General features: G+C 41.9%; 58 protein-coding genes and 1 tRNA gene (2 of these 59 cut by a window edge). 48 read left to right on the forward strand and 11 right to left on the reverse strand.

What is annotated here, in order from left to right:
• From DWW91_RS07800 to DWW91_RS07860, 14 genes are all read left to right on the forward strand, one after another.
• On the forward strand, positions 1–46 hold the end of the coding sequence (locus tag DWW91_RS07800) for a glycosyltransferase (RefSeq protein ID WP_010802970.1). The gene continues 1,067 nt to the left of window position 1, outside the view; 46 of the gene's 1,113 nt are visible here — the last part of the coding sequence; the start codon falls outside the window, past its left edge; it ends in the stop codon at positions 44–46.
• 14 nt (positions 47–60) lie between these two features.
• Entirely contained in the window at positions 61–1,089 is a 1,029-nt protein-coding gene (locus DWW91_RS07805) for a glycosyltransferase family 2 protein (protein WP_010802971.1), read from the forward strand.
• On the forward strand, positions 1,079–2,596 hold the full coding sequence (locus tag DWW91_RS07810) for a lipopolysaccharide biosynthesis protein (RefSeq protein ID WP_122327390.1): 1,518 nt from the start codon (positions 1,079–1,081) through the stop codon (positions 2,594–2,596). The genes DWW91_RS07805 and DWW91_RS07810 overlap by 11 nt, the downstream gene beginning before the upstream one ends.
• A gap of 68 nt (positions 2,597–2,664) precedes the next feature.
• On the forward strand, positions 2,665–3,399 hold the full coding sequence (locus DWW91_RS07815; protein WP_157310093.1) for a 6-hydroxymethylpterin diphosphokinase MptE-like protein: 735 nt from the start codon (positions 2,665–2,667) through the stop codon (positions 3,397–3,399).
• 1 nt (position 3,400) lies between these two features.
• Positions 3,401–4,387 (forward strand): acyltransferase family protein, encoded by a 987-nt coding sequence (locus DWW91_RS07820; RefSeq protein ID WP_122327391.1) that lies wholly within the window; start codon positions 3,401–3,403, stop codon positions 4,385–4,387.
• A 12-nt stretch (positions 4,388–4,399) separates the two neighbouring features.
• Positions 4,400–5,473 carry an EpsG family protein gene (locus tag DWW91_RS07825; protein WP_122327392.1) on the forward strand — a complete coding sequence of 358 codons (1,074 nt, stop codon included), beginning with the start codon at positions 4,400–4,402 and terminating at the stop codon, positions 5,471–5,473.
• A gap of 4 nt (positions 5,474–5,477) precedes the next feature.
• A complete protein-coding gene (locus DWW91_RS07830; RefSeq protein ID WP_010802976.1) occupies positions 5,478–6,275 on the forward strand; it encodes a glycosyltransferase in 798 nt (265 codons plus the stop codon).
• Between the two features lie 17 nt (positions 6,276–6,292).
• Positions 6,293–7,276 (forward strand): glycosyltransferase family 2 protein, encoded by a 984-nt coding sequence (locus DWW91_RS07835; protein WP_010802977.1) that lies wholly within the window; start codon positions 6,293–6,295, stop codon positions 7,274–7,276.
• Between the two features lie 59 nt (positions 7,277–7,335).
• Complete coding sequence (locus DWW91_RS07840) at positions 7,336–8,463, forward strand: glycosyltransferase family 4 protein (protein WP_122327519.1); 1,128 nt, start codon at positions 7,336–7,338, stop codon at positions 8,461–8,463.
• A 10-nt stretch (positions 8,464–8,473) separates the two neighbouring features.
• The gene (locus DWW91_RS07845) at positions 8,474–9,082 is read left to right on the forward strand and encodes a sugar transferase (RefSeq protein ID WP_122327393.1); all 609 of its coding nucleotides are present in this window, start codon (positions 8,474–8,476) and stop codon (positions 9,080–9,082) included.
• 6 nt (positions 9,083–9,088) lie between these two features.
• The gene (locus tag DWW91_RS07850; protein WP_122327394.1) at positions 9,089–9,673 is read left to right on the forward strand and encodes an acetyltransferase; all 585 of its coding nucleotides are present in this window, start codon (positions 9,089–9,091) and stop codon (positions 9,671–9,673) included.
• A gap of 6 nt (positions 9,674–9,679) precedes the next feature.
• A complete protein-coding gene (locus tag DWW91_RS07855; protein WP_122327395.1) occupies positions 9,680–10,924 on the forward strand; it encodes a DegT/DnrJ/EryC1/StrS aminotransferase family protein in 1,245 nt (414 codons plus the stop codon).
• Complete coding sequence (locus DWW91_RS27615) at positions 10,925–11,080, forward strand: hypothetical protein (protein WP_158599435.1); 156 nt, start codon at positions 10,925–10,927, stop codon at positions 11,078–11,080.
• Positions 11,081–11,161: 81 nt separating this feature from the next.
• Entirely contained in the window at positions 11,162–11,359 is a 198-nt protein-coding gene (locus tag DWW91_RS07860; RefSeq protein WP_044234851.1) for a hypothetical protein, read from the forward strand.
• Between the two features lie 79 nt (positions 11,360–11,438).
• Here DWW91_RS07860 and DWW91_RS07865 read toward each other — a convergent pair whose 3' ends face one another.
• The 3 genes from DWW91_RS07865 to DWW91_RS07875 are packed head-to-tail and all read right to left on the reverse strand — an operon-like array spanning position 11,439 to position 12,704.
• Positions 11,439–11,756 (reverse strand): hypothetical protein, encoded by a 318-nt coding sequence (locus DWW91_RS07865; protein WP_122327396.1) that lies wholly within the window; start codon positions 11,754–11,756, stop codon positions 11,439–11,441.
• Positions 11,757–11,789: 33 nt separating this feature from the next.
• Complete coding sequence (locus tag DWW91_RS07870) at positions 11,790–12,251, reverse strand: glucosaminidase domain-containing protein (protein ID WP_122327397.1); 462 nt, start codon at positions 12,249–12,251, stop codon at positions 11,790–11,792.
• A gap of 9 nt (positions 12,252–12,260) precedes the next feature.
• A complete protein-coding gene (locus DWW91_RS07875; protein WP_007657045.1) occupies positions 12,261–12,704 on the reverse strand; it encodes an HU family DNA-binding protein in 444 nt (147 codons plus the stop codon).
• Positions 12,705–12,981: 277 nt separating this feature from the next.
• Here DWW91_RS07875 and DWW91_RS07880 point away from each other — a divergent pair, with 277 nt between their 5' ends.
• From DWW91_RS07880 to DWW91_RS07950, 15 genes are all read left to right on the forward strand, one after another.
• Complete coding sequence (locus tag DWW91_RS07880) at positions 12,982–13,206, forward strand: DUF4248 domain-containing protein (protein WP_007657044.1); 225 nt, start codon at positions 12,982–12,984, stop codon at positions 13,204–13,206.
• Positions 13,207–13,381: 175 nt separating this feature from the next.
• Positions 13,382–13,771 carry a hypothetical protein gene (locus tag DWW91_RS07885; RefSeq protein ID WP_122327398.1) on the forward strand — a complete coding sequence of 130 codons (390 nt, stop codon included), beginning with the start codon at positions 13,382–13,384 and terminating at the stop codon, positions 13,769–13,771.
• Positions 13,772–14,103: 332 nt separating this feature from the next.
• The gene (locus tag DWW91_RS07890; protein ID WP_122327399.1) at positions 14,104–14,631 is read left to right on the forward strand and encodes a MarR family transcriptional regulator; all 528 of its coding nucleotides are present in this window, start codon (positions 14,104–14,106) and stop codon (positions 14,629–14,631) included.
• A 7-nt stretch (positions 14,632–14,638) separates the two neighbouring features.
• Positions 14,639–16,039, forward strand: a complete 1,401-nt coding sequence (locus DWW91_RS07895; RefSeq protein ID WP_122327400.1) for a DnaB-like helicase C-terminal domain-containing protein — start codon at positions 14,639–14,641, stop codon at positions 16,037–16,039.
• On the forward strand, positions 16,026–17,474 hold the full coding sequence (locus DWW91_RS07900) for a DNA primase (RefSeq protein WP_122327401.1): 1,449 nt from the start codon (positions 16,026–16,028) through the stop codon (positions 17,472–17,474). Before DWW91_RS07895 ends, DWW91_RS07900 begins: the two co-directional genes overlap by 14 nt.
• Positions 17,475–17,573: 99 nt before the next feature.
• Positions 17,574–18,236 (forward strand): YjbH domain-containing protein, encoded by a 663-nt coding sequence (locus tag DWW91_RS07905; RefSeq protein ID WP_233584446.1) that lies wholly within the window; start codon positions 17,574–17,576, stop codon positions 18,234–18,236.
• A complete protein-coding gene (locus tag DWW91_RS07910) occupies positions 18,233–19,444 on the forward strand; it encodes a YjbH domain-containing protein (RefSeq protein ID WP_122327402.1) in 1,212 nt (403 codons plus the stop codon). The genes DWW91_RS07905 and DWW91_RS07910 overlap by 4 nt, the downstream gene beginning before the upstream one ends.
• Positions 19,445–20,006: 562 nt before the next feature.
• The gene (locus DWW91_RS07915; protein ID WP_122327403.1) at positions 20,007–21,209 is read left to right on the forward strand and encodes a carboxypeptidase-like regulatory domain-containing protein; all 1,203 of its coding nucleotides are present in this window, start codon (positions 20,007–20,009) and stop codon (positions 21,207–21,209) included.
• A 14-nt stretch (positions 21,210–21,223) separates the two neighbouring features.
• Entirely contained in the window at positions 21,224–22,006 is a 783-nt protein-coding gene (locus DWW91_RS07920) for a polysaccharide biosynthesis/export family protein (protein WP_007657036.1), read from the forward strand.
• A gap of 11 nt (positions 22,007–22,017) precedes the next feature.
• Entirely contained in the window at positions 22,018–24,378 is a 2,361-nt protein-coding gene (locus DWW91_RS07925; RefSeq protein WP_122327404.1) for a polysaccharide biosynthesis tyrosine autokinase, read from the forward strand.
• Between the two features lie 15 nt (positions 24,379–24,393).
• Complete coding sequence (locus tag DWW91_RS07930; RefSeq protein ID WP_007657032.1) at positions 24,394–25,122, forward strand: tyrosine-protein phosphatase; 729 nt, start codon at positions 24,394–24,396, stop codon at positions 25,120–25,122.
• Between the two features lie 39 nt (positions 25,123–25,161).
• The gene (locus DWW91_RS07935) at positions 25,162–25,449 is read left to right on the forward strand and encodes an HU family DNA-binding protein (protein WP_007657030.1); all 288 of its coding nucleotides are present in this window, start codon (positions 25,162–25,164) and stop codon (positions 25,447–25,449) included.
• Between the two features lie 430 nt (positions 25,450–25,879).
• Positions 25,880–26,458 carry a DUF3575 domain-containing protein gene (locus DWW91_RS07940; RefSeq protein WP_122327521.1) on the forward strand — a complete coding sequence of 193 codons (579 nt, stop codon included), beginning with the start codon at positions 25,880–25,882 and terminating at the stop codon, positions 26,456–26,458.
• 13 nt (positions 26,459–26,471) lie between these two features.
• Positions 26,472–27,482 (forward strand): DUF3868 domain-containing protein, encoded by a 1,011-nt coding sequence (locus DWW91_RS07945; protein WP_122327405.1) that lies wholly within the window; start codon positions 26,472–26,474, stop codon positions 27,480–27,482.
• 38 nt (positions 27,483–27,520) lie between these two features.
• On the forward strand, positions 27,521–29,089 hold the full coding sequence (locus DWW91_RS07950) for an Mfa1 family fimbria major subunit (RefSeq protein ID WP_122327406.1): 1,569 nt from the start codon (positions 27,521–27,523) through the stop codon (positions 29,087–29,089).
• Between the two features lie 100 nt (positions 29,090–29,189).
• Here DWW91_RS07950 and DWW91_RS07955 read toward each other — a convergent pair whose 3' ends face one another.
• On the reverse strand, positions 29,190–30,116 hold the full coding sequence (locus DWW91_RS07955) for a magnesium transporter CorA family protein (protein ID WP_007657016.1): 927 nt from the start codon (positions 30,114–30,116) through the stop codon (positions 29,190–29,192).
• A 195-nt stretch (positions 30,117–30,311) separates the two neighbouring features.
• Here DWW91_RS07955 and dnaB point away from each other — a divergent pair, with 195 nt between their 5' ends.
• The 14 genes from dnaB (at position 30,312) to DWW91_RS08035 (ending at position 47,914) form a co-directional block, all read left to right on the forward strand.
• Positions 30,312–31,841, forward strand: coding sequence for a replicative DNA helicase (dnaB, locus tag DWW91_RS07960; RefSeq protein ID WP_122327407.1), 1,530 nt, complete (start codon positions 30,312–30,314; stop codon positions 31,839–31,841).
• 186 nt (positions 31,842–32,027) lie between these two features.
• The gene (locus tag DWW91_RS07965) at positions 32,028–32,306 is read left to right on the forward strand and encodes an HU family DNA-binding protein (protein ID WP_122327408.1); all 279 of its coding nucleotides are present in this window, start codon (positions 32,028–32,030) and stop codon (positions 32,304–32,306) included.
• 522 nt (positions 32,307–32,828) lie between these two features.
• Positions 32,829–34,628 (forward strand): response regulator, encoded by a 1,800-nt coding sequence (locus DWW91_RS07975; protein ID WP_122327410.1) that lies wholly within the window; start codon positions 32,829–32,831, stop codon positions 34,626–34,628.
• A gap of 240 nt (positions 34,629–34,868) precedes the next feature.
• Positions 34,869–36,125, forward strand: coding sequence for a fimbrial protein (locus DWW91_RS07980; protein WP_122327411.1), 1,257 nt, complete (start codon positions 34,869–34,871; stop codon positions 36,123–36,125).
• 131 nt (positions 36,126–36,256) lie between these two features.
• Positions 36,257–37,402: a fimbrial protein gene (locus DWW91_RS07985; RefSeq protein WP_122327412.1), complete on the forward strand. Its 1,146-nt coding sequence runs from the start codon at positions 36,257–36,259 to the stop codon at positions 37,400–37,402.
• A gap of 21 nt (positions 37,403–37,423) precedes the next feature.
• Positions 37,424–38,605 (forward strand): fimbrial protein, encoded by a 1,182-nt coding sequence (locus tag DWW91_RS07990; RefSeq protein ID WP_122327413.1) that lies wholly within the window; start codon positions 37,424–37,426, stop codon positions 38,603–38,605.
• 1 nt (position 38,606) lies between these two features.
• Positions 38,607–39,503, forward strand: a complete 897-nt coding sequence (locus DWW91_RS07995) for a FimB/Mfa2 family fimbrial subunit (RefSeq protein ID WP_122327522.1) — start codon at positions 38,607–38,609, stop codon at positions 39,501–39,503.
• A 30-nt stretch (positions 39,504–39,533) separates the two neighbouring features.
• Positions 39,534–40,667: a fimbrial protein gene (locus tag DWW91_RS08000; protein WP_122327414.1), complete on the forward strand. Its 1,134-nt coding sequence runs from the start codon at positions 39,534–39,536 to the stop codon at positions 40,665–40,667.
• 12 nt (positions 40,668–40,679) lie between these two features.
• The gene (locus tag DWW91_RS08005) at positions 40,680–41,858 is read left to right on the forward strand and encodes a fimbrial protein (protein WP_122327523.1); all 1,179 of its coding nucleotides are present in this window, start codon (positions 40,680–40,682) and stop codon (positions 41,856–41,858) included.
• A 220-nt stretch (positions 41,859–42,078) separates the two neighbouring features.
• The gene (locus tag DWW91_RS08010) at positions 42,079–42,870 is read left to right on the forward strand and encodes a DUF6261 family protein (protein WP_122327415.1); all 792 of its coding nucleotides are present in this window, start codon (positions 42,079–42,081) and stop codon (positions 42,868–42,870) included.
• Positions 42,871–43,257: 387 nt separating this feature from the next.
• Positions 43,258–44,229: a hypothetical protein gene (locus tag DWW91_RS08020; RefSeq protein ID WP_122327417.1), complete on the forward strand. Its 972-nt coding sequence runs from the start codon at positions 43,258–43,260 to the stop codon at positions 44,227–44,229.
• Positions 44,230–44,286: 57 nt separating this feature from the next.
• Positions 44,287–47,190: a DUF4906 domain-containing protein gene (locus tag DWW91_RS08025; RefSeq protein ID WP_122327418.1), complete on the forward strand. Its 2,904-nt coding sequence runs from the start codon at positions 44,287–44,289 to the stop codon at positions 47,188–47,190.
• A gap of 13 nt (positions 47,191–47,203) precedes the next feature.
• Complete coding sequence (locus tag DWW91_RS08030; protein WP_122327419.1) at positions 47,204–47,515, forward strand: HU family DNA-binding protein; 312 nt, start codon at positions 47,204–47,206, stop codon at positions 47,513–47,515.
• 18 nt (positions 47,516–47,533) lie between these two features.
• On the forward strand, positions 47,534–47,914 hold the full coding sequence (locus DWW91_RS08035; protein ID WP_233584441.1) for a hypothetical protein: 381 nt from the start codon (positions 47,534–47,536) through the stop codon (positions 47,912–47,914).
• Here DWW91_RS08035 and DWW91_RS08040 read toward each other — a convergent pair.
• From DWW91_RS08040 to ettA, 3 genes are all read right to left on the reverse strand, one after another.
• Entirely contained in the window at positions 47,911–49,350 is a 1,440-nt protein-coding gene (locus DWW91_RS08040; protein ID WP_122327420.1) for a mechanosensitive ion channel family protein, read from the reverse strand. The genes DWW91_RS08035 and DWW91_RS08040 overlap by 4 nt on opposite strands.
• 138 nt (positions 49,351–49,488) lie before the next feature.
• Positions 49,489–50,142, reverse strand: coding sequence for a DUF1080 domain-containing protein (locus tag DWW91_RS08045; protein ID WP_044214392.1), 654 nt, complete (start codon positions 50,140–50,142; stop codon positions 49,489–49,491).
• Positions 50,143–50,176: 34 nt separating this feature from the next.
• The gene (gene ettA / locus DWW91_RS08050; RefSeq protein WP_007656994.1) at positions 50,177–51,865 is read right to left on the reverse strand and encodes an energy-dependent translational throttle protein EttA; all 1,689 of its coding nucleotides are present in this window, start codon (positions 51,863–51,865) and stop codon (positions 50,177–50,179) included.
• 340 nt (positions 51,866–52,205) lie between these two features.
• On the opposite strand from ettA, the gene DWW91_RS08055 reads away from it, so the two are divergent.
• Together DWW91_RS08055 and DWW91_RS08060 are read left to right on the forward strand one after the other, a co-directional pair.
• Positions 52,206–52,278: transfer RNA gene (locus tag DWW91_RS08055), tRNA-Lys, on the forward strand.
• Positions 52,279–52,520: 242 nt separating this feature from the next.
• Complete coding sequence (locus tag DWW91_RS08060) at positions 52,521–53,741, forward strand: site-specific integrase (RefSeq protein ID WP_122327421.1); 1,221 nt, start codon at positions 52,521–52,523, stop codon at positions 53,739–53,741.
• Between the two features lie 283 nt (positions 53,742–54,024).
• Here DWW91_RS08060 and DWW91_RS08065 read toward each other — a convergent pair whose 3' ends face one another.
• From DWW91_RS08065 to DWW91_RS08080, 4 genes are all read right to left on the reverse strand, one after another.
• Positions 54,025–54,318 (reverse strand): helix-turn-helix domain-containing protein, encoded by a 294-nt coding sequence (locus DWW91_RS08065; RefSeq protein ID WP_122327422.1) that lies wholly within the window; start codon positions 54,316–54,318, stop codon positions 54,025–54,027.
• 53 nt (positions 54,319–54,371) lie between these two features.
• Positions 54,372–54,665: a DUF3876 domain-containing protein gene (locus DWW91_RS08070; RefSeq protein WP_122327423.1), complete on the reverse strand. Its 294-nt coding sequence runs from the start codon at positions 54,663–54,665 to the stop codon at positions 54,372–54,374.
• The gene (locus DWW91_RS08075) at positions 54,652–54,966 is read right to left on the reverse strand and encodes a helix-turn-helix domain-containing protein (RefSeq protein WP_025835668.1); all 315 of its coding nucleotides are present in this window, start codon (positions 54,964–54,966) and stop codon (positions 54,652–54,654) included. Before DWW91_RS08075 ends, DWW91_RS08070 begins: the two co-directional genes overlap by 14 nt.
• Before the next feature lie 196 nt (positions 54,967–55,162).
• Positions 55,163–56,005: an AraC family transcriptional regulator gene (locus tag DWW91_RS08080; protein WP_122327424.1), complete on the reverse strand. Its 843-nt coding sequence runs from the start codon at positions 56,003–56,005 to the stop codon at positions 55,163–55,165.
• Positions 56,006–56,114: 109 nt separating this feature from the next.
• On the opposite strand from DWW91_RS08080, the gene DWW91_RS08085 reads away from it, so the two are divergent.
• The 3 genes in view from DWW91_RS08085 to DWW91_RS08095 are tightly spaced (at most 13 nt apart) and all read left to right on the forward strand, a layout consistent with a single transcriptional unit that may run on beyond the window.
• Positions 56,115–56,624, forward strand: a complete 510-nt coding sequence (locus tag DWW91_RS08085) for a nitroreductase family protein (protein ID WP_007478802.1) — start codon at positions 56,115–56,117, stop codon at positions 56,622–56,624.
• A gap of 13 nt (positions 56,625–56,637) precedes the next feature.
• Positions 56,638–57,243: a sugar O-acetyltransferase gene (locus DWW91_RS08090; RefSeq protein WP_032536113.1), complete on the forward strand. Its 606-nt coding sequence runs from the start codon at positions 56,638–56,640 to the stop codon at positions 57,241–57,243.
• Positions 57,240–57,671 carry the 5' portion of an HAD family hydrolase gene (locus DWW91_RS08095; RefSeq protein WP_032536112.1) on the forward strand. The gene runs 219 nt beyond the window's last position, so 432 of the gene's 651 nt are visible here — the first part of the coding sequence; it begins with the start codon at positions 57,240–57,242; the stop codon falls past the right edge of the window. The genes DWW91_RS08090 and DWW91_RS08095 overlap by 4 nt, the downstream gene beginning before the upstream one ends.

Genomic DNA, 57,671 nt, shown 5'->3' on the forward strand with positions numbered 1-57,671 from the left:
AACTGAAACAATTAAGGCTGTTGAAAATATGTTCAACTCTTTGTAAGATATTCAGAATTAATGAAACTAAGTATAATAACAACTATATATAATGCGGCGGCTGATTTACCACGCCTACTCGACTCAATGATGGCGCAAAAAAGTCCTGATTTGGAGTTCTTTTTAATAGATAATGGATGTGTTGATAATAGTAGATCTATTTGCGAGGAATATGCAAAACGTGATAGTCGTTTTACAATATTTGTAATAAAAGATAATGTAGGTTATATACGTGCGCGCAATATAGGTATTAAAGAAGTAAATGCTGATTATATTGGTTTTTGTGACTCTGATGATTATCTTGAAATTGGTGCCTATGATCGTGCAATAACGAAAATCAAAGAAACTGGTTGTGATTTGTATATCACATCGTATAGAACAATAAACGGAGATCGTGCAATAGATAATAAACTTCCTTATGATTGTGGGTTTTATAACGGTGAAGATGTAAAGAATAATATACTACCACTTGCGTTTGGTCCTTGTAAAGGAAGAGGAATGCTTCATGGTTTTATGTGGAAAGAGATTTTTTGTCATGATTTGTTGTTTGTCAATAATCTGTCGTTTGAAGTAGAGCTAAAGCCTTACGAAGATCAACTGTTGAATGTACAGGTAATTAGTTTGTGCAAAACTGTTTATGTTGATGATAATCCCATATACAATTATGTAATGAATCCTCTATCTATAACTGCCCAACTTGTAGAGCATCCGGATTATAGGAAAGAATGGAACCGTATAGTGTCATTATATGAAAGTAAGGCGAAGTATACTATTAATTCTGTAACATGTTGCGCTAATGCCAATGCTACATTGAACTTTGTGTATGGTCTGATTCTATCAATTGTCAAAAGTGAACAAAATCCAAGAAAATCACTTCTTGCTCTTATAGAAGATGATTTTATTCAAGAGATTTTGTCGCATACAGAAGTTCGAGGATTTTTTTATTATGTTCGTTTTTGTATGAAACATCAATTATATCGTATTTTATTTTTCACAATGAGTTTAGCTCTCAAAGTGCGTTGGTTGTTAAATAATTTCTATGATAAATAAACAATTTGCCCTTAATACAACAGCAATAGGGTTGAATTTACTTGTCCAATTTACGATAAATTTTTTTTTAACGTCGTATCTTGTTCGTACAGTTGGTTCAACTGCGTATGGGTTCTTTACACTGGCCAATACAATGGTAAATTATGCTTTAATTATTTCTACAGCATTAAATTCTATGTCTGCACGATTTGTAGGTATAGAGTACCATAAACAAAATTTTAAAGAAGCAACAGGATATTACTCGTCAGTTTTATATGGAGATTTAATCTTTGTACTATTACTAGTAATGCCTGCAAGCGTCCTTATTTGGAATATAGGGGATGTAATCAATGTGCCGGACAACTTGATAGAAGAAGTGAAAATCTTATTCTATTTAGTGTTCCTAAATATGTGTATCAATGTCCTTGGAGCAGTCTTTTCCGGTGTATTTGTAATAAAAAACCGGCTTGATATAGCATCTTATATATCAGTTGTCTCCAATTTATTTAAAGCAGGCCTTCTGATTATTCTTTATGTTTGTTTTCCTTCTTCTATAGTGTATTTGGGGATAGCCACTGTAATAACAACTTTGTTTCTTGTTTCATGCAATTATTATTACAATAAAAAGCTGTTGATAGAAATACATCTGTCTCGTAAATCTACAAAATGGAGTTTGATGAGAATCATTATTATTGCAGGGGTATGGAACTCATTTAGTCAATTAAGTATTTATCTACTTCATGGTTTGGATTTGCTATTTTGTAATATAATGGTAAATGCTGTTTCAATGGGGTATTTATCAATTGCAGGTACTATGCCTAATGCTGTATCTTCGTGTGTTAGTACATTGTCATCAGTCTTTATTCCCAAATTTCTTGAATATTTTTCAAAAAATCAGTTTGAAGAACTGGTTTTGGAAGTAAAAAATAGTATCAAGTTTATGACCATTATCTCATGTGTCCCTCTTTGTTTTTTGGTGGGATTTGGTCATACTTTTTATAAGCTGTGGGTACCAAGTACGGATGTTGATTTGGTTTATTTGTTAAGTATATGTGTCGTTTTTCCTAATTTTACAGGGGCTGTGATTAATAGTACTAATTACCTATACACAGTTACCAATAAAGTAAAATGGCCTTCTATCGTATTATTTATCAATGGATTGTTAAATGTTGCTACTGTATATTGTCTTTTGCGTTGGACGTGTCTTGGCGTATTGGCAATAGTGTTGGTAAGTGCGGTATTGGGGTTTGTTAGGAATATAATATTCAATGCTCCTTATGCTGCTCGTTGTATTGGTCAACCTTATTATGTGTTTTTGCCGGATTTGTTTAAATCTTTTGGCTTGATTTGTGTAGCTAGTGGCATTTGTTATTATGTGAATAATAGTGTGAATATATCAACTTGGCTGCAATTAATATTTATAGGAGGAGGTACAGTCTTTGGAATTGCGTTAATCGTTTCAAGTGTTGTATTGTCCAAAAATCAAATAAAATATATATATAATAGGTTTAACAATAAATTACGATGAGTCTGTTTAAATATATAAAATGGAGTCCAGGTCTAACTAGGTTTGTTTATAACATATTGTATAATCGAATGGCAGTAAAAGAGTGTCAGATTAATTTTGAGCAAACAAAACAATTGGAGGCACTTAAAAATATTCATAAAGGTGATCGCTGTTTTATTATAGGTACTGGGCCAAGCCTGAAAATAACTGATTTAGAAACTTTAAAGAGTGAATATACATTTGCTCCAAATCGTATATATGAGTTGTTCGATAAAACAGATTGGCGTCCTACATATTATATATGTCAGGATCATAAAATTATTCAAACGTTTGCAGATCAAATTAAAGCTATAAAATCAGAATTAAGTTTTCTACCTGTTAATTATAAGAACGAATTTACTGATAGAAAATATCGTTTTTTTGTATTGAAAGAGCAATTGTATTATCCATATAATGCTCCATTTAGTAAGGATGTGTCTAAGTTTTTAGGTCAAGGATATACCGTTACTTATGGTGCAATTCAGATGGCAATATATATGGGATTTTCAGAAATTTTTCTTTTGGGAATAGATCATAATTATAATATTATACGCGATGCAAAAGGACGTCCGCTTAAGAAAGATGATAGTTGTAGCAATTATCCGCAAGGTATGTCGAATTATGTGGATATGAAAAATTTGCCTCGTATAGAGGAGTCTACAATCGCTTATGAAACAGCAGAAAAAATATCTCGTAAGATGGGTGTACGTATTTATAATGCCACTCGAGGAGGTAAATTGGATTCTTTTGAACGTGTAGATTTTGATTTGATAAAAAAGAAATAGTATGGTAGAAAAAAGGGTTGAATGGATTGACATGGCAAAAGGTGGTCTGTTGTTTGTTTTTTTAGGACATTTAAAAACTCCTTTTTTGGCGACATGGATATATACATTTCATATGCCATTGTTCTTTTTTCTAAGCGGGCTTGTGTATAACCATTCCCGTAATTACGGGAATGGTATTACCAAGCGTGTAAAACGCTTGGTAATACCTTATTTTACTCTTGGTTCGGGAATATTTATTGTATGGTGTATAATCTATGCTTTTCAAGAGAGAAGTAATGCTGAATATTGGTATATGTTACGTGATTTCCTTGTACAAAGAGGATATTGGACGATTTGGTTTCTTGCGGCACTGTTTTTAGCATCTATACTGCAATGGGGGATAGTTTGTATAGCAAAAGAAAAAAAAAATTTGATTCTTATTCTATCATTAACCTTATGTGTTTGGGCTTTTGTTTATTATAGATTGGGTGGTGTTGTTTTACCGTGGTGTTTTGATGTTGCATGTGTTGCTCAGTTCTTTATGAATATGGGGTATTTGGTTAAAAACACATTAATGTATGAATCTAAAGTGAAATTTACATGGAGGAGACTAATAGTTCTGTTTGCTATTAATGTGATAGCAGGCTTTGTGAATATTCGTTTTTCTGGGCATTCGCTTGATATGTCAATAGGAATGTATGGTAATGAGTTTTTATCCATGATTTCTGCTTTAGCTGGTATTGGTGTAACAATTCTTCTTTCACAATTATTTATTAACCGCTGGATTATATATTTGGGGAGGAATTCTATGATATTATTTGCATGGCATAGTCGGATAGTTATTGTTTTGTGTGATTTTTTATATGGAAGTTTTGGATTGTTTCAGCAACATACGATTTTTGAGCAAATCATTTATACAGTTGTAACATTGGTAATAATATTGTGTGTATTAATTCCAGTTACAGAGTTTGCTAAAGATTCGAAGTATAGGGCTTTATTTGGCGTTTAAACAAAAAAGTTTATGATAAGAGCGGAATATTATGTTTGTATTTATCTGGTTGTTGTGACTATTATGACACTTATTTATGCCAATAAATATAAATGTTATTCATTAGGTAAAAATGAGACAATGCTACTTGTGCTTTTGTCCCTGATGATGACTTTGTTTATTGGTTTTCGACCTATTTATAGAGAGTTTGTGGATATGATGAACTATACTCTTGTTTATGACTATAATTTAGGGATGCCTTTTGTGTTTGACTGGAAATCAGAGAACTTATTTTTTGATAATTGGTTTTCGTTTTGTAGTAGTTCTTTTTTTGATAAGTATATTTTCTTCTTCAGTATTGCTTTAATCTATTTTATAGGTGCTGCTGTTGCATGTAGAAAACTGTTTAAAACTCATTCGGTTATTGCTTATCTCTTTTTTTTGGGTGCTTTTTCTACCTTTTCTTATGGAACGAATGGTATTAAAGCAGGTGCAGCAATGTCTATTTTTTTTCTGGCAGTTGCTTGGTGGAATAATAAAGTAGTGGCAATTATTCTGTTGTGGGTTGCATTGGGCTTTCATCATTCCATGCTTTTGCCTATATCCGCTTTTGTTTTATGCTATTTTGTGCACAAGCCAAAGTGGTTCTTTTACGGATGGTTGATCTGTTTGTTTTTATCAGCTGTTCATGTCACATCATTTATGAATGTTATAGCCGATTTAGTATCAGGAGAGGACACACGTGCCGCAGACTATCTTGTTACAAATGTAGAATGGGGTGGAAAATCGGGGTTTCGTTATGACTTTGTTCTTTATTCTGCTATGCCGGTGTTAGTAGGTTATTATTTGATTTTAAAGTGTCATGTAGAGAGTCGGACATATCATTTTATGTGGAGTTTATATTGTGTAATTAATGCTTTTTGGTTGATTTGTATGTATGCGCAGTTTACAAATCGTATTGCTTATTTGTCATGGGGAATATATCCTTTTGTCCTATGTTATCCATTTTTAATGGTAAAATTTGACGATAGGCAATATAAATGGTTGGCGAATATTGCATTTCTGCATTTAGGATTTACTCTATTTATGAATATAATATATGATTAAGTCTATGGTAGAAACACCTCGGATTTCGGTAATAATGGGTATATACAATTGTGCCGATACTTTGCTTGAAGCATTGGAGTCTTTGGAAGCCCAAACCTATAAAAGATTTAAAGTTATTCTTTGTGATGATGGCTCAAAAGATAACACTTTGGAAATTGTAAAAAAGTGGGCAGAAACACATCTTAATTATGTTGTGATACAAAATGAGTACAATATGAAACTCGCTGCAACACTAAATCATTGCCTCGATTATGCTGATACAGAGTATGTAGCCCGTATGGATGGTGATGATTTGTCAATACCATTTCGTTTTGAGAAGGAAATTAATTTTCTTGATGAACATCCCGAGTTTGCTTTTGTAAGTTGTCCAATGATTTATTTTGACGAAAATGGAGATTATCGAACAGGGATAGCTAAGGCAGAACCGACAAAAATAGATTTTATTCGTAACACACCTTTCTGCCATGCTCCAGTATTAATGCGTCGTGATGCATTGGAAGCAATAGGTCGATATACGGCAGAAACTAAAACAGAGCGTATAGAAGATTATTACCTATGGCATAAATTTTATAGTAAAGGCTATAAAGGGTATAATCTGCAAGAACCTTTGTATAAAATGAGAAATGGGCGCGAGGCTTTTGCCCGTCGTAAATTTTCTGACCGTTGGCGTGGATATAAAATTACTACTGAAGTTTGTCAAAATTTGGGATTTTCTTATCCTTGGATTTATGGTATACCTGCCTTAATGAAGGTTATTGTTCCTAATTTTCTAGTTAGGATGATAAAGACAAAGTTACGTTAAATGTTATTATTATAAATATGAAATCACCTAAAGTTACGGTAATAGTACCGGTGTATAATGTTGCTACATACATAGAGAAATGTGCAGTTTCATTATTTGCTCAGACTTTGGATAGTTTAGAGATTTTGTTTGTAGACGATTGTAGTCCAGATAATTCAATAGATATTATTAAGGAAACTCTCAAAAAATATCCGGTGCGAAATTCGCTAACGCGAATTATTAGGATGCCGTCTAACAGCGGCCTGGCCGCTGTTAGACGGCAGGGGATAATTGAGGCAACGGGAAAATATGTTATTCATTGTGACGGTGATGATTGGGTGGATCTTGACCTGTATGAACGATTATATCGTACTGCAATTGAACGAAATGCCGATATTGTGGTATGTGATGAGATACATGAATATAATGATGGGGCTCATTTGTGTGAAATTACTTCGTTACCAGAGCATTGTAAAGATGTTGTAAAAAATTGGTATCAATTTACTCTCAGTATGTTTTGTCACAATAAGTTAGTAAATCGTTCACTTTATACTAAATATGATATCTTGCCATGGATAGGACTAAATATGTGGGAAGACAATGGTTTGATAACTCGTTTATTTTACTATGGTGACAAATTAGCACAGATTCATGGTTCATGTTATCATTATAACCGAACTAATATAAATGCGATGACTTCGGGTTATGGTATTAAGCAGGTTGAGCAAATGATAGGTATCGCAGAGCATCTTACAGAGTTTTTTAGTACAAAACTTGATGCTAAAGATTTTGAAAAAACGGTAATGGCTTTCCAGTTCCTAGCCCGAATAAATTTAGTTACTGATAGTTTTACAAATTTACATCGGTACAACGATACTTTTAAAGGTTCCGAAGCCATTATTCCTTATTTGGATTCTAATGCATTTTCAATCAAAGGCCGTTTTCGCTTTCGTATGGTGAAATACCATTTAAGTTGGTTGTTTGTGTTAATGTTTAAGATAAAGAATCTTTTTAACAAATGAAGTGATCAAAGGGCTGCGGCTACACATTAATTATTATAAATTTATAATAATAAATGGGCATGCAAAAATTAATTCGTATCTCAACTATCCCCGTTTCCCTCGAAACCCTTTTAAAAGGCCAGCTTAAAATGCTTTCCGAGCACTATGAAGTCGTGGTGGTATCTTCTCCGGGAGAGAGGATGAAAGTGTTGGAAGAGAGGGAAGGGGTACGTACTGTTTCCATTCCGATGGAACGACGGATTTCGTTAGTGAAGGATTTTATGTCTCTTTTGCGTCTGATTATTCTCTTTGCCAAGGAACGTCCGGATATGGTGCATTCCATTACGCCTAAAGCTGGGTTGTTGTCTATGTTGGCTGCTTGGATTACACGGGTTCCTGTCCGTATGCATACGTTTACGGGATTGGTGTTTCCTACGGCTACCGGAAAGATGCAGAAGTTGCTGATTGCGATGGATCGCTTGACCTGTTTCTGTGCAACGCATATCAATCCGGAAGGAGAAGGGGTGAAGCGGGATCTTATTAACTACAATATTACTTCTAAGCCGCTTCATGTTATTGCTAATGGTAATGTAAACGGAATCGATCTCGAATATTTCGATAGGACTCCGGAAGTAATGGAAAAGGCTTACTCTTATAAAAAGGAAGGAACTTTCACCTTCTGTTTTGTCGGGCGTATGGTGAAAGATAAGGGTATAAACGAATTGGTTCATTCTTTTTTGCGGTTGTATCAGGATGATGCCCGGGTGCGTTTGTTATTGGTCGGGCCTTTTGAAAAAGAATTGGATCCGGTTCTACCGGAGGTGGAAGAACAAATATTGCATCATCCGGGAATTTGTTTTATGGGGTTTCAAAGTGATGTCCGCCCCTTCTTAGCAGCTTCGGATGCATTGGTATTTCCCAGTTATCGGGAGGGATTCCCTAATGTGGTCATACAGGCAGGAGCTATGGGGATTCCGGCTATCGTAACGGATATAAACGGATGTAATGAGATTGTCTTGCCGGATCGGAATGGGATGATCATCCCTACTAAAAATGAACAAGCGTTGTATGAAGCGATGAAATATTTTGCTTTCCATTCGGTGGAAGTAGAAAAGATGGCTACCAATGCCCGTCCGTTGATCGTTTCCCGTTATGAACAGCGGATGGTATGGAATGCATTGTTGGCTGAATACAAGTCTATAATTTAAGGAGTAATCCATGTATAAACATTTTTTTAAACGATTGATCGATTTTATCATAGTTTTTTGTGTATTGGTCGTGATCTGGCCGATATTGTTGGTTGTCACCTTGTGGTTGCATTTTGCCAACAAAGGAACTGGCGCTTTTTTCATGCAAGAGCGCCCTGGGAAAGGGGGAAAAGTATTTAAGGTAATCAAGTTCAAGACCATGACGGATGAACGGGATGCTGACGGTAATTTACTGCCTGATGCGGATCGGTTGACGAACGTAGGGCGTTTTGTTCGTTCTACTTCAATCGATGAGTTGCCCCAGCTGATAAATGTCCTGAAAGGGGATATGGCGTTGATCGGACCTCGTCCCTTATTGGTTCAATATCTACCATTGTATAGTAAAGAGCAAGCTCGTCGTCATGATGTGCGACCGGGTATCACCGGATGGGCACAAGTGAACGGACGTAATGCGATCAGTTGGATGAAGAAGTTCGAACTGGATGTCTGGTATGTGGACCATTGTTCGTTCTTGTTGGATGTAAAGATCTTCTTTTTAACGATAAAAAAAGTGTTTGTCCGGGAAGGTATTTCACAAGAGGGACAGGCAACGATGGAGTTTTTTACGGGTAATAATTAAACGGATATGTATTTATACGGTGCGAGTGGTCATGCTAAAGTGATCATAGATATATTAAAAGCGAATCATATAGAGATAGAAGGTCTTGTCGATGATAATCCGAATATAAATGAACTTTTAGGTTATCCGGTTTTTCATGGAAAAGAAGATATTTCACCTCTGATAATAAGTATAGGAGATAATAAAATACGCCAGGTTATCGCTCATAAATTGAATGTTGAGTTTGGAACGGCGATACACCCGTCTGCGATGATCTCTCCTTATGCTATTGTACGGGAAGGATCGGTTATAATGCAGGGAGCGGTTGTCCAGTCTTGTGCCTGTATAGGGAAACATTGCATTGTTAATACCGGAGTGTCAGTTGATCATGAATGTGTGATAGGAGATTATGTGCATATCTCTCCACATAGTACGCTTTGTGGAAACGTTCATGTTGGTGAAGGTTGTTGGATCGGTGCAGGTACGACGGTACTACCGGGTGTCAAGATCGGAAAATGGTCTGTTATAGGTGCAGGCTCAGTAGTTGCCAAAGACATTCCGGATGGGGTTTTGGCTGTAGGAAATAGATGTAAGATATTAAAACATTTGTAATAGATAATGAACAAACGAATTTACCTTTGCCTTGCCCATATGAGCGGCAAAGAACAGACTTTTATCCAAGAAGCCTTTGATACCAATTGGGTTGTACCCTTGGGACCGAATGTGAATGGGTTTGAAGAAGATCTGAAACATTTTGTAGGTAATAAGAAGGAAGTTGTAGTCCTTTCTGCCGGTACGGCAGCCGTCCATCTTGCATTGTTGGCCTGTGGTGTGGGACCGGGGGACGAAGTGATTGTACAGAGCTTTACTTTCTGTGCTTCTTCGCATCCGGTGACTTATCTGGGGGCTACTCCGGTATTTGTGGATTCGGAGGCGGATACTTGGAATATGGACCCGGAGTTGTTGGAAGAGGCTATTAAAGATCGGATCGCCAAGACAGGTAAGAAGCCGAAGGCGATTGTTCCCGTTTATCTGTATGGTATGCCTGCTAAGATTGAGGAGATTATGGCGGTTGCCAATAAGTATGATATTCCGGTTATCGAGGATGCTGCCGAAGGATTAGGCAGCCGGTATGACGGACAGGTTTGCGGTACGTTCGGACGGTATGGGGTACTTTCTTTCAATGGGAATAAGATGATTACGACTTCCGGAGGCGGTGCATTAATTTGTCCGGATGAAGAGGCAAAAAGGAAAATCATGTTCTATGCTACCCAGGCTCGCGAGTCATATCCTTATTATCAGCATGAAGAGATCGGTTATAATTACCGTATGTCGAATATCTGTGCCGGTATCGGACGCGGGCAGATGACAGTACTGGAAGAACATATCGCCCACCATCAGTACACTTGCCGTCTTTACAAGGAGTTACTTGCTGGAGTAGAGGGAATCGTACTGCATGAAAATCCATCTTCCCGGTTCGATAGCAACTATTGGCTGAATACAATCCTGCTTGATACAGACTTACATGTGAAAGGTGAAGAACATGCTTATGAAGTGGTTGTTCAGGGAGCTGTAGGTGGTGCTGCCGGAGTGACCCACGAAGCTTCTTCTTTGCATACGGATTGTGAGCCAAACAAGAATGTAGAGGCGATGCGTATGGCTTTGGATGCTGCCAGTATCGAATCTCGTCCGCTATGGAAACCAATGCATTTGCAACCCGTTTATAAAAATAATCCTTGTTATGTGAACGGTGTAAGTGAATCTTTGTTCAAACAAGGACTTTGTCTGCCAAGTGGCCCATGTGTGACGGATGAGGATGTGGTTTATATTGTGCAAGAGATCAAGAAGGCGATTCAGAAGTAAATGATTCTCGGTTATACGCATAACATCATTAATCTTTCCGATACGGAAGAACTGATAACTTTTCTTTATTCCTACCATCCCCGTTTCAGGAAGTATATAGAACAACGTGGCTTCAAATTCGATCAGCGTGTGATCCGGTATGAACAGCTGGGATGAATAAAGACGAGTGAGGAAGTTGAGAGTTTTTTTACAATCTATCTAAAATTCCTCAAGGATTTTTGGGGACAATATGATAGAGTGGACAATTCGGGGCATAAAATAGCTGTAGAATGTAAGTTTAAGAGATTAGTTAATCCAGTCTCTATTCCGGCTTTAAGTAATCTGGCCGACGAAGAAAATATGTCCGGTCGCTACATTGCCAATATCAATATGGACGAAACCTATAAAGAAACCCGTCTGATGCCGGGAATACTGGCTGACAGGATAAAAGTATAGATAAAACAAAGTCCCCCTCGAAATGAAGGGAACCTTGAGTTAACGAATTTCATTTTTAAACAAACCTCTGTCATCCCGCCTATGAGAGGAATAATTTGTACAAACACCCAACCCCGCCCATCAGCATCAGGCTGTATCCGGACATTCCGAGCCAGTCGGCTCCGGGAGGGAGGTTTTCTTGCCGGGTTCCCCAGTCCCCCTGTCCGAGAGCGAGAGTATCGCTCCGATACAGGTCAGGGTTACTTCCGTCTCCCGCATCAGGAGGGAGAGGAGGCTCAGTAGGAGCAGGCAGAGGATGAGGACAGGGGCAGTCACCGGCTGCCGGTTTTCGCTTGCGGGGAAAGATGATCCGGGCAAGGCTGGTGAGGAAGTTGAGAATTGTTTCAAGGACATTCATGGGAATTGAAAATTATAAATTGAAAATTGAAAATTAATTGACCGATAACTGCTCTATCGACCGGCAGATCGACACTAGCATACGCTGGTAAGCGGCACGGTTGTCACCGTTCACTTCGCTGATGTATTTGCTGTAGGCAATCTCTTTGGCGTAAGCCGTAGGGTGGAAGGTGAGAGTCGCTGCCACAGGATAGGCAGAGTGGATCAGACGGGCGAAGTCGAGGAAACTGTCTTCCGGTGAAGCGTACCGGCGGAACCATAAGGTCGGACGGCCGGTGACGGCAGATAAATCGCTCCGGTCGCCTTTCCAGAAAGGGTTGGGATGACCGTAAGCCGTGATGCCGAAAAAGTTGTTATGCTCCTTGCAAAGTGTACTTTCGCCCCAGCCGGTTTCGATGGCGGACTGGGCCAGGATGATGACCGGGTTCATTCCGAATTGCACTCCCGCCTTTTGGGCGAGAGGCAAATATTGTTTGATGAAATCTAGCTTTTTCATGGTGCGTCATTACTCGATTTCAGGACGGTCACTCCCCGAGCCACTGTTGCCGGATGAGGTGATCGGTACAATTTTCTCAAACTTCGGTTTCGCTGTGACTTCTTTCAGCATGGGACCCGGTGTGAAAACGATACGACCCTTTTTGAACAGACTCGTGGTGAAATCATCGGCAACCGCTGTCCCCTTGCTGCCAGCCAGCATACGGAAGTTACCGAAATCGCCCACCTGGACCACTTCGCCGTTTTCCAGATGTTGGCGCATAACGTATAACAAACCGTCGATCACTAACATGACATCACCGCGTGAAGCCGTAGAATAAGAAGCAATGATTTCGCAGAGTTTGTTAAACTCCAGTTTCTGTTGGGCACGGATCTGGCCGTAATACAGCTTTGAACCGGCAGCAGCATCTTTACTCTTGTCAAGACGCTGTACTAAATGATACTTTAAAGCCATGGGAAATAATTTTTTAATTTGACAATGTGCCAATATGCCAATGGAAATACTCCGAAAGCTATTGACGATTAACAGGTTGGTTATCGATAACAATACAAAGGTACATCAGCCGAAAAACGCAAATTCCTATCTATCCTTCAACGGGAAGATCGATGAATATTTGTTCTTATTTTGATTACCAATTAACTCTTTTCCTCTTGAAATAATTGAGAATCATGCCGGTTATATCGTTTTAATTTTGTAACTTCAAGGCATGTAAAACAACGGAGGAGGAAATATGGAAGAAGGAAAATTCAAGATCAGATCGTATGGTTGGCAGGAGTTGGCATTGCTGTATGGAGAGGGACTGACACCTGAATCGTCTACCAAAAGATTAAGCAAATGGGTACAGGTCAATCCTTCGTTGACAGACGAACTGGAACGGTGCGGATGGAAGAAAGGGAAAAAGATTCTGACACCCATACAGGTGCAGGTTATCGTCCGTTTTCTGGGCGAACCGTAAATGAGAAAACAGATAGTTATGCGTGACGGATTACATAGTTATCCGTATGCGATTATATAGTTAGGGAATTGACAATTAAAAGAGGCTTTCTGACAGCATAATACAATTGCCATATGGATTTATTACATAAAAAACATATCGATCTGATCAAGATCGTAAAAAAAGAATCGGCGCTTTGACCGGTAGAAACCTTGCGTATACGTACCTGGAGGAAGTAATCGAAAAGAACGATGATAAAATCGGTCTGGTATTAATGCTCATCCCTGTCCTGGCATGCAATGACACGAAAAGCACGAGTCGTTGGGATAGTCTGCGAATGCAGTTTTTCGAAAACAATAAAGAATTGATCCTGCTTCAACTTGGATACACGAATCTGGTCGAGGCTTTTGAAAAAATTCCATTGGATGAAAAGGGAAAGACGAAAGTAATAGAACTGTTTCTCGAAATGAGAGAAGCCGGTTTGCTGGGAGATATCTCTTACGGAAGATTGGCCGCCGCCCTGCTCACCATTTTTGAAATGAATTGTACGAAAGAATATCTCACTTCACATTTGAGTCATTCGTAGTTTATACTAGTTTAACAAACTGTATTTACACAAAAATACGTATTTTAATTTTATAACCTGTTGTCAGAAAGCCTTCTAAAGAAATAAAATGCGGAAAAAAGCGGGTTGCCATCCGTTTCCGAACCGTCTACTTTTGTCTTCGTAATGCAAGTTGAAAATCAATGTTTATTTTTTATATGTTCTTTTAAGAAGTTCTTTAATATATATAGAAAATAGGGTAATGCGTCTCAAAAGCGTTTCGAAAAAGCTCAAATCCATTTGTTAACCGGATGAGTTGCGTTTTAAAAGTGTTTCAAATTGCGTTTCAGATGTTACACGTTAAAGTAATACACATGAGACAAGAAAACAAAGAACATGAACGGGTGGCGCTCGAATATATGGGGCATTCATTCGTAAAAGTACCCAGAGTCTTATATGCTAGGGTATTGAGTTTGGAGAAAGAAGAAAAAATGTTAGCCGGGTTGCATTTGGTTTTGTTTATTTCATGCAACTTCGATGACAGGGTGGTGAAATTGGGAAATAACCAGGTAATGAGTTACAGAGGGGAGTATGTAGGCACGTATCGTGAGCTGTCGCGATTGTCGGGAATACCTTTCGGCTCGATCAGCCGCTTGCTTGAAAAACTGGAGAAAAGAAAACTGGTAGAGATAGTCCGGGTACCGGGCGGCTCTGTCATCCGCGTAAACGGATACGATAAATTCTGTTTTGCTTCGGAGAAGGAATACAAGTTGCGTGACACTGCTAAAACCAGTCGGACGAACGAAGCGAAACAGGCGGAAGATGCCGCAGCACGCCTGTCGGAGGCTGAGGCCAAGATAGGGGGAAGAAGCAAGCAATATCCAAATAAAAACGTTAACTGAATCGACCATGGCAACAGAGAATATCGAAAATAAAATATTCGCAGGAGAAAACAACATCAGTGTGGAACAGGTGGAAGAAGCCGTTATCAGCGCCTTGCTGCTCGATGCCGGAGCGATAGTGGGCACCTTTCCCGTCTTGAAACCGGAGATGTTCAGCCGTCCGGACCTGGCATTTATCTATCAGGCAGTCAGCAATCTTTACGACAAGGGGGAAACGGTGGATATGATCACGGTCGATACCGAAATGCGTAAGACCGACGAGAAACGTTGGAAGGAATGGGGCGGTATTAAACGAATGGCTTCGTTGGTAGGACGCATACGCCATATTTCGGGTTTGCCTTATTATGTGGAAGAGGTGAAAAGACAGTATATGCTCCGCCTGTTGAACATCCTTTTTGTGACGCTGGGCGCAAAGGCGGCCGGGTTCGAGTCTTCTTACACACTGTTGATAGAAGAGGCGGAGCGGTCGTTGCTCGAACTGCGTGGGAGATGCACGGTGGGCAAACCGCTCGAACGTATCGGGTGTACGGCCAACGAGGTGCTTCAGATGCATCGTGAACGGTTGAACACGGGGAATGACAGAATGCGTATCCTGTCGGGAATCGAAGAGTTCGATTACGTGACGGGCGGACTTTACAACGGTGAACTGTTGGTGGAAGGCGGACGTCCGAGCGACGGAAAAACGGCTGTCGCCATGCATATTGCCATGAATGTAGCGCTTTCGGGAAAAGCGGTCTGTTTCTTCAGCCTGGAGATGACGGCTATGCAGACGATGAACCGTCTTTTTGCCGGTTATGCTAGTGTGGATGCTGATCATTTACGTATCGAGGGACTGACGACGGCTGAACTGGAACGTATGGAACGGCTGGCGGGAAAGTTTGAAGACCTGCCGCTCTTTTTCGACCATACGCCGGGCAATAGCATAGAGAATATCCGTGCCCAGGTGATGTTACAGAAGAAGAAGGGGCTGTGTGACCTGGTAGTGATCGATTATCTGCATCTGATGGAACGCAAAGGGCGTGCCGGGGAGACGATGGACCAGTTGGTGGGCCGTAATATAGAAGGAGCGAAACAGGTGGCGGTCGATGCCAATTGTCCGGTGCTGGTCTTGTCGCAGATGAACCGTAATAGTGTACAACGTGTCGAAAAGGCGTATGTCCCTGAATTGCATGATCTGCGTGATTCGGGTGTGATCGAGCAGGTGGCGGATTGTGTCTTTTTCGTTCACCGTCCCGAACGTTACGGTATTTTCAAGGACGAGACGACAGGGGAGAGCCTGCGGGGCGTAGGGAAATTATATATACTGAAAACACGAAACGGATCGACCGGGATTGCCCGTTTCCGTTACAATAAGTCATTTACCCGTATTACTAACTATGACAACCGGATGCGTTATGAAGAAGAATGATTTTCAACAAATAAAATCATCTGTTCGTATCGAGGAGGTGATCGGCGGTTATCAGCATTTGGAGCCTAAGGGGAAGAATTATGTCGGGCTGTGTCCGTTTCATCCGGACCACCATCCGTCGTTGATGGTGAATCCCGAAAAACAGACTTATTCCTGTTTTGCCTGCGGGGAACATGGGGATGTATTCGAGTTTGTCAGGAAGATGGAACATTGTACGTTGAGTGACGCGGTCAGGAAACTGGCGGCAGGCAGATTTGCTGAGGGTAAGCCGGATTTCGTGATGCCCGGTACAGGGCGGATGGCTATCAAACGACAGGCGAAACAGCCTGCAAAGGATTTTGCGGCTTTTATGAAACTGTTGTTGCCTTATGCCTGCGGGTGTTCGGAGCTTTCGGCGGCTTATCTGGATTTTGAAGTGGGCATGTCGCCTGCGCAGGTGCCTGCCGAATGGAAGGTGATGCGCAACCGGATTATTTTTCCGGTGCGCGACGAGTATGGAAAACTGGTCGGGATGGGAGCACGTAGGTTGTGTGACGAAGATACTTCGGTTCCGAAATATATCAACTCGTCGGCAGCCGACGGGTATGACAAAGGGGCTACCTTGTACGGACTCAACCGTGCGGTGGCGGTGATACGGAAAGAAGATTATGTGTTTATTACCGAAGGATATAAAGATGCGATTGCGATGCATGCTGCCGGGTTTGTCAATACGGTGGCTTTGTGCGGGACGGCTTTGACCGACAGCCATATTGTTTTGCTGAAGAAATATACCAACCGTGCCTGTCTGTTGCTCGACGGTGACGAGGCGGGGCAGGCGGCTTCGAAAAAAGCGGTGTTGCGCTTGCGGGAAGCGGGGATGGATGCCGATTCGGCGTTGATTCCTGGCGAGGGAGATCCGGATTCTTTATTCCGTCGGTTAGGCAGGGAAGAGTTTGCGCGGATGATCGGGCGGTTGCAGAACAGGCCGCATTCGTCGGAGTGTGCCTTGCTGACGGTTTGCCTGTTGTGTCCGGAGGCTACTTTTCGTTTGAGAGGGGAGGAGTACCTGTTTATCGACCTGGTGGCTTCGGCCCTGGAGACGGATGATCTCTGGTTTGAGGATGCGGATCATCAGCGTATTTTCGAACATTTGCAGGAGGCAGGGACGGAGGATGGGTTGTCGGCCCCGCTTCAATGTGTTGTTGCTGAACTGCATCGGGAATATGATACGCAATTACAGACTGATCTGGAACTGTTATCATCCGATGTATATCTGCCTTATCTGCTATTCTTGTACAGCGAAGCTCGTTTGCTCCGGCTGATCTCCCGGCTGGTCCGTCAGGTAGTACAGGAAGACCATGAAGAGTTGCAGTACGAACTGGTTATAAAGCTGGCGGAACGCCGGGAGCAACTGCGCCACGTTTCGGTGTGGCTGGATAGACCGGGGGCGGTTTGATAATTGAAAATTAAAAATTAAAAATTGAAAATTAGGGTTTTATTTGTTTTGGCTGCGGGCTTTTTGCTGGGCGGCTCATCCTTATACGCTCAACATTCGATGGGGGTGACGGGATTATTGAATATTCCGACGGCAGATATGCAGGCGGACGGGACGTTTATGGTGGGGGCGAACTATTTGCCGGAACAGATGCTTCCTGATTACTGGGATTATAATTCCGGGAATTATTTCCTGAATGTGACATTTCTGCCTTGCCTGGAGGTCGGTTATCGCTGTACGTTGATGAAACTTAAAACGGGTAAATGGAATCAGGACCGTTCGGTGTCGTTGCGGATACGTCCGTTGAAAGAGGGAAAGTATTGGCCGTCGGTGGTCGTGGGGAGCAATGACGCTTTGACGACCGGGCAACTGAATACGTTCAGTGAAGTTACTGGTAACCGTTATTTTTCGTCGGTGTATGGGGTAGCGACGAAGCACTTCCTACCCGGCGGCCATGACCTGGCGTTTACATTCGGATGGAATATCCCGTTCCGTAAGCATGCTGTTCGTGACGGAGTCTTTGGAGGAATGAGTTATTCGCCGGCCTTCTTCCGTCCGCTTTCCTTGATGGCGGAGTACGACGGTAGTGCGGTGAATATGGGCGGTAGCGTGCGTCTTTTCAATCATTTTACGGTACATCTGTTTTGTTACGACCTGAAAGCGGTATCGGGCGGGATACGGTATGAACTGGTATTGCTCAAAAAGAAGGGAGGCCGGCAATGAGAAGGAATCGTTTGGGAATGGTTTGCCTGATGGCCTGGGGAATGGTTGCCGTACTGATGGGGCAACAACCGGCGGGAAGATCGGTGGCTGAAGCGGCTGAACAAACTTTGCTTTCGCTCGGCATGGAGGAGATACAGGTGGCACAGACCGATTCGGTTTGTACGATAGCCTATGAAGATAATATATACCGGGGTACGTATCGCGGACTGGCGGCTGTGATTGAAGCCTTGCGTAGCCTGTCGGAGACAGAACAGGCGGCAGCGTATGAGCTGGTGGTGTTGGACGACCGTATACCGCGTTTGTTATTGACACTGCCCCGGCAGACGGTGGCACTGGAGGTGAGTTACGATACGGATGAGGCGATGCGGCGCCTGAAGGGGAAAGAACGCAGAAATAAGATGGCGGGACGGATAGATGTTGTGTTGTATCCGGAGCTGTTCTTACAGAATTCTTGGCTCGATAAATTATATGGGGTAGCGGTCAATATCTCTCCGGCTATCCAGATGGACCTTTGGAAAGGGGCGGTGCTGACGGGACAGGTCGTGTTGCCGGTTTATACGAATATGACTGATTTCCGCAAATATATACGTCCGGGAGTGATTACGCTGCGGCAGGAATTTCGTCTGCCGGGTGGTGTGTCGGGACGGCTTACGGCCGGAAACTTTACAGGCAACCGGATGGGAGTGGATGCCGCCCTCCGTTATCAACCGGCCCGGGGACGATGGTTGGTGGGTGCGAATGTCGGACTGACCGGGTCGAGTACCTGCTATGGCGGGGAATGGGTGGTGTCAACCTGGAGAAGGGTGTCGGGTTCCGTCTGGGGACGGTATAACGAGCCGAATTATGGTTTGCAGATAGACCTGGCGGCCGTGCGGTTGGTGTATGGCGATATGGGAGCCCGGTTAGATTGCCGCCGTCATTTTGGCGAGGTGACGGTCGGGGTATATGGCCTGTTTACCGATGGTGAGATGAATGGTGGTTTCCATTTTGCTCTCCCGATTCCGGGAACGAAGCGGGGGAAACGCAGAGCCGTCCGTTTCCGGTTACCTGAATATTTTGCCCATGAATACAGGGCACGTCATGGCGGCTCGTATGGCGATGAATTATTAGGTTACAGCTACGAAGTCCGCCCCGACGAAAACGGCAGCCGGGGATATGATGCCCCGGATTTTGTGAAGAAGGAGATTCTGAGAATTGTTACAAAATAATTTCCTGTATAGAAATATTTGAGCCTACTTTTCCCTTGATGGAAAAGTAGCCAAAAGATCAAGGCTACACCTGCTTCGCTACTTCGCATCCTCCGTTCGCTGTCGTCTGTGAACTCGCTTCGCTCAAACAGCACAGCCTCCGGACGCTCTCTGCGGCTGCTTCGTTTAACGCTCATCAGCTGATGCCTTTCATAGAACGCTTTGCGTTCTTCTGGGATTGCCGATACCGGCTGTTGAAAAAGAGAGGATCTGTTATATTATATAGGTGTCTGTCTCGGCCATCCTAGGAGGAAGCACAGCTTTCTTGGAAAGGCCTAAGCGGGTGAACGTCCGCGTAGGTGAAAGACGGAACGGTAAAGAAAATCCGTTGTTTGAGCGTAGCGAGTTTCGGATTTTCGAGTGGAGTCTTTTACCGAAGCAGTGAAGCCGGTTGAGCCTTGATCTTTTGGTTACTTTTCTATCAAGAGAAAAGTAACATTCAAACCTGATAAGAATTGAAATAACAGCTTTCCCATAAACATATTATCAACAAATAATAAATATTAATTAATTCATTTTTAGTATGAAAACAACTAATTTCTGGTCGTTGAGCCTGTTGGCTGCAACGTTGATGGTGGGGGGATTGTCCTTCAACTCATGTAAAAAAGATGAAGTGGAACCGGTTCCCGAAGTAGTAGAAAACCCATTGGAAAAAGAAGCCTATTTTATAACCGGTAAGGTAACGGACGGAACAAATGCGTTGGCGGATGTTTCCGTATCTGCCGGAAAGGTGTCGGCAAAAACGGATGCTTCAGGTGCTTACCAAATCGAGGTGGATAAGAAAGGTTCTTTTGAACTGAGCTTTGCCAAAGACGGATACATCACGATTAAAAATGAAGTGACAGTGGATAGCAAAGCAGAAAAAGGTGCCACCGTATTTTACTCGCAGATACTGACTAAGCAGGCTGAAGCTGTTAAAGTGACTCCGGAGAAAGACGCTTTGCTGGTTATTACGCAAAATACCGAAGCGTTTGTTCCTGCCGGCGCAGTGGAAAAAGAAACGGATATAGCAATCACGTCATTTGTTCCGGCTGCTGATAAAAAGCTGAAAGAGGTGGCCGAAAAGGCGGTGTCGACTTCTACTCCGCAAACAACATCTTCTGCATTGGCGTTATCTAGCTTTGATTGCCAACCAGACGGTGTCAAGTTTGAAAAGCCATTGGAAATAAGGGTAAAGGCGCTGGAAGCCGATAATGATGTTTATTTCACGGAAGTGAAACATTATGTGAACGGAACGGATAATGCAGAAGTTATTTATGATGATTCGGATAAATCTTATGTCCTGCAGTTGGATGGCTTTTCTGTACACGAGTTGAGAGTGGTTACAGATTTGTCGGCCGAACCGAATAGTGAAACCCTCTTGTCTGAAGAAGTGGATAACCTTGGAAAAACAACGGCTGTGTCGAAAGACTTTTCCGTTAAGGCGAAAGAAGGTTGGAAAGTCGTATCTAAAAGTAAAGGAGTGACGGGTGATGTTGAAGCAATGCTGATGGCTGCTTTAAGGAATGTTTTGGCTAGTGAAGGTGTTTCCGAAATCGCAATGTCAAAGAGTATGGCGGTAAGTGGCGACATGAAGATGACTGTCACTTATAAGCAGGCGGTAATAAGATATACGATTCGTGTTAAGACTAACCGTGGCGTGGAAAGCATTGTTGTCGAACAGTATGGAGCGGTATCGCAGAACATCGAGAAAGAGCAGGGAAACATGAAGCCTGAGCATAATTAATACTGTAAGTGACTATGTTTAAGAAGTATGTGGCCTATCTGGTCGTGTGTATGGCGGTATTTTTTACCGCCTGCACATCGACTAAAAAAATTATCTATTTGCAGGATGTCGTTCCGTTGAAACAACAGGAGATCGAACAAAAGTATGAGGTGATTATCCATGGTGACGACTTGCTGGCTATTATGGTGAACAGTCGCGACCCGGAGCTGGCATTGCCTTTCAATATGCCGATGGTAAGTTATCAGTTGGGTTCTAACACTGGCGGACAGCAACGTGTTTTAGGGTATCTGGTGGATACGAACGGAAACATCGACTTTCCCATCTTGGGAGAAATCCATGTGGAAGGCCTGACTCGTATGCAGTTGACCGAACTGATCAAAAACAAACTGATCGAAGGCGATTTGATTAAAGACCCGATTGTGACGGTACAGTTCCTGAACTTCAAGATTTCCGTGATGGGCGAAGTCGGACGTCCGGGTAGCTTTACTATCTCCGGTGACCGTATCACATTGTTGGAGGCTTTGAGTATGGCGGGCGACCTGACAATCTACGGACGTCGTGACCGGGTAGGGGTGATTCGCGAAAATAACGGAAAACGTACAATCCTGTTCCATGACTTGCGTTCGGCGGATATTTTTAATTCTCCTTGTTACTACCTGCAACAGAACGATATTGTCTATGTGGAACCGAATAAAGCGAAATCGGGTCAGAGCAGCATCAACCAGAATAATTCGATCGGAGTCTGGGTTTCTGTTATCTCCTTGCTGACTACGATTGCGGTATTAATCTTTAAATAATCGGATTACAAATGAATTCTGAACAAGAAACAATCAACTTGCGAAGAGAAGAAAACGAACTGAACCTGAGTGACCTTTTCCATATTGTGTTGGCCAACTGGTATTGGTTCGTTTTGTCTGTCCTGGTTTGTGCCGGAGTCGCTGTTCTGTATCTGAAATGGGCTCCTAAAGTCTATACACGTACGGCATCGGTACTGATAAAAGACAATAGCAAGGGAGGAGGGCTCAGCGAGTCGGCAGCTTTCGAAGAGCTGAATATGTTCAATGTAAAAAGTAATGTGGACAACGAAGTGTTGGTCTTCAAGTCGAAGCGTCTGATGTCGGTAGTGGCTGAACGGTTGAATCTGGATATCAGCTATACGATAAAGGACGGGTTGCGGACGGAAGAGTTGTATACGCAATCGCCGATAGCCGTACGGTTCCCGGAAGCGGAGGCTTCGCAGTCTTTTTCCTTGGTAGCGACACCTTTGTCGGCCGAAGAGATTTTGTTGTCCGGTTTCTCGACGAATGAGGCTAAGAGCTTGAAAGTGGCATTGAACGATACGGTCTCTACTCCGGTGGGTAAACTGGTGGTGACCCCTACGTTGTATTATGCGGATAAATATTTCGGGAAGGCGGTAACTATAAGTAAGCGGAACAGGGAGGAGATCGCTTTGACTTATAGCAATTCCCTTCAGGTGGCGTTGGCCAGTAAGACGGCGACGATCATCAACCTGACGTTGCAGGACGTATCCATACCGCGTGCCGAAGATGTTCTGAATATGTTGATTGCCGTGTATAACGAAGACGCGATAAACGATAAGAACCAGGTAACGGTGAACACCTCCAACTTTATTAATGACCGTTTGATCATTATTGAAGAGGAGTTGGGTAGTGTGGATGCCGATATCGAAACGTATAAACGGGAAAACCAGCTGACGGACATCAGTTCGGAAACGGGAATGTACCTTCAGGAGAGTAGCCAGTATAGCAAAGAAGGACTTGGACTGGAGAATCAGGTGACTTTGGCGAAATATATACGTGATTACCTGACAGACCCTCATAAGAGTTCAGACCTGATACCGGCCAACACCGGGATTGCCGATGTGAATATAGAAGGGCAAATCAGCGAATACAACAACTTGTTGCTGAAACGTGATAAACTGATAGGTAATAGCAGTAACAAGAACCCGGTGGTGATGGACCTGAATAATTCGCTTAGTGCGATGAAGCAGACGATTATCCGGGCTATCGACAACCTGATTGTCGGTCTGAATATCAAGATAAAGAATATCAGAGAACGGGAAGCCCAGACCAGCCGCCGTATTTCGGCTGTGCCGACACAACAGAAATATGTGTTGTCTGTCGAACGTCAGCAGAAGATCAAGGAAGAGTTGTATCTCTACTTGTTGAATAAGCGGGAAGAGAATGCTTTGTCGCAGGCGATTACCGAAAGTAATGCCCGTGTGATCGATGCGGCGCAGGGAAGCCGGAGTCCGGTGGCACCGAAATCGATGATGATCTTATTGGCAGCAGTAGTGTTGGGATTGGCTATTCCGGCAGGTATCATCTGGTTGCAGATGGTCATGAATACGACTGTGCGTACACGTAAGGATGTGGAAGATGCCGTATCGATCCCGTTCCTGGGAGAGATTCCTTTGCGTGACAAGAAGAATAAAGATGAAATAGTCGTGCGTGAAAATGGGCGCGACAGTATTTCGGAGGCGTTCCGTATTGTCCGTACGAATATGGATTTCATGCGTGTGAAAGCGAAGGATATGAAAGTGGTGATGTTTACTTCTTTCAATCCGAATGCAGGAAAGACATTTGTATCGATGAATCTGGCCATGAGTTTTGCCCTGACCCGAAAAAAAGTGATACTGGTCGATCTCGATATTCGTAAGGGTACCCTTAGCGGCCATGTTAGTGGTTCCACTAACATGGGAATAACAAACTATTTATCCGGAAAAGTGGATGACATCAACTCTATCATAAAAAAAGAGGAACTTGCCACAAACCTGGATATTATCCATACCGGCCCTGTGCCTCCCAATCCTTCCGAGCTTTTATTGAGCGACCGTTTGGAAGCTTTGATCGAGGAGTTGAAGAAACGGTATGATTATATCATTCTGGATAATGTGCCTGCCGGTTTGGTGGCCGATGCAGCGATTGTAAACCGTGTAGCCGACCTGACCATTTATATCCTGCGTGCCGGATTGATGGACCGCCGACAGTTACCTGAACTGGAAAAGCTATACAGGCAGGGTAAATTCAGGAATATGAGTCTGGTGCTGAATGGTGTCCGCTATAATCGTTCGGGGTATGGTTACGGTTATGGCTATGGATACGGTTACGGCTATGGCTATGGCTACGGGAACGAAAAGAAAAAATAAAAACTATTTTCCAATATGCTGACCTGGTTTAGCTCAAAGAAAAACATAATCCGTACCACATTGCTTGAAGGAATGACAGATGTGCATGCGCATCTGCTTCCTAATGTGGACGGTGGATCGGAGTCGTTGATGGACTCGATCGCTGCATTAGAGAGAATGAAGGAAGTCGGTGTGAAACGGATATTTCTGACTCCCCATATTATGGCGGAGTTTCCTAATAATACACCGGAACTCCTGTGTGCAAAGTATGCTATTTTGAAGGAATGTTGTCCTCCGGAAATAGAGTTACACCTGGCTGCCGAGTATATGCTGGACGATGGTTTTGAGGCATATATGAAGGGAATGTTATTTACACTTCCCGGCAGGCAGGTCTTGGTTGAGACTTCCTGTTTGTCGGCTCACGACAAATTTCTGACAATCCTGTTCGACCTGGCATTGGATGGTTATACGCCTGTTATCGCTCATCCGGAGCGATATGGGTATATGAAACAGGAGGACTATTCTTATTTGAAAAGTAAAGGGTATAGATTTCAACTGAACCTGTTTTCTTTAGCCGGTTTACAGGGTAAACAGGTCCGGCAGGTAGCGGAGCATTTGCTCCGTGAAGGGTATTATGATTATGTCGGTACCGATTTTCATAAACTAAGTGAGTATGAGAAAGGGTTGAGGACTTTACGCTTGTCTGGGGAACAGGTCCGGTTGGTACGCAAATTATTAGATAACAATGAAATGCTTTTGAAATAACAGATTAAACATAACAAACAATTAAAAATCGTAAAAGATATGATGAACAAAAGAGAGTTGATATACTCCATTGCAGAACAGACAGGGTACACGCAAAGTGCTGTACGAAAGGTATTGAATACATTTATCGATACTGTATTTAATGAAGTAAAATCAGAGAACAAGGTGAGGATAGGAGGGCTTGGAGTTTTTTCTCCCGTGCTCCAGAAGTCCCGCCCTGTTCGTAATCCGCAAACAATGGAACCAATTATGCTTGCTCCGAGAACAACCATAAAATTCCGGACAGCAGACGATTTGGTCCGTAAACTGAATAATCAGGAAAAATAGCGGTATAGGTTTTATTCGTGTTCAATATTTAACTCTGTATTTCCCGGTTTCAACTAAAAATAATACCGGGAAATACGGAGTTTTTTATGAAATATTCATAAGGTTATAAAGCAATGACTAAAAAAAACGATCGTTTTTTTTAGTCATTTATTTTGTGCAAATATATTTTATATTAAATGAAAAACAAAGCATTTTTAATCTTTTTATTTCGCTGTATTACAGACAGATAAATGTAGTTTTTCAAGAAGTTGCAATAATCATCATATATTGAATTTTACTCTCGAAATAGTGACTAGAAAAAACGATCCTTTATTCTAGTCATTATTTTTTTGTGAAAATGTAAAAAGTGAAGAATATATGGTGTTAATTATTTACGATGATATTTGTTATGCAAGAAAAAAGAAATTATAAAGTTGCTTTTTGTAACATTATGAATTATTGCAATAAAGGTATTTTATTGTTTTATAAGCCTAAGTGTCTTTTGTTTATTGTTTTGATTATTAGTGTATTGCAAAAAATGAATTGTCAGAATATAGCAGTGAAAAGTAATGTTCTCTATGATTTGACGTCATCTTTGAATATCGGTGGGGAGATAAAATGTAATGATACCTATTCTATCAGTTCGATTATAAGTTATAATCCGTGGACTTTTGCTGATAACAGAAAGATGAAGCATCTTCTTATACAACCGGAGCTCAGGAAATGGTTTGGCGATGTTTTTCAGGGAAGTTTTGTCGGTATACAGGCTCATTATGCTCGTTTTAATGTCGGAGGGATATTATCCGATTATCGTTTTCAAGGAAATCTGGTTGGTGGCGGGGTTTCTTACGGATATCAATGGATGATAAGTCCGTTGTGGAATCTGGAGGCCAGCATTGCGTTTGGATATGCTTATTTGAGTTATGATAAGTACGGGCGGAAGGAGGGGGCATCTCTGATAGAAAAGGCGCATACGAATTATGTCGGTCCGACTCAGATAGGTCTCTCTTTAGTCTACTTTATACAATAAAAAAACGATAAATATGAAAATCAATTTGCTCGTGTTATTGGGCTTATTCTTTATTAGCAATTCTTTATCTGCAAAAGATATCGATGTGGAGATAAAATCGCAATCCTGTTTTGTGGAAGGGGATTCGCTAATGGTGTCGATAAAATACATGGTCAATGCGCATGATTTTGCATCAGACGAAGCCCTGACGCTTATTCCGGTTATTAAAGAAAACAGGCAGGAAAAAGAGTTGCCTCCTGTTTTATTAAATGGTAAAAAAAGACATCGTACTTATGAACGGAACCGGGTTTTAAATAAGAGAAAAGGAATTAAAGGCGAGGACTTTTTTCTTGTAAAGGAACTGTCGGAAAAAGAACCTTGTGAAATAGTCTATACTACTTCTGTTATTGTGGAGAACTGGATGCGTAAACCTGAGTTGTTTTTGAAAATGAACCGGTTGACTCATTCCGGGGAGATTGTTAGGGAAGAGGTCCGTTTGATGAAATCCGGTTTGTCTCCGGATAGCGGGAAACCGCTTGTTGTGGAGGGGGCCGTTTCTCCGTCGACAGTGTCCGGCCTGTCAGGATTAAAGGCATCTTATATTTCTCCTGAGAGCGATGCAACGGATATACGTAATCAGAAAGAGCTGAATTTTAATCTGGAGGAAGCCCGTGTAGTGGCTGAAATGAACCCTCAGATGCTTTCTTTGCGTGAGCTGTATATGGTTGCATTAAGCTATAAAAATGAACCGGAACAGTTTTATAAGATAATCGAAACAAGCGTCAGGATTTATCCGGCTCATCCGGTAGCCAACCAGAATGCGGCAGCGGCAGCCATCGAACAGGGAAACTGGCAGGCTGCCGGACAGTATCTGCAAATGGCGCCCCATGAAACGTTGGCCTATAAAAACTGTAAGGGTGTGTATGAATTAATGACCGGAAATTTGTATGAGGGTATCCGTTTGCTGAAGTCTGCAAAAGCGGAAGGCTCGGAAGAAGCCGGCATGAATCTGACATTATTTTTTGAGAATAATAAACGTCATTGAGTTAGTCTGGAATATTATTTACTAAATACTTTTATCGTATGAAAAACAAACTTTTTGTAAAATCGGTATGGCTGTTATGCCTGGCTTTGGGGCTGGCCGGATGCATTAATGATGCAGATGTTTTGCCGGAAGATAATTCCGGTTTTGTGGATGGAGGAGAAGGAAATGTCCGTTTTGCTTTCGTTGTGCCCAACAATTCTTCAACTAAAGCTGGGGATGCCGAAACTTCGGGTATTTATGAAACCGGAAATGCGAACGAATATAATGTGAAGTCGCTTAATGTCTACCTGTTTAATTCAGATACGAAGGCTTTATATAAAAAGATTCGGTTGGAAAATATAACGCGTACGGCCGGTCCGCAATTACCGGAAAATAGCTCATCCGGAAATCAAAACGAGCATGTAGTGAAATATACGGCCAACCGAGTGTTGATAGACCCGGGTACGTATGATATCTTTACGATTGCCAATGGAGATGTTACGGGGTCTTTCAGTACGGAAAATGAGTTTATAAACCTGGTGGATAGGTCTACTTATAAGGATGGTTTTGGAGTCTTGACCGAAGACGGCACATTGCAGATGACAAACCGTGCCGATAACAGCGGTTTGTATGATGGTACGACCGATTCAAATCTGAAAGTGACAGTTCGTGAGATTTTGCCGTCGGAGGAACCGGATATCGTGACTATCAATCTGGAACGTGTGATGGCTAAAGTCCTGGTCGGGCAGTCGAAAGAGGATTACAGCCTGGTTGACGGAAATGGAAAAGAGTATGTTTCCATCAGTCTGACCGGATTCCAGTATATCAATTTGAGCCGGTGGTTCTATACGTTTCGTCACACGGCGGTGCTGACAGCCAATAATGCTCCTTCTTCCTATACTATTGCTAATGGAAATTTTGGAGAGATAAATGCGAATAACGGTTATGTGATTGATCCTTATTTCTTTTCGAAAACGGTAGATGGGGCGAAAGGGTTTGATAATCCGGATGGTTATTATGCTTATCCATTGACCTCTGTGGCTGAAAGCTGGCAGTCGGTTCCGGTTGATGCGTTCCACGGTTTTTATTGTCTGGAGAATTGCATGTTTAAAACGGCACAGTTGAATGCTTATTCGACCGGAGTACGGTTTAAGGCAAGTTTTGTTCCCGGTACGCTTTGGGGAGAAGGTAAAGAAGCAACTAGTGCAAGACCTGATGCTATTTATTATGCGAACTATAAATTTTATAGCAGTATCAAAGCGATGAAAGATGCCGGACTTAAACTGGATGGCATTACGGAAGATTCGACTGATGAAGAGTTGGCTAAGTTCTTTGTGAAACGTTATCGGAAAGATCCGGAAGGTAACAATTATTATTGCTATTATAATTATTGGATCAGGCACCTGGATAATAACATGGAAAACGAGATGGGAGTTATGGAGTTTGCGATAGTACGAAATAATATTTACCGTTTGCTGGTGACGAATATTTCTGGACTTGGTTCCGGAACACCGGAGATCGATCCGGAAAAACCTGATGAATACGAAGCTTATCTGAAAATGGATTTTAATGTTTTACCCTGGATCGTCCGGAATCAGGGTGGGGACGGAGGCGCAACCCTTAAATAAGTATATCTCGTTTTTCGGGAGAACGATTTGTTTCCCGTCAAAACAAACCAAAAAGTCCCGGATATCCGGGACTTTTTTTGTATGAGTTTTTGTGTAATTATCAGAACCACTTGATCTTTCTGAAAATAAAGAATGCCAGAGCGGATAAGGTGATCGATAAAAGTACGATCGCAATAAGTCCGTGGGGAGCGTCTTCAATATAATTGACCACATTCATCCCGTAGAAGCTGGCAATCAGCGTTGGTACCATCAGGATAATAGAGATGGAGGTCATGCGCTTCATGATGGTATTCACGTTGTTGGAGATGATGGAGGCAAAAGCATCCATCGTTCCGGTAAGGATATCGCTGTAAATGTTCACCGTGAGGTGTGCCTGTTTTAACTCTGTTTCGACATCTTCCAACAGTTCCGCATCCATATACATCGGTTCCTGGAAAATGCTTTGCAGCTTCGAGAGCATCACTTCGTTTCCACGGATGGAAGTGTTGAAGTAAACCATACTTTTCTCCAGTTTCATCAACCGCAGGAGATCTTCGTTACGGATACTCTTTTCCAGGGCTTTTTCGGCACGTGCCACTTCGTTGTTAATCTGTTTCAGATATTTCAGGAACCAGACGGCCGATGAGTGGATCAGGCGCAGGATCAGGTCGTATTTATGACGTACCACAAGTTCTTTACGCCGGCTATAACGGATGAAATCAGGCAATAACTCGGTTTTGTGATAACATACCGAGATAATAATCTCATTGTTGGTGATGATACCGATCGGAACGGTGGTGAAGGGAATACCGCTTTCCTTACTCTGTACCGGGATACGCAGGATAGTCAGCAGCCAGTTTCCTTCATATTCGATACGCGGACGTTCGTCGGTATCGGCGATATCGCTCAGGAATGATTCGGGTACGTGAAATTGATTTAAAAGGTATTGGATGTCTTCGGGTGTAGGGCATTCTACATTTACCCAGCTGTTAGGAAGCCACTGGTCTTTCTCCACAAAACCGGCTTCACAATAAAGAAATGTTTTCATTATTGCCTCCTTTCGTTGTTAACACGAACAGAGGTAATAAGAAACCCCCGTCCGCTAATTTTTACTTGTTAATGTTTCTCGCGGAATACTGTCGTCCATAATTAGTTAATTACTTTTTACGGCTGCAAAGGTAAAAAAAAGGAATGAATACCAAATAAAAATCGTATTTTTGGTGTCCGAAAATTACAAAAGAGAATGGCAGAAGGAACTAAAAATACCGGGAGAGGAAACTCCGGAAGGGGAAAGCAAAAGCCTGTGGTCGTGCCCGATATGGGGCGTCTACAGCCACAGGCACGCGAGTTGGAAGAGGCCGTTTTAGGTGCCTTGATGCTTGAGAAGGATGCTTATTCGATCATTAGTGAGATATTGAAGCCGGAGTGCTTCTATGAAAAGTCACACGAGATGATCTATGCAGCTATTGTGGATCTGGCAGCCAGCCAGCGTCCGGTCGATATGCTGACCGTGACGGAACAGCTGAGGAAACGCGGCGAATTGGATCAGGTAGGCGGACCGTTTTATATTTCGCAGCTCACCAGTAAAGTTGCCAGTAGTGCGCATATCGAATATCATGCCCGTATCATCGCCCAGAAATATCTGGCAAGGGAGTTGATCTCTTTTACGGCCATGATACAGGGAAAGGCGTTTGATGAGACGATCGACGTGGAAGACCTGATGCAGGAGGCCGAAGGTAAATTGTTTGAGATTTCGCAACGGAATGTAAAGAAAGACGTGACCCAGATCAATCCGGTTATCAAGGATGCGATGGATATGTTGCAGAAAGCGGCAAACCAGAAAGAAGGTCTGAGCGGTACGCGTACCGGTTTCGATGCGTTGGATAAGATCACTTCGGGGTGGCAAAATTCCGACTTGATCATTATCGCTGCCCGTCCTGCGATGGGTAAGACGGCGTTTGTACTTTCGATGGCGAAGAATATGGCGGTGAACCATAATGTGCCGGTTGCTTTGTTCTCGCTTGAAATGAGTAACGTTCAGTTGGTAAACCGTCTGATCGTGAATGTATGTGAGATACCGGGTGAGAAGATTAAAAGCGGACGCCTGGAAAGCTATGAGTGGGAGCAGCTTGACTTCAAGATTAAGGAATTGTATGATGCTCCGATTTATGTGGATGATACGCCGAGTCTTTCGGTGTTCGAGTTGCGTACAAAGGCACGCCGTCTGGTGCGTGAACACGGGGTAAGATGTATTATCATCGACTACCTTCAGTTGATGAATGCAAGTGGTATGAGTTTCGGTAGCCGTGAGCAGGAGGTAAGTACCATCTCCCGTTCGTTGAAAGGGTTGGCGAAGGAACTGAATATCCCGATTATCGCACTTTCGCAGTTGAACCGTGGTGTGGAAAGCCGTCAGGGAGCTGAAGGAAAACGTCCGCAGTTGGCCGACCTTCGTGAATCCGGAGCGATCGAGCAGGATGCGGATATGGTTTGCTTTATCCATCGTCCCGAATATTATAAGATTACGGAAGATGAACGCGGTAACTCGCTGGTCGGTCTGGCGGAGATCATCATTGCCAAGCATCGTAACGGTGCGACGGGTGATGTGCGTCTGCGATTTAAGGGCGATTATGCGAAGTTCATGAATATTGATGAAGATGTGGCTGTACGTGAGTTTTCATCGAATATGAACAGTGACGATCCGTTACCTCCGATACCGCCTGCCGGTGCAGATTTCCTGAACCAGGGCAGTAGTAACGAGGTCCCGTTCTAATTAACAACAAATAAAATAATATGCGGCCTGTTCCCGGATTTGAAGGGGGACAGGCCGTATTTTTTTGTGAAAAAGCAAAAATAGAACATATTATGAAAAAAATGTAGATTGTGTAGTCTGATTGAAAATCGGAACTTTGTGACCGGTATAATAAATGAATTTTTCGCAGTTAATAATTAGTAGAGAATGAATAAAACACAAATCGTTAGAATGCTGGCAGAAAGGCTGGATATAACTTTGGTAGATAGTCGTATTTATCTGAATACGTTGTTGGATATTGTAGTTGAAGGGGTAATAACTGATGAAAAAGTAGGAATCCATGAGTTCGGCAAGATATTTATTTTACCTCAATCACGGAGACAGGTCCGGAATCCGAGAACGGGAGAGAAAGTGATGCTTGCTCCCCGTAAAACAATCCGTTTAAAACCGTGTGAAACCCTTATTGACAAGATCAATAAGCAATGAAAATGAACGGAGTTCATACAGAACTCCATATTTTTCGGAATCAAAGGTATAAAATAATCTGATATGAACTAATTCCAGGCTTTATTTTATAATGTGACCCTTATTTTACCCTTTTTCTTTCTCTTTTGTAACTTTACAGACCTGTTATTTGTCCGGTATCTTTACAGGAAAAAATAATTCCTGCCGATAGGGGCTGTCCTTCCTCTATTCTTTTATCATCTTTCATTATGTATCAATTTTGAACCTCGAATTTCTGTTGTTTTTCAACAGAAATTTATTGTCTATCTCTCTGAACCATAGTTCTGTATGGACTATGCACATATTGTATTCTAAAGTGTAAGTTGTTGTCTGTCAGTAGTTACGTGTGATTCATGTTCTACAATCGGACTCGTATGATTGGCTACCAGGAGACAATAATCAGCAGAAAATCCATAAAAAAGATACTGAACTTCTACTGAACAGCAGAAGATATGATAAATATCAACGATATCAGTAAATGAAAAATAGTAAATCTTGATATACATGGAAATGATCAATCAATTTCGGACACTTATCACTGTTTTGTTTGCCCATAAGCAGAAACAGGAAAATACAGAAAGAGTGGAAAATGGGGAAGAAGCTGCACTCAGACTGGAGAATGAAGAGTTGAAGCGTACCATTGATACGCTAACCATCAAGAACCGTGAGATACAGCAACTCATGGTACATAAAATCAGGGAGACAGACGATTGGGGCCATGAGCATGAAGCCAAATACAAAGAAGCTATCCGGAGAGCGGATGAACTGGAAAAACTCCATAACTCTTTCTTCGTTGAAGCAGTACATGAGATGCGTACGCCTCTCTCTCTGATATTGGGATGTTTAGGACAGTTGGTACAGAACCGCGAACTCGACGGTTTGGTTTCCACCCAGGTTCTTTCGGCCTATCGCAATACGCTTGCCTTGCAAGATATGATGTATCAGTTGCAGGATATTCGTCATGGCGACGATGTTGCTAACCATATGCGTATAGCCCGCTATGATCTGGTGGATATAACGAAGCAGATATGCGATCTGTTTGTCGATTGGATTGCCATGAACAATATCGATTTTAAGATCAATACGCAGACGCCTGTCTTATGGGTGTGGGTAGACCGCCGGAAGATGGAATATGCTTTACGTACTTTATTATCCAATTCGTTGAAGAATACATTCATGTACGGGAAAATCACGATCGACATAAAGGTGGTCAGGATAGATGGTAAAGCCTGTTGTTCCCTGAGTGTACATGATGACGGTCTGGATGCACAGGACAGTGCACGTATCGGTTTGAAACAGATTTCCGATATGGCAGAAACTGTTCATGCTAAATTTATTCAGGAAACGATGGAAGGGCAGAGCGGGACCCGTTGCACGATCCTGATCCCGCTGGGTAAACGGTCCTTGATGGAACTGCCCGTCGAATTTGTGGAACCGGATAGCGACCTGGTCAATCTGAATGAATTTCAGAAGGAAGAAATCGCCGGTTTCGTACAGCTTATCCCCCAGAAGAAAGAGACTGGGAAGAAACTACTGGTCATTGACGACAGCGACCAGATCCGTTGGTTCCTTAAACTTGCCCTGGGAAAAGAATACCGGATACTGGAGGCACACAATGGCGAGGAAGGTGTCATAATGGCGAAGAAAGAACGCCCCGACGGTATCCTGTGTGATGTGATGATGCCGGTAAAAGACGGATTTACGGCATGCCGGGAGATAAAGACGAATCCGGCAACCAGCCAGACGGTAGTGATTATGCTGACAGCCAAGGTGGAGAACGAAGATGTGATAGCCGGCATTGAGGCAGGAGCGGACGATTATATCACCAAGCCGTTCGACCTGGAGGTACTGCGCAGCAAATTGATCAGCCAGCTTAAACGTCGCGACCAGATGAGGGCATTCTATACGCAGTCGGCGCCGGACACGGAAGAGGCTGCTGTTGCCATGCCTGCTCCGCTCAATGAGATTGAGGTGGCGGGAAATGCTTTTATGAATAAAATAGTAAAGATTATCGAGGAGCATCTGGATGATCCGTGTTTTGATGCAAAATTTTTGGCGGATGAAATGAGTATGAGTATTCCGACGCTTTATCGCAGGGTAAAAGCGTTTTCAAATTGCAGTATCCTGGAACTGACGCGGAGTGTCCGCATCAAACATGCGGCTGAATTGATTTTACAGCAGCGGTATTCCATTATCGAGGTATGCGAAATGGTCGGATTTAATGATATGGCAACATTCCGCAAACGTTTTACTGAGCAATATGGTGTAAATCCTTCTCAATATGGGCAACCGACAAGGGTATAAAGCGTGGTATTCATTAAAACAAATGTAAATAAGCATAGGAATTTTTATCATTTAAAAATTACCGCTCATGGGTGATAAATATACCGACAGACCCTGCAAATAATGCTTTCTACATTTGCACTGTCAACATGAGACAATGTTACAGAAAACTTGATTATCCGAATAGTCAAAGAGAAATCTAAGTATGTAAAATAAGTATAGGGTAGTAAAATGATTTATCACTTTTAAAACATATAAGTTATGAAACTTCAAAATTTAATTTACGCAACTATGGTTGCTTGCGCTTTCAGCGCTTGTTCAAATGATGACGATCCTAATATCCCGGATCCGGCACAGGAGTTGGATGCTACTGTAACGGTAGCGTTTAATTCGATCGGCTCTAATGGCGGAGGGTTGAGAAGCCTTCAGACAAAGGGAGAGGGAGATAACCTATTTAACAAAATTGGGAAAATAGGTATTGCTGTGTTTAATGAAGGGGCAATGGATGGTATTATCGCCACTCATGGATTGATAAGTTATTCGGAACGTGAGAAAGTTACATCTGATGTAGATACTACAGCCTGTATTTCTGCAAAATCTGGTTCTGTAAAGATTTTGGTTGTTGCAAATCCTACCACTGACATGTTTAAGGATAAAACTGATTATAACGGTTTTTTAGAAGCAATTTCAGAAGATGCTATAAATAAAGAATCATTATTGATGTCAAGTGCCGTTTTAGATAATATAACTTTACTGAAAGGTAGAAACACGATTGCAGCTAATGCAAGTACTGTGTTTAAAACACCAGCAGGAGAAAGTAATACAGGAAATGTAGCAGGTACGAGTAATATTAAAGTATACCGTAATGTTGCAAGAATAGAAGTTCCGAGAATAACAGTGGAACCTCGTAGTGGATTCGGTAAAGATAAAACTGCGAAATTTACGTTGCAGGCTATCTATGCATCTAAGGTTCGTTCAGGGGTAATGGTATTTGGTGATGCGTCTACAGAATGGTGCCGGGTTACTAATACTGAGGCAGATTTGATTGATGGCGAAACTATTTATAATGATAAAAAAAATGCCTATCCTAATTATATAAAGAAATTCACAATGGATAATGTAGTGAATTATGGAGGAGGCAATAGTGGTTATTTAGATTTTGATGCAGATAAAACTATGCTATTTGTATATGACAATTCATCTGCAACTACTATTAGCAAAGATAATGCAACACGTCTCGTTATCAGAGGTACTTATGAATATACAACTGATGGTGGAGCAACAGCAAAATCAGAAAATGCATATTGGACTACTATTATCAATAATGACACTCCTCAAGGAGGTGACAATTTCGCTGCTCATAACGGTGTATTACGTAATGTTAAATACCTTGTTAATGTCAAGATTACTGGTCCTGGTAGTACATCAGAAGATCCAGACGGAAATGCAGCAAGTCTAACAGCTAATATTCAGGTTGTAGACTGGGGAGTAGTAGAACATAACCCTGACATCGACTAACAATCAATTATACTAGTTTAAGTTCAAATTTCCTTATTCGAAATTCTAACGAACCAATCCGGGGTAATTCCCGGGTTGGTTTCACTCTCAAAAAATATTCCGGTTTGACGATTTATAAAACAATATAATCTATGAATAGTAGGGTTTTATTTTACAATGTATTCCTGTTTCTCGCTTTGCTATCCTGTTCCCATGACGGGAATCCTGAGATAGACGAAACCGGAGATGCTACACTTTCATTACGCATCACGATTCCACAGATCGGAACCAGAGCCGCTGACTCCGGAATCGAAAGACTCTATGTGGCTATTTTCGGCACTTCCGGCGAGGATGCAGACAAATTGATCGTCTCCCGCGAAGCCACACAAACAGATACTTTTGAAGATATTACCCCGCTGAAAGCCGGGACTATCCGGATGCTGCTGGTCGCCAATGCACCCGAAGGTACTTTCGACGGTTTAACCACCTTGGACCAATTCCTGGCCCTTACCAAGACGATTGAAAACGAAGATACAGCCCCGACAATGAGTTCGGGAGTACAGACTTACACATTGAAGCCTGGAAAAAATACGATCGGTTTGCAGAAGACGGGAGCCAACCAGATCAGCGCTTCCCCGGTAACGATTTACCGTTTGATTGCCCGCGTTTATCTGAACAAACTGTTCCTGCATCCACTGGAAGAATATGGCAACGAAGCCAGCTTTAAACTGGAATCCGTGTTTATGGCAAATGTCAAAAATTATTCCCGTTATATCAGTATGGAAGGTTGGGGTGCTGTAGAAGTGACCGACCGCTCCCTTTCTGATTTCTTCCTTACAGGTGCAAATCCGGACGTTGAGGGCATTTATAAAGAAGGCTCTTCTAAACTGTCGGATAAGTTACTTACAACCTATAATTATGATTTCCGTACGGCTACTGACGAGACGGGCCTTATTGCTAACTGTGCTGCCAATACCTATACTGTTTTCGAAAATATGCAGGAAGCGACTTGGCATACGCTGCTGATCCTTCACGGAACTTACCATTATATCGACAAAAACGGGAATATCCGCAACGTGGATACCTATTATCCCGTAATTGTAAACCGACAGCACGATCAGATATCCAATGTGACGGATCATCTGTATGTGCGCCGCAACGTGATCTACTCTATTGATGTCGTTATCAAAGGCCCCGGTTCCGATACTCCGTTTGACCCATCCGATGATGCCACGCTGACAAGCATGATCGAAGTACAGGCATGGGGTGAGATTGTGGAGAATCCTTCAATTGATTAATACAGCTAAAATAAAACTGATATGAAACGAAATAAAATATATCTGTTCCTTTTATCCGGTCTATTGCTGGCGGCCTGTTCGAAGGAGGATGAACCGTCACCGACACCGGGTGGTGAGGATGCCTTTGCCACTGTTTCCGTAACGGTGGACGGCATTAACGGAACAAAAGCGACAAAAGCGGATGCAACGCAACCCGGTACTGATGCAGAAAATAAGATCAAAAATCTGACTGTTGTCTTCATTGATGAGAGTAAAAATGAAGTAATAGCCCACGGTTATCGGGAAATAGGAGAGGGCGAACAGAATACGACCGCCCGTGTCGGATTGAAAACCGGAACTTATAAAATGTTATTGCTGGCTAATACGAATAATATTTCTTCTTTCAAACCTTCCGACTATTATGATAAAATGGTTGCCAGTCTGGAAAAGCAAGGTAGTGAAAACGGGTTTGTTATGAGTAACATTCCCGAAAATATAGAAATAAAAGCCGGAGAAAATGAGATAAAAGCAAAGGATGGTACGCCTGTAAAGATTAAACGTCTGGTCGGCCGTATCGACCTTTCAAAACTAACAGTCGATTTTAAATATAATGATGGCGAAAGTGAGGGTAGTAAAGATAAGGATCTGCAAGGCATAACAGGACTTAAATTCCATTTAAAAAGAATTTTCTTGGCAAATGTCCGTCCGGAATCTTATTTGTTCGAAACAGAAGGACATTTCATCGAAAAAGAGGGTGGTTCTTATTTGCGTGGTATCGAAGATGATAGTTATTATAACAATGATAATTCTGAAATAGCTAAAGAAAGTACTTATGCACCTTATTTGAGTGAGAATAAAGAACCTAACAATGTCATTGAAATAAAGGAAGATGGATCCCTTGATAACGTTGCTTCTTTCTACGCAATGACAAATTCGGCAACGAAAGAGGTCGGCAGCTATCCTGTGATTCTTTATATCAAAGGTGATTTATACGATAGTGGAAATAAAAAGCCTGTCCTCTCTAACCGCTATTTCCGTATTAAATTGGCTAAAGGTGTTCAACGTAACACCCTTTATAAGATTGAAGCGACCATCCAGGGTAAAGGTTCACCCGAACCGGGAGACAATAAGGAGAATATAGACTTATCCGTTACCATCACCGTAAAGTCGTGGGAAGGAAAAACACTTGATGTGATCACTATAAATGAAGAAATCGAAATATAATATGAAACATATTAATCATACTTGTCGATGGTTGGCAGCCGCCGTCTGCGCTTCAACCCTATTGCTTTCTGGTTGTATCCAGGAGAATTTGCTAGCTTGTTATAAACTGACTTTAAAGGCGGAAAATGCGAAGGGCGATGACGTTACGGGAAGTGCCCTGTCAGATGCTTCCCTCTATGTTTTCGATGAAAATTACGAATACCTCCAGACCGTCCGCATGACGGAAGGACAAATACGCAATCGCGAAGAAATCAGACTGAATTATCCGGAAGATCGTAACCTACATGTGATAGCCTGGGGAAATCTGGCCGGAGAAAACCAGACTGTTACGGAAAGCGAGTTGATTGAAGAACTGAAGATCAAACTCAAAAGCCGTGACGGTCTGGCTCAGAAACCCGACGACCTGTTCTACGGAAACCGCCTGGTGCAGACCAAAGCGGGAGGCAGTCTCTACAATAACGATACGATCGTGGTCCGTCCTAAACTCTCGGAAGTCAATATCGTGACACAAAATATCAAATATGCCTTGAGGAAATATGACTCGCCGACCGATGCCGATTGTAATTACTACGTGGACCGTACGTTGGATGCGTTCAATTATCAGGGACAGTTGACCGGCGACAGTGTCTATTACCATCCTGAAGCCGACTGGGACAAGAACAAGGAATATTTCGCTCCCAACTACCGGATGTGTGCCGGCGAGAACCTGAACGTGCAACTGACAGCCGAAGGCAATACGCTGGCCGTTGCTACCCACGACGACGACGGCAAACCGTTGATCGCTCCCGAAGCCGCTGTGCTTTATGTCATCCTGCGTTTTGGTGAAGACGGCGCACTGCTTTCCGTCCGCCAGGCAATCCGTCCCTGGGGGACGGTGGACGACCATATCGAATTTTAAATCAATCAACAATTAAATCAGTCCAGAAAGATGATCCGATATAAATTACTTTTATCCATAGTTGTTGCCATCATGTTGGCTTCTTGTTCGAAAGACGACGGGCCAGTCACACCGCCGGTCGAACAGGCCACGCTTTCCGTCGGGTTGCAATTGCGCAGCCAGGCGGGAAGTAAGGCAACAGGCGACGACCAGAATGCCTTACCCGGCGAGAGTGACATTCACAACCTGAGCGCATTTGTTTTTAACAGCGACGGTTCTGCATTGATCGGCTACGGACGTGAGGAGAATCCCGATCCCGATAAGTTGGTCATTACCGATATAGAGACTACTCCCGAACGCGTTATGCTGGTCGTGCTGGCTAACCTTCCCGGAAGTGTAGATAGTTCGGTCGGTAATTATGCCGGTTTGCAGTCACGTCTGGTCGACCTTTCTTCACAGACACAGGAATCATTGACTTTCAGCACACAGGTGGTCCGTACGGAACAAGCGTTGGTGAAAGGGGAGGACAACCTGATCGGCTATACAGCCGGAACGAACATTGATAATATTTCCACCCCGCTGCTGCTTACCCGCATTGCCGCCCGTGTGGAAATGAATACGATCGAAACCCGTTTTGCCGGTTCCCCGCTGGAAGGGAAAACAGTGCGGATCGACCATATCGCCCTGGCAAATGTAAAAAGTAATTCATATTATTTCAGCGAAGGGGATTGGGGGAAAGTAGAAGTCCCCGCCGGACAGGCAAACCTGCTCTATGGGGCGGGCGTCACGGAAGCCGCTTCCCTTTTTGCCCCCGGTTCTCATCCGTCTGATTATCTCGGCAGTGATTTCAGCCTGACAATAACCGATAATACACCCAGTCTGACTCCGGTTTTTGAAACTTATGCCTTTGAGAACAGTTCGTCCGACACAGACCCTACATTGCTGGTCGTAAAGGCAACCCTGGTGGAAACGAACCAGACCCGCATTTTCACCTCGCCGATCAACCGCAATGGTGTGCTGAACGGTTACGACCATAACTATGTGAAACGTAATTATATCTACCGTCTCCACGTCACCTTCACGGAAACGAGTTTCGACCCCGACGAGAATGACGATGCCTCGCTTGACGTCCGTGTCGAAGTGGCGGGCTGGGGATATGTACATCAAACCGAAGAAGTAGAATAAAAAATGAACGATATGAAAACAATCAATATTACTCCCTTTCTGTTAGCATTAAGCCTCCTGGTATCCTGTTCGTCCGACGATGATAACGGTCCCGAAGTAATCGTGCCGCAGGATGCAACGTTGACATTGGCAATCGCTCCGGGTTCGGTACTGACGAAAGCCAAAGCGGGGGAGACGCAGGAAGGAGAAGCAAAGATCAATAACATGTATGCCGCCTTGTTCAAAGCCGATCAAACGTTGCTGACTTCCGCTTATGTGGATTTCAGCGGTCAGACCGGGAAAACTCCCGACACGATACGGATCAGCGCAAAAAGTGATACGCCATATACGTATGTCATCCTTGTCAATGTAGGGAACATCAAATGTTCAAGTATTGATGATCTGATGGAAAAAACGTATAATCTGGAAAATATAAGCGTGAATAACCAGCCGATGGGAAGTAAATTCCTGGAAATTACAAGTCTGAAACCGGGAACCAATTATTACGGGAAAGAAGATGTTTTCACGAATAAACCTGCTGAGTATTCTTTCTACAGTAAGAATAATATTGAGGTTTACCGCACCGCCAGCCGTATCGACTTTGAAAAGATCAGCCTCAAATGGAGTGAGGCAGATGCCGGTGACCTGCTGCAAGAAAATGCCCGTTTCTGCTTGAAGCAGGTATATGTTGTGGATGCAAAAAGTACGACTTACCTGGCGGACCGTAAGTATGGTGAGAATAACTACTCGGTAGAAATAACGTCTGATCCGGCCTATTTGCATGGCAAGCCGGGAGAAGATTATCTGGAATCCCTGAATTTATTTCCTCGGGAAGGGGACAACACTTCGGCGATTATTACGTCGGGGAAAGAATGGAATATCACGGAAAATCCGTTAAGATGTTACATCACCGAAAATACGGATAAAACAAAACCGACCATGTTGGTTTTGAAGGGGGATATACTTCATGAGAATACTGATGAACCGATCCTGTCGGACCGTTATTATTTTGTCAAACTGTTGAATTTGATCGATAGTGATAATAAAGAAACGATATATCCCGGTGTAATCCGCAATAAGGTAATCCGTATCAGCGCTACGATCACCGGAAAAGGCTCCGGCGATGAGGAGTATAAGGAGAATGCTTATGTTACGGTAACCGTCACTCCCGAAAACTGGTCGGTCGAGACACAACATGAAAATGTAAACTGATAAAAAACTTTTGCAGCGCTGCAAACCTTCCATACACTCGTGTAACGGTTCTTGCAGCGCTGCAAAAGTTCCAAACACGACTGCGCGGACGTTTTGCAGTGCTACAAAAGGCAAAACACGGTTGCGCGGACAGTTTGCAGTACTGCAAAAGCCTCAAACAGGACTGTATGGACGCTGTGCAGCACTGCAAGATCAATAAATCATTAAAATCATAAATAACATGGAAATTAGCACAATCAGTGTCGGCCGTTTGAATAACGGAGCACATTACCTTTACAATGTCGATTTTTATAGCCGTATCGATGCCGATACGGCAGTAAAAGGTAAACTTACGGAAGTTTTACCCGCTTATAAACAAGCCATCGACAATGAAGATCTCGCCTTGAAAATTTCGCAGAAAAGCCTGAACTCAGACAAGATAGACGAATATGATAAACAACGTGACACTCTTTTCATGGCGATAAAAGCGGTTGTGAAGGCACAAATGTCTGTTGCTGATCCGGAAGTTCACGATGCGGCTGTCAAGATCAACCAGTTGATCATTGATTACAAACTGAATGTAAGAGGCCAGTTGGATAAAGAGACCGGCCTGTTGATCAATATTATATACGACCTGGAAAATAAGTATGCGGCCGAAGTCCGTAAACTCGGACTGGACCTGTTTCTCACCCAGTTGAAGGATTCAAACCTCAGTGTCCGCAATTATACCGACAGCCGTAATAAAGAATTGCTCGATAAGCCTGATTATAAATTGGCCGAAGCCCGCAAGGCGACCGATGCGGCTTACCAGAAAGTAGTCAGAATGATCAATGCGCATGCCGTATTGGAAGGGGAGGCCCTTTACAAAAACCTGATCATGTTGCAGAACCAGGAAATAGTACATTATAAACAGCAAGTTCTGAAACAATCTGTCCCTCCGTCGACCGGAGGTCCGGTACGCCCAACCGAACCAGACACTCCAACCGATCCGGAAACTCCGGGAGGCGGAGGTGACCGTCCGGAAATTGAATAGATATTGAATAAATAGTTAGTGTTGTATTTTTGAGAAGAAAAGGGGAACGCAGGTTATTAGCCGGTCGTTTCCCTTTTTTCTGTAATAAATGCCACCTTTAGGAAGGTATTCATAAAAAACATTGCTTTTCTCAGTTACCAAGGCGTTTTTATCAATTTGGTGAGAATAAATTATTGTTGATTTTTTTCGGTCGTTTGTTTTCGCTTAATGACCCTGTTTTGCAGGGTAAATTTATCGTTTTCATAGGGTGTTTTTATCAAAATCAAGGCTTTAAAAAATACCGTACCACCCTGTAATATTTGCCTATCGTCCGCTATTTGCCATCGCCGTACATTTGCATTGTAATCGTAAGGGTAAAATTTTAATTCGTAAAAAACATTCATTCCTATGAACGCAAAAAATATCATCTTAGCAATTTTAATGGTTCTGTCATTCGCAGCCTGTTCTTCTGATATCGAAGGTCTCGACGACAACATGACAAATACAAGCGCAAATAACGGCGAAACTTCTATATCTGTACGCATGACAACAGACGGTATCAGTACGAAAAGCAACGGTCAGAGCGGATTGGCTATTAATAATTTCGTGATAGCTGTTTTTGAAGCTGCCTCAGGACAACGTATCGGTTATGCCGACAACAATAGTAATGTTAGCGGAGGGGCTGTGACAGAAGTAAAGGTTGTTGATATCGATACAAAAGAAGGTTTGGTAAATGTAGTAGTTGTTGCCAATGCAGGTATCGACCAATTCAAGAATATATATACTTATGAAGAGTTCGGAAATCAGATTGTGAGAGACAACTTGAATGATCTGGTTAAGGTTGGAACGACAACTCAATCTTTATCGAAAGACGGGAAAAACAAGGTGGATATTAAACTGTCTCAGTTAACGGCTCGCGTAAAAGTAGATTTGAAGTATGAAACCACGGGTGTAATTGCTGATGATGAAGTTGCTATCTCTTTCATTGCAACAAACTACTCATATAATGCTGCAACTGCATCGACCATATTGAATCCGGAGAATAATGCTGAAAATCTGGTAGGTCAAGATTTTTCAAAGAATTCTGTTAATGCAAGTTCTTTTTATTATGATACTTATAGAATGAATAATCCTGAACTTTCCGTTACGACAAGCCTGTCGGTTACTGTTAAAGGCGCAGTAGTTAAAGAGGGTGAAACCAAGGTCACTGTTACTTTTACTTGTGGTTCCGATGTTTTGAGATGCCTGGAAAATGGAAAAGTGTATACTCAGGTGATCACGGTTAAAATCAATTTTAATATCAGCCGACCAACAGATGTTACACTAGAATATGAAGTTGCTCCGGTTCGTGAAATCGAAAATGAAATAACTTTTGGATAATCCCTTCTTCTAACAATATATTTTACAACTAATAGGAATAACTTAAATAACAACATTATGATACATTCAACTAAAAATATACTTTATCTGCTGCTTAGCCTATTGGCATGCACGGCTTGTTCGGATGAAACATTGATAAATGGGCAAGGAAAAGTAGAGGAGGGTGTTCCGGTAACGGCTACTTTGTTTTTCAGCACGTCAGACCCGGCGAAAATTGAAACGAAAGCAACTGATATCGACGGATCGAATAAAGTCAGTTCACTGGCTATCTTTATTTTCAAAAAGGGAAAAGACGGGAGTTATACAATTGATGGGAAAAAAATTTGTAGCACAGTAGAAATTAATAATAAAAATATTTCTGTTCCAACAACTTCCGGTCTCCGCTATGTTTATGCGGTTGCCAACTATAAAAGTTCTTTGTATACGATCACAGATGATCAGTTAAATGCGATCAGTACTATCGATGATTTGAAAGCCTTGTCCGTAACCTTGCCGGTAAACAAGGATGGTTCCAGTATTTCAGTGCTTGACGGAGTTTTCTTGATGAGTGGTTGTGTAGTAGCAAAGGATAATAACAAAATTGATTTTGATACTCCCTGTACTATCGCTACAGACGGTACGGTAAATGGCCGGATACTTTTGCAACGGATCATGTCATCCATCCAATTTAAAGTGATGGCAGCAAAAGAAAATACAACATTTGTAGCCGATAGTTGGCAGGTTAAGAATATACCTCAATCTTCCTATGTCTTTGAACGGACTTCAACACCTTATGAAGATTATAAGGGTGGCTTCGATAAATCGAAAGTAAGCTCTGTTTTTGAGAAAAAAGATACGGTAGTGAATAGTTTGAATACATCATCATATAATTTCTCATTCCTGATGATGGAAAATCGGAAAACAGCCGATAAAGAAATTAATGATTATGACATGAGGGAAAAAATGGATGGTCCCGAAAGCTTCTCTAATGCTCCTGAAAACTCCACTTATATCGTTTTGAAAGGTACTTATACCGGACAAACAGATAAGCCAATCGGAACAGATGGTAAACCGGATAAAAACGTAACAGCTTATACCACCTATTATATCCATGTAGGAAATTGGAATCCCCAATATGAAGGGACTAACAAGGATTTTAAGATTTTCCGGAATACCCGTTATATCTATACCGTTAAAGTAGTCGGAGTAGATAAAATAATCGTTGAAGTAGAATCGGATCTTGAAGAGGAAGAATCCTGGGGCAGTGACGGAGACATATATGTAGCTAGCAATCAAGTCAACATCTTTGATGCGCATTATGGGACAACGGTAATTTCGTTCTCAAAATTAATGATACGTGATTTAATTAACCGATATGCCACAAACTCTGGAAGAACATGTGATTTAAAGATGTTCAAAGATAGTTTTCAGATTGTCGGGGCTACTCCGAGAGGTGATTTCAGACCAAGTACTAAAGATAGCGATCTTGATTGGGTTACCTATAAAAGGAATACAGATGATGGTACAAATTTTATGAAATATAAAGAGAATGAATCGGATGCCCCTTTGGATATTAATGGATTTAAGGAAAATCTTTATAATGCCGGTTTAAATTATAAAGGTAATGATTCGGGCGATAGTGCCCGTTACACTTGTTTCATCGACGAGTATTTCTATACAGGTTTGCCACTGGATAAATTTGTCAACCAGCAGCCGCGTTCAATTAACATTTTGACCTATTATAAACATAATACAGAATCGTCTAGTAGTAGTTCTATCAACATGTCTGCTTATACGTTTGTGCAACGTCCTATTTATACGATTTATGATTTGGATAGAGTGCAGAATAACAATGTAAATGGATGGGGTACGGAAAGCATACAGGAAACCGAGAATTTGCCATCAAAGGGAATATCTGTTGTTAGTAAAAGTCGTGGTAAAGGTGAATACGATGATTGGAAGAATAGTTTTGACCAGGGACGTCAAAATATGTCTGAATGGATAGCAAAAATGCATTATAGTGGAATTGTAGATTGGAGCTGGACTTGGGAAACATTTCTTGATTATACAAATAATGAATTAAATAGTGATTATAAGTATGCTCAATATGCATGTCTGGCTAAAAATCGTGATTTGAATGGTAATGGTGTTATTGATGATGACGAATTACGTTGGTATCTTCCCGCAGTTAATCAATATACGGCTCTTGTCATAGGTGGTGACATTCTACCGGAAGATGTACGATTGTACAGGGATACGGATAAAGATGTTGCTTCAGGACATACTTATGTAGGTAGTACTGTTAATGCAAATCCGACTATTGATACTAGAATTAATCCAAATGCTCTCGATTATTATGTCCTTTTGGCGAATGAAGGACTTTCCATTTCTTATCGGAAAGATAATAAAAATTCTTATCGTTGTGTTCGCAATTTAAGAGAGGTGACTGCCTCTGTAGCAGATATAGCAATTGCTCCTGATGGGTATTATACTAATAATAATATAGCGAAATCTTTCTCTTTTGAGAACTTGAATCCAAGAGTAAAACGTGGGAATGTAAATAGTGCATTAACTCCAGGGCATACTAGTTTAGATGAGGAGAATCGTTTGCCAAATGCATTTGAGATTAGACAAACAATGGAATCATTGCCAGCAGATTTTACAGCTAAACAAGCAAACTGGGAAAATCCTTGTGCCTATGCGGATCTGGGTTGGCGTATTCCCAATCAAAAAGAATTGGCAATAATGGTTTTCCATAGAAAACCAGGAGCTGGTCAAGATTATAATACTTATTTCAGTTGTACAAAAAATGCTTATGCTGAAGATTCCTATTGTGCATATAGAGGAAATACAGTGGAAATTCAGTCCATGGGAATATGGCCTGGTAGTACTTCTTATTACTATTACTATTACCCTGATAATCCTGCTCATCCCCAAAAGGTAACATTTAATATACGTTGTATAAGAGATATTGTAAGATAAAATAATATGTACTATGAACCGAACAAACTTAATCAAAAAAATAGCCGACAGGCTCCTAATAGAGGAGGAGAAAGCCGGACTCTTTATCAGAGTGTGGGAAGAAGAGGTGGAGAATGCTTTGATCCGGGAGGGCGAAGTGGGGTTGATGGGATTTGGCTCATTCACTTTGTGGAAGCAGACAGGGAGGCCGGGACGTAATCCCAGGGATAATACATTCTGTATGATCGCTCCCCGCAATAGCGTGAAATTCAAACTGGGCAAATTCCTACTGGAACATCTGAACAACCAGACGGAAAAACCAGATGAAAAAGGAAAGGAAAAATAGATATTAAACACTAGGGTAATGAAAACAGAAAAAAGTATTGTAACTCAACTTTATATTATGAGACAAGCATCTGACGTAGAATTAATCTTATCCAACGAAGTAGATAATGAAAAGTACGTTTACCTCTATCTTGAAGGAGATTGCTGGTGTGCTTATGAACGTTCGGCTTATTATCTGGCTATGGAGTTTCCTGTTGTCCTCGATAAGGAAATAGTGCATGGTGGTTACGAAGTCATTCTGATGAAGGCTTCTTTCAAAGTCGATAAAATGCAGCTTCCCCTGTTTCGCAAGGCTGTCTTGCGTACAGTGGCAGACGATCGCCTTCTCTTTCAGATTCCCCGTACCATCGAGGGTTTTGTGGAATGGAAAGAACAACAATTAGAAGGATTGCCGGCTTAATCGGTTGCCGGCTTTTCCTTGGGGATCGTTGAGGCATTCCCGTTCCTGAACGCTGTATAGTGGGGCGACAGGATCTCGACACCGGCCTTATCAAAACAGTCCTGGATGTTCTGATGCAGGTCCGAATAGATGCTTGTCATCTTGTCCGCTTCCTGGATATAAGCGTTGATCTGATAAACGGGGTAGAAGTCGCTCAGGGACGTTTCGAGGACGAAAGGAGCCGGTTCGGGCATCACTCCGGGCGTTGCCTTGGCTGCCTCGATCAGAAGCTGGTGCACCTGCCGCCACGGTGTGTCATAGCCGATCGTCACTTCGGAATGGATGATAAGTCCGTAACTTCTGGCCGACGAACTGTAATTGACCGTCTGTGAAGACATGATGAATGAGTTCGGTATCGTTACGATCTCGTTCTTTATCGTGCGGAGGCGGGTGACGAACGCTGTCTTTTCGATTACATTACCCACCGTATCGTTCAGTTTGATCCGGTCGCCCTGTTTGAAAGCACGCATATAAGTGATAACGAATCCGGCAATAATATTCCCGATCACCGTGCTCGACCCCAACGAAACGATCAGCCCGACAAAGACCGATACTCCCTGGAACACGCCCGAATTGGCGCCCGGCAAATAAGGATAAATCATGGCGATCATAAACGCATACAGCAGGAATCGGACGATATGGTAGGTCGGCATCGCCCAGTCCGCATAAAAGCCGTTAATCTTCAGCCTTCCCGCATCTATTTCCGTTGCCAGGTAACGGATTCCCCGGATAATATATTTTATAGCCAGGCAGATCACGATGATTGTGAACAGGTTGGGGATATAATCCAGAATACCTACCAGGATGCTTTTTACCGGATTCCAGATGTAATAAGCGATTTTGTAGGCAAGCTCTTTGGTCTGCGGGAAGATCGAGAAGAGGATAGGGATCGTCAGCACCAGCAGGATGAAAAGCAGCAGGTAGCGGACGATACTTGCCATGAAGACCAGCAGTTTGACCTGCTTTTGCGTATCCAGTATCTCGTAGTTCTGGATGGAGATTGGCTTCAACTTGGTATCTTTCAGTTGTTGGATGCGTGCTTTGGCTTTTTGGTAGAGCCAGGAAGAAAGGCGGAACAGCAGGTATTGTCCCAGCAGCACCAGCATGAAATAGAGGGCGTGTTTTCCCGTTTCCCACCAATTTTCATGGAGTTTGCTGCCCCTTAATTGCGCAACCGTTTCCTGGTGCAACGAATCCAGTTTCTGGATTTGTCCGGCTTTCAGTTTGAAGGCGGCGTCTGTCTTTTGTATGGCGGACGAGTCGGTATGCGTCAGAGCCGTATCGGCCGAGAAAATATCCTTGATTACTTTTTGCAGTTGGGCGTTTGCCGTTGTGTGCAGGAATAATAAGAGCAGGAAAATGTATAAAGTTTTGTGCCGTTTCATTTTGACGTTCATTTTTATTGTTGATTTACATACAACAAAAAGAAACGGGATAGGTTAAGTGAAAAAAAATTATAAAAGGCGGCTGCCGGAGATTAGAATCTTCCAGGCAGCCGCCTTTCATGTTATCAGATTATCTGATTTATTATGATTTTACCAGGGAGTGATCGTTACATTACGGAACTCCACTTCCTTACCTTCGCTCTGCAAGCCGATATAACCGTCTTTCTGCTTGTTCCATCCGGTGTTCTGATAAACGCCGTTGATATAGACGTTGATCTTTCCGTCTTTCACATAGATGTTGGCCTCGTTCCATTCGCCGGCAGGCTTTTCGCTGCTCGGAGCGTTCTTTTTCACCACCGGGAAACCAGGACGGGGTTCACCCGGCTTGCCTTGGTATTGCATCAGGTCGGAGCCGCCCAGAAGGACAAAGTCACCCGCATTACCCAGCATCAGGTTACATTCTATCCCGTTCGGGAACGGATTCTTCGGATCGGCGATCAGCAGGAAAATACCGCTGTTCGCATTCTGGTCACCGTTCGGCCAGCGCCATTCCACGTGCAGCTTGTAGTTATCGTACTTTTCTTTCGTGTACATATAACCGAAAGGCTGGCCTTTGATCTTGATCACACCGTCGCTTACGGAATAAACCTGTTCGGGCGGAACGGAATTTTTGTCAACGACAAAGTTCCAGTTTGACAGGTCTTTTCCGTTGAACAACTTGGTTGTCTTCTGTGCATTTGCGTCGCTTCCGAAGCACAAAAATGCTGCGGCTATGGCCGCCATGCAGAGCATTCTTTTTTTCATGGTTCTAAATGAATTATGAATAATAAAATAGTAATTAGTCAACAATAAGTTTGCGGTAACGTACACGCTTAGGTTCAGTGTCGCCACCCTGTTTGCGTTTGTATTCTTCGTATTCGGAATAAGTTCCTTCATAGAAGACCACATTCGAATCGCCTTCGAACGACAGGATATGTGTACAGATACGGTCGAGGAACCAGCGGTCGTGCGAAACGACAACAGCGCATCCGGCGAAGTTCTCCAGACCTTCTTCCAGGGCACGCAGCGTGTTCACGTCGATGTCGTTGGTCGGTTCGTCGAGTAACAGCACATTGGCTTCGGCCTTCAGTGTGATGGCAAGGTGCAGGCGGTTACGTTCTCCACCCGACAAGACGCCGCAAAGTTTTTCCTGGTCGGCTCCTGCAAAATTGAAACGTGACAAGTAAGCACGCGAGTTGATCTCTTTTCCTCCTACGCGGATAAATTCCTGTCCGCCGGAAACAACCTGGTAAACTGTTTTATTCGGGTCGATGTCTTTATGTGTCTGGTCCGCATAACCTACTTTTACGGTTTCACCCACTTCGAACGTACCTTTGTCGATGCTTTCCATGCCCATGATCATCTTGAACAGTGTTGTTTTACCTGCACCGTTCGGACCGATCACACCCACGATGCCGTTTGGAGGAAGCATGAAGTTCAGGTCGTCGAACAATAGTTTTTCACCGAATGCCTTGGCTACATGTTGCGCTTCGATCACCTTGTTACCCAGACGAGGACCGTTCGGGATAAAGATTTCCAGTTTGGATTCGCGCTCTTTCTGGTCTTCATTCAGCAAGGCTTCGTAAGAGTTCAGACGAGCTTTACCCTTTGCCTGGCGGGCTTTGGGAGCCATATTGATCCATTCCAGCTCGCGTTCCAACGTCTTGCGGCGTTTGCTGGCCTGCTTTTCTTCCTGAGCCATTTTCTTAGTCTTCTGATCCAGCCAGGAAGAGTAATTACCTTTCCAGGGAATACCTTCGCCACGGTCGAGTTCAAGAATCCAACCGGCCACATGGTCGAGGAAGTAACGGTCGTGTGTGATACAGATCACTGTTCCGGCATACTGCTGCAAATGTTGTTCCAACCAGTCGATAGACTCGGCATCCAGGTGGTTGGTCGGCTCATCGAGCAGCAATACGTCCGGTTGTTGAAGCAACAGACGGCAAAGAGCTACACGGCGGCGTTCTCCTCCGGACAGCGTATCCACGATCTGGTCTTCAGGCGGGCAGCGCAGGGCATCCATTGCACGTTCGAGGCGGCTGTCAAGATTCCAGGCGTCGGTCGCGTCGATCTTATCCTGCAATTCGGCTTGACGGGCGATCAGCGCATCCATCTTGTCCGGGTCTTCCAGCACTTCGGGATCGCCGAACTTTTCGTTTACCTCTTCGTATTCTTTTAATGTATCAACGATTTCCTGTACTCCTTCCTGTACGATCTCCTTTACGGTTTTGCCCGGTTCCAGTTTCGGGTCCTGTTCCAGGTAACCTACCGAATAGCCGGGTGAGAAGACCACTTCTCCCTGGTATTCCTTTTCAATGCCGGCGATGATCTTTAGCAACGTAGATTTACCGGAACCGTTCAGACCGATGATACCGATCTTGGCTCCATAAAAGAAAGACAGATAAATATTTTTCAGTACTTGTTTCTGCGGCGGGAAAGTTTTGCTCACGCCTACCATCGAGAAAATAATTTTCTTGTCGTCTGCCATATTTTTAAGAATGTATTTTGTAATTTTTTTTCCAGGACAAACTTACATAAATATCTTCAGATTCTAAAATCTATGGTGGTATTGTATTCTTCATATACCCATTCTGTCTTTTTTGTGCCTTTTTTATGAGTAGTGATGCACAACGGCCAGTAACAGTATTAGTCAATGGCGAATATGTGGAGGTGATACCTGAAAAAAATCTAGTTCCTGTTATGTGCAGTGAGCCAATGTGTTTCGTTTGTTAGGTGAAAAAAATATTCAAAAAAGTCATTGGAATATTTGCATAATAAAAAACAACCTTCTATCTTTGCACCCGCATTACAGAAGTAACGCACCGGATGATTCGCTAGCTCAGCAGGTAGAGCACATCCCTTTTAAGGATGGGGTCCTGGGTTCGAACCCCAGGCGGATCACTGAAAACAAAAGAAGAATCAAGCAAATCCCTGATAATCAGACATTATCAGGGATTTCTTTTTTCTGGCAGGTAGCAGAAAATAGCCGTTTCAAGCATATTATCGGTGGATAAATCGTGGGACTAAAATTTAATCGAAAAAAGTCCCACGAATTTGCATCTTTCTCGCTGATTCATAGTATTTTGCATAGATTTACTTTGGAAGAGAATACATAGTTTTGTAACTTTAAAAACGATGTAAAAATGGCTCGAAAATCATTTTCTGTATTGTTCTTCATCAAGAAAGGCAAATTATTAAAGAACGGAGAAGCACCCGTGTGCATGAGAATCACCGTAAACGGCTGTATGGTAGATATTTCTATCAAAAGAAGCTATCCCGTAAACCTATGGAATCAGGCAAAAGAGAATTCAAAAGGCAAAGACCGTATGTCGGTGGAATTGAACCACTACTTAGAAATCACACGTTCACGCATACACCAAATTTATAGGGAACTGGAAACTTCCGACAAGGTTATCACCGTTGATCTTGTGAGAAAACTGTATTATGGTGTAGATGAAGAAAGCAAAACCCTTTTGCAAGTATTCAGAGAACACAACGAACAAAGTCGTAAGCTAATCGGAAAAGACTTTGTTAGTAAAACCGTTCAACGGTATGAAACCACTACCCGATATTTGGAGGAATTCATTAAGAAAGAATATCAGTTATCTGATATTGCCCTGAATAACTTGGAAGCCAACTTCATTTCTAAGTTCGATGCTTTCTTGAAGATTGAAAAAGGTTGTGCGCAGAACTCCGCTATTACCCGATTGAAGAATTTAAAGAAGATTATCCGTATTGCTTTGGAAAACGACTGGATAAAGAAAGATCCGTTTGCTTACTACCGTTTCAAATTGGAAGAAACCGATCCTGAATTTCTGACGATGGACGAGATTAAAATCATTCTCGCCAAAGAGTTTACAATTAAACGAGTAGAACAGGTACGTGACGTTTTTGTCTTTTGCATTTTTACTGGTTTGGCGTTCAGCGATGTGAAAGATTTATCACCCGAACACTTGGTAAAAGACAACAAAGGGGAACTTTGGATAAGGAAGAACCGGCAAAAGACAAAAATCATGTGTAACATTCCTGTGCTGCCTGTGGCAGCTTCTATACTTGATAAATATAAGGATGTGGCAGAGTGTACCGGAAAACTTTTACCTGTATTGTGTAATCAACGCATGAACAGTTATTTGAAGGAGATTGCCGATGTGTGCGGAATTCATAAAAATCTTAGCACACATACCGCCCGTCATAGCTATGCTACAAGCATTTGCCTTGCAAATGGCGTAAGTATGGAGAATGTTGCTAAGATGTTAGGTCATGCAGATACAAGCGTAACAAAACACTATGCAAGGGTATTGGATCAGAATATTTTCAAGGATATGCAAAAAGTAAATAGCTGCCTGTCGGAATTGGCTATATAATAAAGATAGTAGCTAATATTGAAAAAGGATTGGGAAGAATGAATTTCATTTTCTCAATCCTTTTCTTTTATAGTAAGTTTTCCAGAACTCAATATGAAGCATTGACAAAGATAAGTTCTGTATTTAACCTGTTCAAGTCCGAGCCTTCGGTTTAGATGAAAATCTTCCTCTCACTATGTTCGAGCGTATTTTCATCTAAAGACTTGCACAGACTAAATACTTCACTGGAAAAGTCAATGATTCAAATTAAATTCCGAAAAACAATGTTTTTGAGCTTGGCAGGTTACTCTTTCCAACTTTCAAAATAGTGCCTTTGGAGCAGTTTATCAATATCACTCTGACGATAGATGATTTTACCTTTTATCTGGATAAAGGGGATTAGACCTATATCTCTCCACTCTTGCAGGGTTCGCAAACTGACATTCAGTTTCTTGGAAACTTCATTATTAGAAAGAAAGCATTCCCCATTCAGGTGGGGCTTGTAATGCTTGACTATAGATTCAATACCATCCAGCATCGAATCGAGCGAAGAAATAAATTCTTTGACTTGTGGGGTATCTTTATTTATTAGTTCCATGATTGAAAGATTGTTTTATTGAAATATTGATTTCAAGATGGCTAGATAGCTGGTTAGTTACGCAGATAGTGACCCAAAGATGAAATGTTAAGTACGTCTTTTGCCAGATCATAATCTACATAGACCCGTTTGGATGCAGGGGCAATAAAATACTGGCTACCATCTTGCTGTATCTCATAAGTAGCAGGTGAAGCCTGTTTGGTTGTTTCCGATACATATATAATAGAAAGAAGGTACTCTTTGTCGCTCCGATAGATGATAACCGTAGGATTCAGATTAATGCTTTCCCATGTGCCAACAATGGAAAACAGGTTGAAAAACGGATAATCTTTTTTAATTCTTTTCATAAGACGTGGGGTGTTTGGGTGATTGATTTTGCGTTTCACTGTCTGCAATAATTCTTTCAATATCGGAAGTCTTATAATAAATCTTACTACCAATTTGAGAATAAGCCAATCTTCCGCTACTTCTGTAATACTGCAAAGTTCGCTTACTAACGCCTAACAACAGGCACACTTCCTGACTATCCAGCCAGTTTTCGACTTTCTGGGTATGAGTGCTGCACAAACTTTCTATTCGTTTGGCAAACTCGGTGAACCGTTCGCAGACATACGAAAAGGTTCTCTTTTCAATGGTTACTACTTCCATTCTTTTAATTTTTAATGGTTTATAAAACGTGTTGATTCTATTTTCATCGGCAAATGAAAGAAGAATCAAGAGACGTTTTAAAAACTGTCTGGAAGTGGTGGAATTTGACTATTGCTGGCTTCTTATTGAAATAAGAAAACAGATAAGTAGTATATATGTTATCGTTGAAATATATTAGATTAAGAATAGATACGCATCATATTGTCTTATTACTTTTTCTGAAACTTGAAGGACTACAGCCTTTGTTTTTTCTAAAGAATTTACTCAAATGGCTTACATCGGTAAATCCTAGTTCTTCGGCAATCTCATTTATTCTCATTTGACTATGTAACAATCTGCTTTCGACCAATTTTAGTTTATAGCTTAATATGTATTGCTGCATTGTTTCGTTGGTGTGCTTTTTTATATAACGTCCCAAGTAACTTTCAGATATACCAAAATGCTGACTGATTTCTTTTGCCCTAATTTTACCTGTTTGATAGATATTTGCTTGGATATATTGAAGAATATCGAGAGACTTATCATCTGAACATTCATCGACTTGTTGAGGTAAAAACATAGCTATATTTCTTGCCACAACAATAATTATAGTATTTATCAACTGCGTGATAATCTCTTTACTATACAGATTCCTATTTACATACTCCCGAATAATTGCTTCAATCATTGGTTTCACTAATAACTTATCCACCTTATTTCTAAGGATGCAACCCGGTTGATGATTTGCATGTTGTAAAATAAATTCCAATCTCTGGATGTTCTCTGAACCAAATATGGCTGAATGTATATAGATGTCATTAAACTTGATGTTAATGAATTTTGTAGTTGTGTGAATCTCAAAGGAATGAGAATCATTTGGAGTTATCAAGAACAAGTGTCCATCATGATATGGGAACATACTATTGTTAATCCATTGAATACCTGTTCCTGTTAAGATGTAGACTAGTTCAAAAAAAGTATGCTCATGCTCAGTTAATAACGATTCACTATGCTCGTTAAAGCTGATCTCAAACGGTTGATGAAGATTTTCTTTTTTCATACCTCAAATATAACACATAAAGCGGAATTATACCAATATAGCGAAAATATATACCTATATTTAGAATAAAATAGGTATAACTTTGCCATAAATCAAAATTAGATTACTTATGAACTTTTTAGAACTATCAAAACAACGTTATTCAGCAAGAAACTATTCTTCTGATATGATTGAGCAAGAAAAACTCGACTACATTTTAGAATGTGCCCGTTTTGCTCCTTCTGCTGTAAACTATCAACCTTGGCACTTTTTTGTCGTAAAAAGTAATAAACCCAAACTACTGATTCAACAATCTTATCCACGTGAATGGTTTACCGAAGCTCCACTCTATATTGTAGTATGTGCTGACAATTCAATTTCTTGGGTGAGAAAATCAGACAATAAGAACCATGCAGATATTGATGCAGCAATAGCGACTGAACATATTTGTTTAGCCGCAGCAGAACAAGGATTAGGTAGCTGCTGGGTATGTAATTTCGATCCTGATATGCTAAAGGATAATCTTCATTTATCTCCCAATATGTACCCTGTGGCAATTATTTCATTAGGTTATGTAAAACAACCACCTGAAAAATCATCTAAAAGAAAAGATATAACCGAAATAGTTTCAATCTTATAAAAATGTAACAATTATGAAAACAGAAATGGAAAAATGTCTGGCTGGTGAATGGTATGATTGTCATAACCAAGTTTTCTTGAATTTAAAGACCCGAACACATAAGTTATTAATGAAATATAATTCATTACCTTATGAGGATAAAGAAGAAAAACACAGCTTGCTAAAAAAGATGCTAGGTAGTATCGGAATGAAAGTTTCGGTTGCCAGTCCATTTATTTGTGATTATGGCTGCAATATACATATAGGGGATAATGTTACTGTAAATACTGGTTGTACCTTTGTGGATTGTAATAAAATCACTATCGGAAGTAATGTTCTCATTGCCCCTAATGTTCAGCTTTATACAGCAACTCACCCTATTGATTTAGATGAACGGCTAGCACCTGTTGAAACAGAAGATGGAATAAAACGAGTTCGCCGCACTTACGCTTTGCCTATTACAATTGAGGATGGATGCTGGATTGGTGGAGGTGTAATAATCCTTCCCGGAATAACAATTGGGTACGGTAGTGTAATTGGAGCAGGTAGTGTTGTTACAAAAGATATTCCGGCAAATAGTTTAGCCGTTGGAAATCCATGTAAAGTGATACGTCAAATCAATCAAACTAAGAAACTATGATAAAATTGGTCGCTTTTGATTTGGATGGTACAATTGCCGATACAATCCCAATGTGTATCGAAGCCTTTAAGCAGGCAGTATCTCCCTATGCATCAAAAATATTGTCAGAAGATGATATTGTGAAAACATTCGGACTTAATGAAGAGGGAATGATTAAAGAGGTCGTTTCAGAAGATTGGGAAAAAGCTCTGATTGATTTTTATGTGAAATACAAAGAAATGCACACAGTCTACATTCAACCATTTGCAGGGATAAGAGAATTGATAACAGAATTGAAGAAGAACTCAATTATTGTATCTTTAATAACAGGTAAAGGTCAAAGGAGTTGTGATATTACGCTTCACCATTTTGAAATGGAAGCTCTTTTTGATAGTATTTCAATCGGATCGCCAGATAGAAACACAAAAGCGGAATCAATGACGGAACTA

This window comes from Parabacteroides sp. AF17-3 (assembly GCF_003635445.1).
Lineage (GTDB): Bacteria > Bacteroidota > Bacteroidia > Bacteroidales > Tannerellaceae > Parabacteroides > Parabacteroides goldsteinii.

Coding starts and splice junctions, on each gene's coding strand:
- DWW91_RS07810 (WP_122327390.1), top strand. CDS start 1,079: ATGATAAATAAACAATTTGCCCTTAATACAACAGCAATAGGGTTGAAT.
- DWW91_RS07890 (WP_122327399.1), top strand. CDS start 14,104: ATGAGACAAGAAAACAAAGAACATGAACGGGTGGCGCTCGAATATATG.
- DWW91_RS07950 (WP_122327406.1), top strand. CDS start 27,521: ATGAAAAACAAACTTTTTGTAAAATCGGTATGGCTGTTATGCCTGGCT.
- DWW91_RS08035 (WP_233584441.1), top strand. CDS start 47,534: ATGAAAACAGAAAAAAGTATTGTAACTCAACTTTATATTATGAGACAA.
- DWW91_RS07840 (WP_122327519.1), top strand. CDS start 7,336: ATGCAAAAATTAATTCGTATCTCAACTATCCCCGTTTCCCTCGAAACC.
- DWW91_RS08075 (WP_025835668.1), bottom strand. CDS start 54,966: ATGGAAGTAGTAACCATTGAAAAGAGAACCTTTTCGTATGTCTGCGAA.
- DWW91_RS07995 (WP_122327522.1), top strand. CDS start 38,607: ATGAAACATATTAATCATACTTGTCGATGGTTGGCAGCCGCCGTCTGC.
- DWW91_RS07920 (WP_007657036.1), top strand. CDS start 21,224: ATGTTTAAGAAGTATGTGGCCTATCTGGTCGTGTGTATGGCGGTATTT.
- DWW91_RS07835 (WP_010802977.1), top strand. CDS start 6,293: ATGAAATCACCTAAAGTTACGGTAATAGTACCGGTGTATAATGTTGCT.
- DWW91_RS07825 (WP_122327392.1), top strand. CDS start 4,400: ATGATAAGAGCGGAATATTATGTTTGTATTTATCTGGTTGTTGTGACT.
- DWW91_RS07815 (WP_157310093.1), top strand. CDS start 2,665: ATGGCAGTAAAAGAGTGTCAGATTAATTTTGAGCAAACAAAACAATTG.
- DWW91_RS08025 (WP_122327418.1), top strand. CDS start 44,287: ATGATACATTCAACTAAAAATATACTTTATCTGCTGCTTAGCCTATTG.
- DWW91_RS07925 (WP_122327404.1), top strand. CDS start 22,018: ATGAATTCTGAACAAGAAACAATCAACTTGCGAAGAGAAGAAAACGAA.
- DWW91_RS07905 (WP_233584446.1), top strand. CDS start 17,574: ATGGGGGTGACGGGATTATTGAATATTCCGACGGCAGATATGCAGGCG.
- DWW91_RS08085 (WP_007478802.1), top strand. CDS start 56,115: ATGAACTTTTTAGAACTATCAAAACAACGTTATTCAGCAAGAAACTAT.
- DWW91_RS07845 (WP_122327393.1), top strand. CDS start 8,474: ATGTATAAACATTTTTTTAAACGATTGATCGATTTTATCATAGTTTTT.
- DWW91_RS08080 (WP_122327424.1), bottom strand. CDS start 56,005: ATGAAAAAAGAAAATCTTCATCAACCGTTTGAGATCAGCTTTAACGAG.
- DWW91_RS07915 (WP_122327403.1), top strand. CDS start 20,007: ATGAAAACAACTAATTTCTGGTCGTTGAGCCTGTTGGCTGCAACGTTG.
- DWW91_RS07940 (WP_122327521.1), top strand. CDS start 25,880: ATGAATTATTGCAATAAAGGTATTTTATTGTTTTATAAGCCTAAGTGT.
- DWW91_RS08070 (WP_122327423.1), bottom strand. CDS start 54,665: ATGAAAAGAATTAAAAAAGATTATCCGTTTTTCAACCTGTTTTCCATT.
- DWW91_RS07975 (WP_122327410.1), top strand. CDS start 32,829: ATGGAAATGATCAATCAATTTCGGACACTTATCACTGTTTTGTTTGCC.
- DWW91_RS07880 (WP_007657044.1), top strand. CDS start 12,982: ATGGAAGAAGGAAAATTCAAGATCAGATCGTATGGTTGGCAGGAGTTG.
- DWW91_RS07865 (WP_122327396.1), bottom strand. CDS start 11,756: ATGAATGTCCTTGAAACAATTCTCAACTTCCTCACCAGCCTTGCCCGG.
- DWW91_RS08065 (WP_122327422.1), bottom strand. CDS start 54,318: ATGGAACTAATAAATAAAGATACCCCACAAGTCAAAGAATTTATTTCT.
- DWW91_RS07955 (WP_007657016.1), bottom strand. CDS start 30,116: ATGAAAACATTTCTTTATTGTGAAGCCGGTTTTGTGGAGAAAGACCAG.
- DWW91_RS07935 (WP_007657030.1), top strand. CDS start 25,162: ATGATGAACAAAAGAGAGTTGATATACTCCATTGCAGAACAGACAGGG.
- DWW91_RS08010 (WP_122327415.1), top strand. CDS start 42,079: ATGGAAATTAGCACAATCAGTGTCGGCCGTTTGAATAACGGAGCACAT.
- DWW91_RS07855 (WP_122327395.1), top strand. CDS start 9,680: ATGAACAAACGAATTTACCTTTGCCTTGCCCATATGAGCGGCAAAGAA.
- DWW91_RS07830 (WP_010802976.1), top strand. CDS start 5,478: ATGGTAGAAACACCTCGGATTTCGGTAATAATGGGTATATACAATTGT.
- DWW91_RS07980 (WP_122327411.1), top strand. CDS start 34,869: ATGAAACTTCAAAATTTAATTTACGCAACTATGGTTGCTTGCGCTTTC.
- DWW91_RS08090 (WP_032536113.1), top strand. CDS start 56,638: ATGAAAACAGAAATGGAAAAATGTCTGGCTGGTGAATGGTATGATTGT.
- DWW91_RS07805 (WP_010802971.1), top strand. CDS start 61: ATGAAACTAAGTATAATAACAACTATATATAATGCGGCGGCTGATTTA.
- DWW91_RS07820 (WP_122327391.1), top strand. CDS start 3,401: ATGGTAGAAAAAAGGGTTGAATGGATTGACATGGCAAAAGGTGGTCTG.
- DWW91_RS27615 (WP_158599435.1), top strand. CDS start 10,925: ATGATTCTCGGTTATACGCATAACATCATTAATCTTTCCGATACGGAA.
- DWW91_RS07965 (WP_122327408.1), top strand. CDS start 32,028: ATGAATAAAACACAAATCGTTAGAATGCTGGCAGAAAGGCTGGATATA.
- ettA (WP_007656994.1), bottom strand. CDS start 51,865: ATGGCAGACGACAAGAAAATTATTTTCTCGATGGTAGGCGTGAGCAAA.
- DWW91_RS07870 (WP_122327397.1), bottom strand. CDS start 12,251: ATGAAAAAGCTAGATTTCATCAAACAATATTTGCCTCTCGCCCAAAAG.
- DWW91_RS07930 (WP_007657032.1), top strand. CDS start 24,394: ATGCTGACCTGGTTTAGCTCAAAGAAAAACATAATCCGTACCACATTG.
- DWW91_RS08020 (WP_122327417.1), top strand. CDS start 43,258: ATGAACGCAAAAAATATCATCTTAGCAATTTTAATGGTTCTGTCATTC.
- DWW91_RS07895 (WP_122327400.1), top strand. CDS start 14,639: ATGGCAACAGAGAATATCGAAAATAAAATATTCGCAGGAGAAAACAAC.
- DWW91_RS08030 (WP_122327419.1), top strand. CDS start 47,204: ATGAACCGAACAAACTTAATCAAAAAAATAGCCGACAGGCTCCTAATA.
- DWW91_RS07990 (WP_122327413.1), top strand. CDS start 37,424: ATGAAACGAAATAAAATATATCTGTTCCTTTTATCCGGTCTATTGCTG.
- DWW91_RS07910 (WP_122327402.1), top strand. CDS start 18,233: ATGAGAAGGAATCGTTTGGGAATGGTTTGCCTGATGGCCTGGGGAATG.
- DWW91_RS07900 (WP_122327401.1), top strand. CDS start 16,026: ATGAAGAAGAATGATTTTCAACAAATAAAATCATCTGTTCGTATCGAG.
- DWW91_RS07850 (WP_122327394.1), top strand. CDS start 9,089: ATGTATTTATACGGTGCGAGTGGTCATGCTAAAGTGATCATAGATATA.
- dnaB (WP_122327407.1), top strand. CDS start 30,312: ATGGCAGAAGGAACTAAAAATACCGGGAGAGGAAACTCCGGAAGGGGA.
- DWW91_RS08045 (WP_044214392.1), bottom strand. CDS start 50,142: ATGAAAAAAAGAATGCTCTGCATGGCGGCCATAGCCGCAGCATTTTTG.
- DWW91_RS08000 (WP_122327414.1), top strand. CDS start 39,534: ATGATCCGATATAAATTACTTTTATCCATAGTTGTTGCCATCATGTTG.
- DWW91_RS07985 (WP_122327412.1), top strand. CDS start 36,257: ATGAATAGTAGGGTTTTATTTTACAATGTATTCCTGTTTCTCGCTTTG.
- DWW91_RS08040 (WP_122327420.1), bottom strand. CDS start 49,350: ATGAACGTCAAAATGAAACGGCACAAAACTTTATACATTTTCCTGCTC.
- DWW91_RS07945 (WP_122327405.1), top strand. CDS start 26,472: ATGAAAATCAATTTGCTCGTGTTATTGGGCTTATTCTTTATTAGCAAT.
- DWW91_RS08060 (WP_122327421.1), top strand. CDS start 52,521: ATGGCTCGAAAATCATTTTCTGTATTGTTCTTCATCAAGAAAGGCAAA.
- DWW91_RS08005 (WP_122327523.1), top strand. CDS start 40,680: ATGAAAACAATCAATATTACTCCCTTTCTGTTAGCATTAAGCCTCCTG.
- DWW91_RS07875 (WP_007657045.1), bottom strand. CDS start 12,704: ATGGCTTTAAAGTATCATTTAGTACAGCGTCTTGACAAGAGTAAAGAT.